Source organism: Hydrogenophaga sp. (genome assembly GCF_019264445.1).
Classification (GTDB): domain Bacteria; phylum Pseudomonadota; class Gammaproteobacteria; order Burkholderiales; family Burkholderiaceae_C; genus Hydrogenophaga.
In genome coordinates, this window is sequence record NZ_JAHVAB010000017.1 from 1 (window position 1) to 54,797 (window position 54,797).

Below are 54,797 nucleotides of genomic sequence, written 5' to 3' on the forward strand. Positions count from 1 at the left end.
GGCGGCTTTATTTGCGCCTGTGCCAAGCCGCAGCCCTATCGCCCAACTGGCCTCGCATGCTGCGCAACCTCGCCGTCAACGCAATCAGAGAGCCGGCACCACGACTGACCGCTGGCTGAAAACGAATATTTCAGGGCCGACGAAATACGCTCATGCTTCCCCTTTATGCATTTTTAACTTTCTTCGATTATGTTATCTCGTGTCTTCGGCCGGCATTCTTTTGTTGGTCAACTCGGAGAGCAGCTCGCGAGTACACGTTCGATAGGGGACGTGCGCACCGTCATGGCGTTGGGCATGCTCAATTGTTATCAAGTTGAAAACCAAGGTTCTTTTCGATGCCAAAGAGCAAAAGAATGCCTCCCCTCCCCCATGCTACAGAGCAGGCGATTGTTTTCGCGTTCGACGGAAACCCAAGTTCGCTCTCCGGGAAGTTGCGAGCGATATACGAAGCGTCAGCAGCATTAATGACTCGCTCGGAGCAGGAGCATCAAGCCGCGATTAAAAAGGCATGGGGGCGCGATGCTGCAGTGATGGAGAATCATTCGCTGGATCAGCGAGTTGGTCGGAGAAAGACGTTTAACAATGCCACAAAGGCAGGTGTGCTGTCGGAGTACGAGGCGACGCTAGTCTGCCTAGGAGAGATCACGGACGCCTTCAAAACCCTTAACGCACTAAAGCATTCCGTGTCGGACTTCACGAGCCTGGCGCACGAGTTGCATGGATTCTGGAGCGGCCGTAGCGCTGTGTCTGTGCAAGAGCTCGATAAACTGGTCCCGTTGTTTTTTTCGTTGCAGCTCCACTGCTGGCACCTGTACGCCTATCTGGAAAGACCGGGGCCCACCTTTCAGGCGAGGCAGGCACGCGCTCAAGCAGGAGGCTCGGCCAACAATGACGGAGAAGAAATCCTCAGGGAGCAGATGCTGGAATATCTGGTCAAGCTGCCATCGGATCAACAGTGGAAAAGCCTTGCCAAGTTTTTAAACGAGCATAGGACGCAGTTGGAGATCATCCTTGAAAGGTATCAAGTGTCACGGCCGATGACACCGAGTGGCCGCCCAGCCTCCGCCTGCATGGCTCTAAAGATTGACAACATCAACCGCAAGCTGGGCGAATGGGCCGAAGATAGTTCGGAATTTTTGAATGCGCTTCAACGGTTGATCCCCACATATCGCCGGCAGTGACTATCTCCTGTCGGCCTTCAGTAAGCCCAGCGAGGGGGAGTGAGGTGGATCTTCCGAGTCTTCCCTGTGTACTCACTCGAAATCCATGAGCGTTGCTCCATGTAGTACAGGGTAGCCTCCAGATATTCTTTCTTTCGGACCGGCGCAGGCCCCAGCCTCTCCACCATCCCCTGCGTGACGTTTCCGTTGGGCTGTGAGTGCAGCCACTGCATCAGAATGGCCGCATGATGCGCCAACAGAACTTCGGGCGGCGCGCGACCGAGTATGCGCTTGGTTTCGTGCAGGTACCACCAAACCACCGTAGCAGCCTGATACATGGTCCACCCGCTGATCACCAACTGGCCGGTTTGGACATATTCGAAAACACCAGCCATACGAAGGAGGTTTTCCACCGCTTTGGCTGCAAAACCAGCGATGTCGTGAAACTCCCCGCCTGGGGCCAGTCGAGCCTCGATGTCGCGATCAAAGTCACGCCAGCAGTTCATTGCCTCGGGGGCAAGTCTTACGATTTTTCTTTTGAACGTCGCCCCTTGCCCAAGCGCTATGCTGTACTCGATCATCAGGTCACGAAGACGGTGATGGAGGGCATGGCCAGCGGTCGAGAAACGCTCCAGTCCGTTGCCGATGAAGGAGTCACGGGAGCCCTGGAGGGATGGAGGCATGGAAAACAGCGTCCTCGGCAAAAAGCCAGACCCCAGAAGCTCTTCACCTTTTCGCTGCAGTATGCCTTTCAGTATCGGCGCTTGAACCGAGAGGCACAATGAGATGCGCTTGTCTCTCAGAACAATGGCCCCGGTCTTGCGGGTGTTAATCCGTATTGGATCTGCGTCCCAGTTCTTGCACCAATCGGCACTGCTGAAGGTCTTGAAGTTTCGGCTGCCTTCGTCTGATGCCGCGAAGAGCGAGTTGGCGTTGGCGAGTTGGAGGTCGACGATGCCTTGGTACGTGGCGACGTCCGTGAAAAACTGGTGATAGGGAAGGGGTGGCTCCGCTGCGATGCCGCTGTTTGTCAATGCTGCCGCGAGGCTTCCCATCTCAAAGTCCGTGAATGCCGGCCTCACGCTTCGAGTCACGGCACTCATACGGTCGCCGGTACGTGGCGAGACAAGAAAGAAGAGGCTGGCAGGCACCGCTGCCCCATAAGGTGTTTCAACGTCGATGAGGCCTTGCACTGCGGCAGCAGCAGCGCTGATGACAACAGGCGCTGCGAGTGCGGGAGACACCTGCGTATGTTGCGAGACCCGTTCTGTGAAATCGCGAAGCAAGGGTGGTAGCGATCCCACGGGATAGGGGGTGCTGGGTGAGAAATAGTCGTCGTTGATCATGCTGTTCTGCTCAGCGCTGCTTCTTGCCGCCTTGCGGGCCACGTACGGCATGTACGTCGTAGGTGGAAATTTCGTAGCGGCGGGCTGGCCCGGTTTTGTTCTTACTTGGCTTTTTGAGCTTGGTGCAACCGAAGGCATGCCGTCCTTTAGGCAGACGCAGTCGCATCGAATAGTCGACCTTGCTCAGGTAGTCGGCGTGATGTCCAAAGTAATAGCCGGCATCTGGGTCGGCGTAGTGCACCAGCTTCAGACCAACAGCCTCCCTCGTGGGTAAAGCATTGACATTGTGCGTGTGGCTTGTGTTGTTAAATATATTCTTGTCCCAGTCCTTTGCAATGTGAAACCCGACATTGATTCGATCCCAGTACTTGGCGCCATTCAACCCGATGAGCCAGTGAATGTGAAATCCTTTGATTGGGCCGAATTCTATTTTCCACACATAGAAAAACAGATCTTCCTTGAAGGTCTTCCGAAGGCGTTTCGTCATTAACTTTCGTGCATTTGCAATATAGTTGAAAGCTGCCAAAAACTCATCCTCGCTCATTTTCTCGACCGGCGTTAAAGGATCCTTCTTGCGTGGAGACCAATCAAGCCTCTTCAGCAAAACTTGCTTGTGCCGCTCTTGCGCCTGCTTCATGCATGCCATTGCCTGCTTGTAATTTCGAGTGCCATTGCGACGAAATGATTTGACTTTTTCATACATTCCATTGGAGAGCGCGGCTTGCCGCATCTGGATCGCCCAATCGCTGTACTCCTTAACGACGGCATCAATCTCTTGGCCACAGGCATGCCGCAAGTCATCTAGCGACACAGCTGGACTGAACTCCTCGGCTAGCCTTATTGCCTCTGTCATCATTGGCTGAAGTTCGTGATGTGGAAAACGGGCTTTCAACTCCGGAATATTCCCTAGGAAACGAAGTAGTGACTTGCCAAGGGGAGTGATTTGCAGCCGGGGTTTTCCATAGTGGCTACCCTTTTTGAAAGGAGGTTCGAATTTGTGATGGCACAAACCAAAAATCAGATGATGGACTTCTGTTAGTTCACGGATCGCATTGGATTCGTCCGTAAGGAATCCGATATGTGGAAAGTGTTCAGAGTAACTCGCAAAATAGGTGGGGTTGATTTGACTCGGGTTGTATTTCTGAGAGGGATGTTCAACATCCCTTGGGTGGTGATTCTTCATGGTAGAGGTTGATAAGTTAGATGTTTAATATAACAACCCAATTGATCGAGTAATTGTGTTTCTGGGATTGTTATTAAATTTTTGCTTTAATCGATAATGGTTTTGAGCTCTCCGGCTTGGTTTCATGCGGAAAATTTACGCCCCCTTGGCGAGCATTAGGGAATCTATGTAGGCCAAAACATCACCCAAGCGCCAGCCGACGGAATTAGTACCGATACGCAACGACTTGGGGAAGTTGGCGTCGAAATATTTTGAGCGCGGATCTTCTCTAAGATAGGAGGCTGACCGTGAAAATCCAACCAGTTCACATAGTCGGGGTCGTCGAATTATTTTGGACAATTCAACTGGATCAAGTTGAGGTCTAGAGATGTTTGGATTAGAAGTTTTCATAATTGACTCCGGATGCCTTAAGCGGCAGGGAATTCATTGTTCACCGTCCCAGTTCAAATTGCGATTGAGGCGCTTGCGGTATTCGACACCGCCCAAGCGCCCCCCTTGACCAGTTTTCGCGCTGACTTCAAGGGCAGAAATCTCTCTTCCCATGCCGATAGAGGGGCTGTGGGGCGAAAGTCGCGCAGACTCGGTTGACGGCGTTGTCGATGGTCACGAGCGCAGCGCTGTCGGCAGCCTCGTGAACTGTCTACAGGCTGACTTTGACGGCGCGCGGACGTTTGGTGAGCGGGTTGCGGCTTCCTGTTACCAGGCCGGCAACCACTACGGCATCAGGATGTCTGGTGGGTTGCTGAGCGGCGACGCCGAAGCTGGCAAGGATGGTGTGGCGGCTTGCCTACTACCTGTTGTCGATAGCAGCGGGACTTGCGATATTTGCGTCCCTCACCCATGAGATTGGCCTGCGATTTTGGTGTTCGCAGCTCATGTGTGACGAGGTTTAGATCAACTGCCTTGCCAAGCGCTGGAGAGGAGGGTGGACCTTGTCTAAGGCCGCTTCCGATGGATCTCGTGCGATCCATTTCCTGGAGGCGCGATGGTTTTGGTTGCGGCTTGGTGGTTCAAACCGGCATCACCGAGTTCGCAGCTCGTGCCCGCTACAGGCTTGACATATTGGACAGCCTCCAGGCTCCGAAAGCTTCTGCCGATAGGTTGCAGCGCTCCCAGCGCTGTCGGCAAGGCAAGATATCAATCGATGCCAGTTGGCTCTGCTTGGACGCAGTACTCAGCTCAGGGATGTTTGTCACTCTCCCCACGGCGTTGCCAAGCGCTTTGGCAATTGGTAGAGACATTGGTAGAAAGGAATAAAAAAGCGGCCCGGAGGCCGCGATTTTGCTTACTTTCTGGCGGAGAGGGCGGGATTCGAACCCGCGGTGGGGATTAGCCCACACACGCTTTCCAGGCGTGCGACTTAAACCGCTCATCCACCTCTCCGCGAAGCCTGCGATTGTAGCAGGGCAATCGGGTCAAGCTGCGGTGCTCCCATCGGAAGCTTTGCGCCACGCGTGCCGCTCCAGCACCTCGAGCGAGACGTACTGAAGCGTTGCTGCGTTTGTGCACTCCAGCACAACGGGAGGTGCCACGCCAGCGTCCAGCGCTTGCAGCCAGCGTTGAACGCAAAGGCACCAGCGATCGCCAGGTCGAAGTCCCGCAAAACGCCATTCCGGGCGGGGTGTGCTCAAGTCGTTTCCCTGCGAACGTGAAAACGCCAGAAACTCGCCGGTCACCCGCGCGCACACCACATGCGTGCCGTGATCGTCCGGCCCGGTCTCGCAACAGCCGTCGCGGTAAAAGCCCGTGAGTGGATCGTAGGAGCACGGCAGCAATTCGCCACCCAGAACATTGCGGGAGAGTGTCATTGGAAGACGCCGCCTGGATGACCGGCTCAGTTGGCCTTGCCGGTGCCAACCATCTTCATGGCGGAGGAGATCAGCGCGGATACCTCGGTCATGTTGCTGGGCACGATGAGTGTGGTGGTCGCATCGGAGGCCACTTTGCTGTATGCGTCCACAGCTTTCTCTGCCACTTTGAGCTGAACAGCCTCTTGACCGCCTGGTTGACGAATGGCTTCCGCGACTTTTCGGATGGCTTCTGCCGTCGCTTCGGCCACGGCAAGGATGGCAGAGGCCTCGCCCTGTGCGTTGTTGATCTCCGCCTGCTTCTCACCCTCGGAGCGTGCGATGAAGGCTTCTCGCTCGCCGGTGGCAATGTTGATCTGCTCCTGGCGGCGCCCTTCGGACGCTGCGATGAGGGCGCGTTTCTCGCGCTCGGCGGTGATCTGCGCCTGCATCGCCAGCAAGATTTCCTTGGGTGGCGTCAAGTCCTTGATTTCATAGCGCAGCACCTTCACGCCCCAGTTGAGTGCCGCCTCGTCGATGGCGTGGACCACTTGCGCGTTGATGATGTCGCGCTCCTCGAATGTCTTGTCGAGCTCCAGCTTGCCAATGACCGAGCGCAGCGAGGTTTGGGCGAGCTGTGTCACGGCGACGATGTAGTTGGAAGAACCGTAGCTGGCGCGCATCGGATCGGTGACCTGAAAGTACAGGATGCCGTCCACCTGCAGCTGGGTGTTGTCGCGCGTGATGCAGACCTGGCTGGGCACGTCCAATGGTATTTCCTTCAGGCTGTGCTTGTAGGCCACCTTGTCGATGAAGGGCACGAGGAAATTCAGGCCGGGCGCCAGCGAGACGTGGTACTTCCCCAGACGCTCGACCACCCAGGCGTTCTGCTGTGGCACCACCTTGATGGAGCGTGTGATGAAGATGATGGCAATGATGAACAGGAGGATGGCAATTTCCATGAGGTGATTTCTGGGAGGGGTTGCAGGAGGGGCGAGGGTAGCGCACGCAGCATCACATTTTGTCGACCAGCAGCCGGTTGCCCACCAGTTCGGCCACACGGTAGCTGCCCGGCGTGGGGGCATTGCCCGGTCGCTGGATGACGGTCCACTGCGCGCCGCGGTACTTCACGCTGGCGGTTCCGTCGGCTTGCCATTCGTCGATCTGCAGCACTTCGCCCACATCGAGGTTGACGCTGCGCAGCGAGCGCACCGAAGGGTCGCCCGCCGTGCGCTGCTTCAGGAAGTACCAGCCCACCACAGCGGCCGACCCCACCAGCGCCGCCACAATGAGCTGCACCGTGGTGCCGGCCCCAAGGTGTGCCGACAGCGCGGCAGCCGCCATGCCGATGGCCAGCATGAGCAGATAGAAAGTGCCCGTAAAGAGTTCGAGCGCGACGGCTGAACCTGCCAGCAGCCACCACAAAGTTGAATCGGACATGAGTGCTCCCTTCTCCAGAACCAAAGGGACCCGCGAGAGTCTCTCTGGGCCGGGCCGGTTGTAATGTCTGGCTTGCGCCACATTCTGCGACAAAAGGCCGAGCCGTTTCGCGGGCTGCCACACGATTTCCGTACACTTCGCGCCTGCTTGCCACCGTTGCGCCCTGAGCCCGCGGTGCCTTCCCCCCGTAGCCGCTGCCACACGGCTGGAGAACCACATGAAATTCCGTTTTCCCATCGTCATCATCGATGAGGACTTCCGCTCGGAGAACACCTCCGGTCTGGGTATTCGCGCGTTGGCGCAGGCCATCGAGGTCGAAGGCTTCGAAGTGGTGGGCGTCACCAGCTACGGCGACATGAGTCAGTTTGCGCAACAGCAAAGCCGTGCCAGCGCATTCATCCTGTCCATCGACGATGAAGAGTTCAGCCATGGCGATGGCATCGACCCAGTGGTGCTGAACCTGCGCAATTTCATTGACGAAGTGCGCCGCAAGAACTCGGACGTGCCGATCTACATCTACGGCGAAACCAAGACCAGCCGCCACCTGCCCAACGACATCCTGCGCGAGCTCCACGGGTTCATTCACATGTTTGAAGACACGCCGGAGTTTGTGGCGCGTCACATCATTCGCGAGGCCAAGAGCTATCTTGAGGGCATTCAGCCGCCGTTTTTCAAGGCGCTGCTGGACTACGCCGAAGATGGTTCGTACTCCTGGCACTGCCCCGGTCACTCGGGCGGTGTGGCGTTTCTCAAGAGCCCGGTGGGCCAGATGTTTCACCAGTTCTTCGGCGAGAACATGCTGCGTGCCGACGTGTGCAACGCGGTGGAAGAACTCGGTCAGCTGCTGGACCACAACGGTGCGATCGGCGCGAGCGAGCGCAATGCGGCGCGCATCTTCAATGCCGACCACTGCTTTTTCGTGACCAACGGCACGAGCACCAGCAACAAGATGGTGTGGCACCACACAGTGGCGCCGGGTGACGTGGTGGTGGTGGACCGCAACTGCCACAAGTCGATCCTGCACAGCATCATCATGACGGGCGCGATTCCCGTCTTCCTCAAGCCCACGCGCAACCACTACGGGATCATTGGCCCGATTCCGCAGAGCGAGTTCGAGATCGAGGCGATTCAGGCCAAGATCCGCGCCAACCCGTTGCTCGCAGGCGTGGATGCCGAGGCGGTCAAGCCGCGCGTTCTCACGCTCACGCAGTCCACGTACGACGGCGTGCTTTACAACACCGAGGCCATCAAACAGATGCTCGATGGCTATGTGGCCAACCTGCACTTTGATGAAGCGTGGCTGCCGCACGCAGCATTCCATCCGTTCTACGGCAACTTCCACGCCATGGGCAAGAAGCGCGCGCGGCCGATGGAGTCGGTGGTGTATGCCACGCAGTCCATCCACAAGCTGCTCGCCGGCATCAGCCAGGCCAGCCATGTGCTCGTGCAGGATTCGCAGAACGTCAAGCTCGATCGCCACCTCTTCAACGAGGCCTACCTGATGCACACCAGCACCAGCCCGCAGTACGCGATCATCGCGAGCTGCGATGTGGCGGCCGCGATGATGGAGCCACCGGGTGGCCGTGCGCTGGTGGAGGAGAGCATCTTCGAAGCGCTTGACTTCCGCCGCGCCATGCGCAAGGTGGATGCGGAGTTCGGCGAGGACGACTGGTGGTTCAAGGTCTGGGGGCCGGACGATCTGGCCGACGAGGGCATGGGTGAGACCGGCGACTGGGTGCTCAAGCAAAAGGACGTGTCGTTCAACGACAAGGACTGGCATGGCTTTGGCGACATGGCGCCAGGTTTCAACATGCTGGACCCGATCAAGGCGACCATCGTCACGCCGGGGTTGAACCTGGATGGCCGTTTCGAGGCGAGCGGCATTCCAGCCTCCATCGTCACCAAGTTCCTTGCAGAGCACGGCGTGGTGGTCGAGAAGACGGGCCTCTACAGCTTCTTCATCATGTTCACCATCGGCATCACGAAGGGCCGCTGGAACACGCTGCTGACAGCGCTGCAGCAGTTCAAGGACGACTACGCCAAGAACCAGCCCATGTGGCGCATCCTGCCGGAGTTCTGCCAGAAGCACCCTCGCTACGAACAGATGGGCCTGCGTGACCTGTGCCAGCACGTGCACGAGATGTACGCCCGCTACGACATCGCGCGCCTCACCACCGAGATGTACCTGAGCGACCTCACGCCCGCGATGAAGCCGTCAGACGCCTTTGCCCACATTGCGCAACGCACCACCGAGCGCGTGCCCATCGACGCGCTCGAAGGCCGGATCACCACGAGCCTGGTCACGCCATACCCGCCGGGCATTCCGCTGCTGATCCCGGGTGAGGTCTTCAACAAGAAGATCGTCGACTACCTGAAGTTCGCGCGGGAATTCAACCTGCAGTGCCCCGGTTTCGAGACGGATATCCACGGACTGGTCGAGGTGCTCGACGTGGATGGGCGCAAGAGCTACTTTGCCGATTGCGTGAAGGCCTGAGTCGGCGTCGCATCAGCCCGGTGCGTCGGGACGCACCCGCAAGAAGGTGGCAAAGCGGGGGACACCGCTGCCATTGACGCCGCGAAAGCGGTAGGTGACCCATTCACCCACCGCAGGAGGGTGTTCGCGTTGGGCATCGGTGAAGCCTGTGCCCAGCCGGAAGCGCACACCCTCACGGGTCTGCACCTGCAGTGCACCGAGACGGCCCTGGTGGCGGCCTTGACCCGGCATGTGCGCGATGACGAGCGCTTCGGCATCTTCATGGGTCTTGACCTTGAGCAGATCGTCGCTGCGCAGGCCCCGGTAGGGGGCATCGCCCCGGTGCAGCATCAGGCCTTCTCCGCCGTCCTTCACCATACGGTCCAGCCTGGCCATCAGAGCAGCGTGGCTGTGCACGCGCTCCTGTTTCACGGCCCGCACCCAGGGCTGATCGATCTGCGAGACGACGCCGTGGTACGCGGCGATGCGCTCTGTGAACGGACCGCGGTGCGCCGGCATGTCGAACACCATGAAGCGAATGCGCCGCCAGGCGGCTTCATCGGGAACCTGCTGGCGCACCGTGGAGAGTGCCTCCTCAAAGCGGCCGCGCCCCGCCCAGAGCTCGCCGTCCAGGGGAACGCCGGGCCATTGCGCCGTGAACCACGCGGGGGCCACGATCACCTCGCCTCCGCGTGTCAGCAGTCGCTGGCCATCCCAGTAAGCGCGCAGACCATCGTATTTTTCGCTGAGCCAGTAAGGCTCTAGCGCCATGCCGGGGCGGTACACCTCGGCCAGCATCAGTGCGGGCGCAGGGGCGGCACAGGCCTGTGCCGGCAAAAGGACCGACAGACCGCAAACCGCCAGGGTCTGCAAAAGCCGGCGCCGCTGCAGGCGCAAAGGGCGATTCATTGCTCGCGCCAAGGCCCGGACCCGTACACGCCTGGAGGGCTCAGAGCATGGCCTGGCTGTCGCGGCTCACGCCCGTGGTCTGGGCGTAGCCGCCGTCCACGTAGGTGATTTCTGCCGACACGCCCGAGGCCAGGTCGGACAGCAGGAACGCAGCCACGTTGCCGACTTCTTCGATGGTGATGTTGCGACGGATGGGGGCGGCGCTTGCCACGAGGTTGAGCAGCTTGCTGAAGTCCTTGATGCCGCTGGCGGCCAACGTCTTGATGGGGCCGGCGCTGATGCCGTTGACGCGCATGCCCTTGGGCCCCAGCGATTCGGCCAGATAGCGGACCGACGCCTCCAGGCTGGCCTTGGCCAGACCCATGGTGTTGTAGTTCGGTACAGCGCGGATGGCGCCCATGTAACTCAACGTCAGCAGCGACGCCTTGTCATTGAGGTAGGGCAGGGCCGCCTTGGCCATGCCGGGGAAGCTGTAGGCGCTGATGTCGTGCGCGATGCGGAAGGCTTCGCGCGAGAGACCTTCGAGGAAGTCGCCGGTGATTGCCTCGCGCGGTGCAAAGCCAATGCTGTGCACGAAGCCGTCGAACTTGGGCCAGGTCTGAGAAAGGTCGGCAAACAGCTTGTCGATCTGCGCATCGTCGGCCACGTCGCAATCGAAGATGAGTTTGGAATCAAAGTCGGCCGCGAACTCGGTGATGCGGTCTTTGAAGCGTTCGCCGACGTAGCTGAAAGCCAGCTCGGCGCCTTGTTGGTGGCAAGCCTTTGCGATGCCGTAGGCAATGGATCGGTTGGACAGCACGCCCGTGATCAGCAGTTTCTTGCCAGCGAGAAAACCCATGTTTCAGTCTCCAGTGAAAAATCCAGCAGAATTGTCGCATGCGTCCATCTGCCCCCCGCCCCCACAGCCGCCTGGTGACGCTGTGTGCGGCCGCGGTGCTCGGCGCGTTGAGCCCGGCCAGCTGGGCTGCCCACGGGTATGCGCTGTGGGGGCAACTGAAGTACCCGGACGGCTTCACCCACTTTGATTACGTCAACCCCACCGCGCCCAAAGGGGGGGAGATCCGGCTGGTGAGCAACCAGCGGATGTCCACGTTCGACAAGTACAACCCGTTCACGCTGCGAGGCAGTGCGCCTGCGTATCTTTCGAGCCTGATGTTCGATTCGTTGCTGGTGGGCTCGCTGGACGAGAACGGCGCCGGCTACGGGCTGCTCGCCGAGGATGCGGTGGCCGCCGCTGATGGTTTGTCGGTCACTTTCCGGCTGCGCGATACCGCGCGGTTTCACAACGGTGATCCTGTGCTCGCAGCTGATGTGAAGCACAGCTTCGACATCCTTCTGGGCCCGCACACCTCGCCGGCCTACAAGACCATCCTGCAGGACGTGGCCGGGCTGGACGTGCTGGGTGAGCGCACGGTGCGCTTTCGCTTCAAGAAGCCCAACCGGGAGTTGCCGCTCACGGTGGGCGCGCTGCCCATCTTCAGCCGCGCCTGGGGCAACCAGGTCGATCCCAAGACCGGTCAACGAAAAACCTTTGATCAGGTGGTGACGGACATCCCGATTGGCAGCGGTCCTTACAAGATCGGCCCTGTGCAGTTCGGTAAGGACATCACTTACGTGCGCGACCCCGCGTACTGGGCGCGGGACCTGCCAGTGCGCCGGGGCACGGCGAACTTTGATCGCATCACCGTCAAGATCTACAAGGACAACACCGCCAGGCTGGAAGCGCTCAAGGCGGGTGAGTTCGACCTCATGCGCTTCTTTTCGGCCGGCGACTGGGCGCGGCGCGTCAACGGCAAGCGCTTCACCACCGGTGAGCTGGTCAAGGGCGAGTTCACGCACCGCCAGCCCATGGGCTTCCAGAGCTACGTGCTCAACACGCGCCGCCCGCCACTGGACGACATCCGCGTGCGCGAGGCACTGGGCCTGGCCATGGACTACGAGTGGATGAACCGTCAGATGTTCTACAACGCGTACCAGCGTGTGCAGGGCCTGTTTGGCAACACCGATTGCGCACCGCAGGGCAGCCCGTCGCCGCAGGAACTGGCCTTGCTGGAGCCGTGGCGCAGCCGGTTGCCACCCGCCGTGTTCGGGCCTATGTACCAGCCGCCGCGCACCGACGGTGACAATTCCCTGCGCGGCAACCTCAAGCGAGCCCAGGCGCTGCTCAAGGACGCGGGCTGGACGGTGCAGGCGGGCCAGCTTCGCAACGCCGAGGGCAAGGTGTTGTCGCTTGAGTATCTGGACAGCGCGGAAACGGGCGCGCGGGTGGTCACACCGTGGATTCGAAACCTCGAAAAACTGGGCGTCCAGCTGCGCTTTCGGCCAGTGGACTTCGCGCTGTACCAGCAGCGCCTGCGCAGTTTTGATTTCGACATCATTTCCATCAATTTCCAGGGCAGCAACAACCCTGGCTCTGAATACGCCGACCTTTTTGGCAGCGAGGCGGCCAAGACACAGGATTCCGGCAACTACGCAGGTGTGTCGCACCCCGCGGTGGACGCGCTCATCGGCCAGATGACGGGAGCGGGCTCCCAGCCGGCGTTTCTGGCGGCGTGCCGTGCGCTGGACCGCGTGATCACACACAGCCACTACCTGATCCCCCAGTGGACCGCGACCACCCACCGCATGGCCTACAACGCCTGGCGGCTGGCCCGCCCCGCCACCATGCCGCCGTATGCGGCCGGTGAAACCTGGGCCATTGACACCTGGTGGGCCGCCCCGCCGCGGCAGGACTGAGCACCATGTGGGTCTATATCCTCAAACGCCTGTTGCTCATGGTGCCCACCCTGCTGGGCGTGCTGCTGCTCACGTTTGTGGTGGTGCAGTTCGTGCCTGGCGGCCCTGTCGATCAGTACCTGGCCGAGGCGCGCACAGGTGCAGGTGCCGGCGCTGAAGGCGGTTCGGTGTACCGGGGCGGGCAGGGTGTGGACCCCAAGCGCATTGAGCAGATCAAGGCGTTGTACGGCTTTGACAAGCCCGCGCATGAGCGCTTCTTTCAAATGCTCGGCCAGTTCGCGCGCTTCGATCTGGGCAACAGCTTTTTTCAGAACAAGCCTGTGAGCGAGCTCATCATGGAGAAGCTCCCGGTGTCCATCACATTGGGCCTATGGACTTTCCTCATCAGCTATGGCGTGGCTGTGCCCTTGGGTGTGGCGAAGGCGGTGCGCGCGGGGTCCCGGTTTGATTTCGTGACCACTTTGCTTGTGCTCATCGGGTACGCCATTCCGGGCTTCGTGCTCGGCGTGGCTTTGCTGGTGATCTTTGGTGGGCAGTTGCAGTGGTTTCCGCTGCGCGGACTGACGTCCTCCAACTGGGAAGAGCTCAGCTGGGGCGCGCGCATCGTGGACTACCTCTGGCACATCACGCTGCCCGTGACCGCCATGGTGCTGGGCAGTTTTGCGGTCACCGCCATGCTCACGAAGAATGCGTTTCTGGAGGAAATCCGAAAGCAGTACGTGATGACAGCGCGGGCCAAGGGCCTGGACGAGCGGCAGGTGCTGTGGAAGCACGTGTTTCGCAACGCCCTCATTCCGATCATCACGGGCTTCCCTTCCGCTTTCATCGGCGCGTTTTTCACGGGGGCGCTGCTGATCGAAACCCTGTTCTCGCTGGATGGCCTTGGCCTGTTGAGCTACGAGAGCGTGATTCGCCGCGACTATCCGGTGGTGATGGGCACGCTGTTTCTCTTCACGCTGATCGGCCTGGTGACCAAGCTGATCTCTGACCTGTGCTACGTATGGGTGGATCCCCGTGTCAAGTTCGACTGAAGCGGCCCAGCCTTCCCTCTCGCCTGGTGCGCGCGCGTGGCGGCGCTTCAAGCGCAATCGGCTGGGTTACTGGAGCCTGGTCGTCTTTTGCGTGTTGGTCGTGGGCAGCCTGCTGGCAGAAGTGCTGTCGAACGACCGGCCTCTGATCGTGCGCTTTGAGGGCCAAACGTACTTTCCGTTGGTCAAGGATTACCCGGAGACGGTGTTTGGTGGCGACTTCGAAACGCCCACCGATTACCTGGACCCCTTCATCCGCGACCAGATCACGCGAGGTGGCAACTGGGCGCTGTATGCGCCCAACCCGTACGGTTCGAAGACCATCAACTACTTCGCCAAGTACCCCAACCCCTCTGCACCCACCCGCGACAACTGGCTGGGCACCGACGACCGCGGGCGCGATCTGCTGGCCCAGTTGATCTATGGTTTTCGCGTCAGCGTGCTGTTCGCGCTCGCCCTCACATTGATCGGCGTGGTGCTGGGTGTCATCACCGGCGCCATTCAGGGATTCTTCGGTGGCAAGACCGACCTGGCTTTTCAGCGCTTCATTGAAATCTGGAGCTCGATGCCCGAGCTCTACCTGCTCATCATCTTCTCTGCCGTGTTCTCGCCGAGCATCAGCCTGCTGCTGATCCTGCTGAGCCTGTTCGGCTGGATGGGGCTGTCCGACTACGTGCGCGCCGAGTTCCTGCGCAACCGGCAGCTGGACTACGTGCGAGCGGCGCGGGCGTTGGGGCTGTCCAACTGGCAGATCATCTGGCGCCACGTGCTGCCCAACAGCTTGACGCCGGTGGTCACGTTCCTGCCGTTTCGCATGAGTGCGGCCATCCTGGCGCTGACCTCGCTCGACTTCCTCGGCCTGGGCGTGCCGCCCGGCACGCCCTCGCTGGGCGAGTTGCTCAGCCAGGGCAAAAACAGCATCGACGCCTGGTGGATATCCCTCTCCACCTTCGCCGTGCTGGTCACCACGCTGCTGCTGCTCACGTTCATGGGTGACGCGCTGCGCGACGCGCTGGACCCTCGAAAGATCGACACATGACGGCCGCTGCGTTGCTGGATGTCAAGGGGTTGCGCGTGGCCTTTGGTGGGCAAGAGGTGGTGCATGGCATCGACTTCTCGCTCAAGGCGGGCGAAAAGCTCGCGCTGGTGGGCGAGTCCGGTTCCGGCAAAACGGTGTCGGCGCTGTCGCTCCTGCGCCTGGTGCACAACGCCGAGGTGACGGGCACCGCCATGCTGCAGGGGCGCGACCTGCTGACCCTGACCGAACAACAGCTGCGCGGCGTGCGGGGCGACGATGTGGCGGTGGTGTTTCAGGAGCCCATGAGCGCCCTCAATCCCCTCTACACCATTGGCGACCAGATTCGCGAGGTGCTGCAGCTCAAGAAGGGACTGACGGCAAAGCAGGCGGTGTCTGCATCGCACGAGCTGCTGGCCTCCACCGGTATCGCCGAGCCCGCGCGCCGCGCCAACGCATTCCCGCACCAGTTGAGCGGCGGGCAGCGCCAGCGCGCCATGATCGCCATGGCGCTGGCCAGTGCGCCCAAGCTGCTGCTGGCCGACGAGCCCACCACCGCGCTGGATGTCAGCCTTCGCGCCCAGATCCTGGACCTGCTGGCCGATTTGCAGCGCCAGCACGGCATGGCGGTCTTGCTCATCACGCACGACCTCAATCTGGTGCGCCGCTTTGCCGATCGCGTGGCGGTGATGGAGCGGGGCCATCTGGTGGAGCAGGGCGCCGTGAGCGACGTGTTTGCATCGCCCGCCCACCGCTACACCCGCATGCTGCTGGACAGCAAGCCCGAGCGCGACCTGGCCGAGCCGGTGAGTCGACCCGATGCACAGCCGATTCTGTTGGCGCAGGGCGTGCGTGTGTCGTATCCGGTGGGATTGCCCGGGTTCAAGGGTTGGTTCAAGAAGGGCGAATTTGTGGCCGTGCATGGCGCAGACATGACGATTGCGCCGGGGCAGACGCTGGGTGTGATTGGAGAGTCGGGTTCGGGAAAGTCCACGCTCGCCCTTGCGGCGCTGGGGCTGTTGCCCTACCAGGGACGTCTGCAGGTGAGCGACACCGATTGGGTGCAAGCCCAAAAGACGGGGGCCGACCGTGCGTTGCGCCAGCGCATCCAGGTCGTTTTTCAGGACCCGTTTTCATCGTTGTCGCCGCGCCTCACCATCGAGCAGATCGTGGGCGAAGGGCTGCTGGTGCACCGCCCGGAGCTCTCTGCCGTGCAGCGGCGAGAACGGGTGGTGACCGCCCTGGCCGATGTGGGCCTGGTGGACGATCCCGCTCGCGGCAGCGACTGGTTGCAGCGCTACCCGCATGAATTCTCAGGCGGCCAGCGCCAGCGCCTGGCCATCGCCCGCGCGCTCATCGTCGAGCCGCAGTTGCTGGTGCTGGACGAACCCACCAGCGCGCTGGACGTCACTGTGCAAAAGCAGGTGCTGGGCCTGTTGCAGCGTTTGCAGCGCGAGCGTGGCCTGAGCTACCTGTTGATCACACACGATGTCGATGTCATCCACGCCATGGCACACGACGTGATCGTGATGAAAGACGGGGCTGTGGTGGAAAGCGGCCCGGTGCAACGCGTGCTGCAAAACCCCGGGCATCCCTACACACGCACCCTGGTGCGGGCGGCCGCCTGATTCTGCGCCGCGTTTGATCTGGATCACGGGTGGGCCGGGTTCCCCGGCCTATAACCCGAGCATTGGGGACATCAGTCCCGTCCAGCCATGCCACCGCCCATCGCCTCATCCCGAACGAATCCCGTCACGCTGACTTCGCCTTTTCGCTGGTTCGCGCTGGGCTGGGCGGATCTGCGGCGCAATCCGGTGCCAAGCCTGCTGCATGGGCTGTTGATCACCCTGTTTGGTGCGCTGCTCCTGTGGCTGGCGCGCGATCGCTTCTGGCTGCTGGCCGGGGCTTTCTCGGGATTTCTCATTGTTGCGCCCGTTCTGGCCACGGGTTTGTATGAGGTGAGCCGCGCGCTCGCCCAGGGGCAGCGGATCGGAATGGGTGCCGTGTGGCAGCTCTGGCGCACAGGAGATGGTCGGCTGGTGCGCTTTGGCCTGCTGCTGGCGTTGGCCGGAACCGGCTGGGTCCTGAACTCGGCTGCGTTGATCACCTGGGGGTCGCCCGTCCCCATCCAAAAGCCGCTGGATTTCCTTCGCTACGTGGTCCTGGTGCGCGAACTGGGCCTCTTTGAGGTCTGGCTGCTGCTGGGCGCGTTGCTGGCGGCCCCCGTTTATGCCTCTACCGTGGTGGCGCTGCCGTTGCTGGTGGACCGTCCTGTGCCTGTGGGCGTGGCGGTGCTGCGAAGCTGGCGCGCTGTGGCCAGCCACCCTGGGCCCGCCACGGTGTGGGCCGCGTTGATTGCGGTGGCGGTCGCAGTGGGCATGGCCACCGCGCTGCTGGGCCTGCTGGTGCTGATTCCGCTGTTGGGCCACGCGAGCTGGCATGCCTACCGGGACCTGTGTGCCGACGAAGGGCAGGACTGAGCCATGGAACCCACCGTTCTGGGCTTTACCGAAGGCCAGATTGCGCAATTCGGCCTGACTTTCGGGGTGGGGGCATTCATCCTCTACATGCTCTTCATCGTGTTCAACCTGGCGCGCGAATCCAAAGCCGGGAAATTTGGTACGTTCGTTTTATTTCTCGTGCTGTCCTTTGGCATGCTGGGTTTCCTGGCGAAGAACCTCATCCAATGGGTGCTTGGCATGTGAGGCCGGTTGCCAGAAGGTGAACGCAAGCGTTACAATGCTTGCTTCACGACCAAATGGGCGGGTAACTACCGGCCCATTTTTTTTGGCCGAACGCTTTTGACCCTGCGGGCAGTGCCCCGGGGCGGGAACCCTGGGCAGATCACACAACCAATGGCTTGGCAAGACACCGTAGAACAGACCGTCACCGGTTTCGGATTTGAATTGGTGGAGCTCGAACGCTCCGCGGGTGGTTTGCTGCGTGTCACGATCGATTGGCCCTGGCAGATCCCGCAAGCCGGTGAGCCGGTGCCTGCGGAGCGGTTCGTCACGGTCGAAGATTGCGAAAAGGTCACGCGCCAGCTGCAGTACCTGCTGGAGGTGGAGGGGCTGGAGTACCGGCGCCTGGAGGTCGGCTCGCCCGGTATCGACCGCCCGCTCAAGCGCGAGGTGGATTACGTGCGGTTTGAAGGTCATGTGGTGGACCTGACGCTCAAGGCGCCCATTGGTGCCACGGGGACCGACGTGGCGGCCAATCGCAAGAAATTTCGCGGCACGCTCGAGCGCGCCGCAGACGGTGTGCAGTGGCAAGTGGTCTGGAGCGATGCGCCCGAACCCAAGCCGGGTCAGCGCGTGAGCAAGAAGCGCGCGCCGGTGCCTCTGCAGGCCCTGGCTTTTTCGCTGGAAGACATCCAGCAGGCGCGGCTTGCGCCGATCGTGAATTTCAAGGGCCGTCAGGCCCCTGGCGCGGCCGCTGTGCCGGGCGATGAATGAGAAAAAACGTTGTGATTACGGACAAGCTATTCGGAAAGGTGGGCGAGTGAAATGAACCGCGAAATGTTGATGCTGATCGATGCGATCTCACGCGAGAAGAACGTCGAACGTGACGTGGTGCTTGGCGCCGTGGAACTCGCGCTGGCCTCGGCCACCAAGAAGCTCTACAAGGGCGATGTGGACATCCGCGTTGCGATGGACCCGGACACGGGCGCCTACGAGACCTTCCGCCGCTGGCTGGTGGTGCCCGATGAAGCCGGCCTGCAGAACCCCGACGCTGAAGAGCTGCTCAGCGATGCGCGCGACGAACTCGCCGACATCGAAGAAGGCGACTACATCGAGAAGCCGGTGGAAAGCGTGCCCATCGGTCGCATTGGCGCCATGGCCGCCAAGCAGGTGATCCTCCAGAAGATCCGTGATGCCGAGCGCGAAATGCTGCTGAACGACTTCATGTCGCGTGGCGACAAGATCTTCGTCGGCACGGTCAAGCGCATGGACAAGGGCGACCTGATCGTGGAGAGCGGCCGGGTGGAAGGCCGTCTCAAGCGTGGCGAGATGATCCCGAAGGAAAACTTCCGCACCGGCGACCGCGTGCGCGCCATGATCATGGAAGTGGATCTGACGCTGCGCGGCGCACCCATCCTGTTGTCGCGCTCGGCCCCGTCTTTCATGATCGAGCTGTTCCGCCAGGAAGTGCCCGAAATCGAGCAGGGTCTGCTGGAGATCAAGACCTGCGCCCGCGACCCGGGCTCACGCGCCAAGATCGCCGTGCACAGCTTTGACAAGCGCATCGATCCCATCGGTACCTGTGTGGGCGTGCGTGGTTCGCGCGTCAATGGCGTGACCAACGAGCTGGCGGGCGAGCGCGTGGACATCGTGCTCTGGTCGGAAGACCCGGCCCAGTTCGTGATTGGTGCGCTGGCCCCGGCCAACGTCGTGTCGATCGTGGTGGACGAAGAGCGCCACGCCATGGACGTGGTGGTGGACGAGGAAAACCTGGCGATTGCCATTGGCCGTGGCGGCCAGAACGTGCGCCTGGCTTCCGAGCTGACCGGCTGGCGCATCAACATCATGACGGCCGATGAGTCGGCCCAGAAGCAGGCTGAAGAAGCCGACGGCATTCGCAAGGTGTTCATGGCCAAGCTGGACGTGGACCAGGAAATCGCCGACATCCTCATCGAGGAAGGCTTCACCAGCCTTGAAGAAGTGGCCTATGTGCCGATCCAGGAAATGCTGGAGATCGAATCGTTTGACGAAGACACCGTCAACGAACTGCGCACCCGCGCCAAGGACGCTCTGCTCACGATGGAGATCGCGCGGGAAGAGAGCGTTGAAGAAGTGTCGCAAGACCTGCGCGACCTCGAAGGCGTGACGCCCGAGCTGATCGCCAAGCTGGCAGATGCCGGCGTCCACACCCGCGACGAGCTGGCCGATCTGGCCACCGACGAGCTCACCGACATCACCGCACAGACGCCTGAAGAGGCCACGGCGCTGATCATGCTGGCACGCGCTCACTGGTTCACCGGTGACGAAGCGCAATCCACGACCTGACCAGCGGAGGCCCCAGCGGAGAAAAGAACCCATGACCAGTACCACCGTCGCCGAATTCGCGGCCGAGCTGAACAAGCCCACTTCCGTCCTGCTGGAGCAACTCGCTGCGGCGGGCGTGCCCAAAACCACCGGGACCGATGCGCTCACGGAGTCCGACAAGCAGTCCCTGTTGGGCCACCTCAAGGCCAGCCACGGCACGGCCGGTGGCGAGCGCAAGAAGATCACCCTCGTCAAGAAATCGACCTCAGAGATCAAGCAGGCCGATGCCACCGGTCGTGCTCGCACGATTCAGGTGGAAGTGCGCAAGAAGCGCACCTTCATCAAGCGCGACGATGAGGTCGCGGTGCCGGAAGCGGCGGCAGAAGCGCCGCCTGCGGCGCCCGTGATCGACACCGAAGAGCTGGCCCGCCGTGAAGAGGACGCGCGCCGCCAGGCCGAGTTGCTGCGCCGCCAGGAAGAAGAGCTGACCCAGAAGCGCCTGGCCCGCGAGGCCGAAGAGGCACGTCTGGCAAAGGCCGAACAAGAGCGCGCTGCCGCCGCCGAGGCGGCTGAAAACGCGGCGCGTGCTGCAGCGGAAGCGGCAGCCCCCGTGTCGGTCGAAGACGCTGCTGCAGCCAGGGCGGCCAAGGACGCAGAGGCCAAAACCGCTTCGCTGGAGCGTGAGTCGGCGGCCCGCGTGATCGCGGACAAGAACGCCGAAGCGAAAAAAGCCGAAGAACTGCGTGCACAGGATCTTCTGGAGCGTCGCCGCAAGGCGGAAGCCGAAGCCGCGAACATCCGCGCGATGATGTCGGCGCCGGCCAAGACCCTGGTGGCCAAGAAGCCCGAGCCAGCGCCCGCGGCCGACCCGAAGGCCGGCATCAAAGGCACCCTGCACAAGCCTGCCGGCACGCCCGCCAAGGCGCCAGGCGCGCCGGGTGCGGCCACGCCTGCTGGCGGTGCCGCGGGCAAGAAGGAAGTCAAATCCGAAAACCTGTCGTCCACCTGGAAGGACGATGCGGCAAAGAAGAAAGAAATCAAGACGCGCGGCGATACGAGCGCCGGGCGATCCAACTGGCGCGGTGGCCCGCGTGGGCGTCGCAACGACCGCGATTCGCGCGATGGCGGCCAGAGCAGTTTCGTGGCGCCGACCGAGTTCAAGGCGATTGAAGTGCATGTGCCGGAAACCATCACGGTGGCCGAGCTGGCGCACAAGATGAGCCTGAAGTCCTCGGAGGTCATCAAGCAGTTGATGAAGCTGGGCCAGATGGTCACCATCAACCAGCCTCTGGACCAGGACACCGCCATGATCGTGGTGGAGGAGCTGGGCCACAAGGCGGTGGTGGCCGCGCTGGACGATCCGGAAGCCTTCACCGACGAGGAAGCGGCGCAGCACGAGGTCGAATCGTTGCCGCGTGCGCCGGTCGTCACCGTCATGGGCCACGTGGACCACGGCAAGACCTCGCTGCTGGACTACATCCGCCGCGCCAAGGTGGCCGCAGGCGAGGCGGGCGGCATCACGCAGCACATCGGCGCTTACCACGTCGAGACCGAGCGCGGGATGATCTCCTTCCTCGACACCCCTGGTCACGAGGCGTTCACCGCCATGCGTGCGCGTGGTGCCCAGGCCACCGACATCGTGATCCTGGTGTGCGCCGCGGACGACGGCGTGATGCCCCAGACCAAGGAAGCCATCAAGCACGCGAAAGCGGCGGGCGTTCCCATCGTGGTGGCCCTCACCAAGGTCGACAAGCCCGGCATCAATCTGGAGCGCGTGCGCTCGGAGCTGGTGGCCGAAGAGGTCGTGCCTGAAGAGTTCGGTGGCGACACCCCGTTTGTGGGTGTGTCGGCCAAGACGGGGCAGGGCGTGGACGCGCTGCTTGAGCAGGTGCTGCTGCAGGCCGAAGTGCTGGAGCTCAAGGCGCCTGTGGATGCGATGGCCAAGGGCCTGGTGATCGAGGCGCGCCTGGACAAGGGCCGCGGTGCCGTGGCCACGGTGCTGGTTCAGAGCGGCACGCTCAAGACCGGCGACGTGATTCTGGTGGGTCAAACCTCGGGTCGCGTGCGCGCCATGCTCGATGAGAACGGCAAGCCGATCAAGGCGGCCGGCCCTTCGATCCCGGTGGAAATCCAGGGTCTGGCCGAAGTGCCTCAGGCCGGCGACGACTTCATGGTCATGACCGATGAGCGCCGTGCGCGCGAAATCGCCACCTACCGTGCAGGCAAGTTCCGCAACACCAAGCTGGCCAAGCAGCAGGCCGCCAAGCTGGAGAACATGTTCTCCGACATGACGGCGGGTGAGGTCAAGCTGCTGCCGATCATCGTCAAGGCCGATGTGCAGGGCTCCCAGGAAGCGCTGGCGGCGTCGCTGCTCAAGCTCTCGACCGAAGAGGTCAAGGTGCAGCTGGTGTTTGCCGGCGTGGGCGGCATCAGCGAGTCGGACGTCAACCTGGCCATTGCCTCCAAGGCCGTGGTCATCGGTTTCAACGTGCGGGCCGATGTGGGCGCGCGCAAGCTGGCCGAAGGCAACGACGTCGACCTGCGCTACTACAACATCATCTACGACGCCGTGGATGAGTTGAAGGCAGCCATGTCGGGCATGCTGGCGCCCGAGAAGCGCGAAGAGGTCATTGGCTCGGCCGAGATCCGCACAGTGTTCGTGGCGACCAAGATCGGCACCATCGCCGGCTGTATGGTCACCTCCGGCATGGTCACGCGCAACGCGCACTTCCGCCTGTTGCGCGACAACGTGGTGGTCTATACCGGCGAGATCGACACGCTCAAGCGCCTCAAGGACGACGTGCGCGAAGTCAAGGAAGGCTTCGAGTGCGGTATCAAGCTGAAGAACTACAACGACATCAAAGAAGGCGACCAGCTCGAATTCTTCGAAGTCAAGGAAGTGGCTCGTACGCTGTAAACCATGCCTCGCAAAGCGTCATCCACCCCCAACCGCGGTTTCCGTGTGGCCGACCAGATCCAGCGCGATCTGGCCGAGCTCATTGCGCGCGAGCTCAAGGATCCGCGGGTGGGCATGGTGACCATCAACGCCGTGGAAGTCACGCCCGACTACGCCCACGCCAAGGTGTTCTTCAGCCTGCTCACGGGCAATGCGGACGAAACCCTGCAAGGGCTCAACGCGGCTGCGGGCTTCCTGCGCAATGGCCTGTTCAAGCGGCTGCACATTCACACCGTGCCCACGCTGCATTTCGTGTTCGACCGCACCACCGAGCGCGCCGCCGACATGAACGCCTTGATTTCCAAGGCAGTCTCGTCTCGTTCAAAGGAAGAATGAGCATGCACGCGCCACGCACGAGGGTGCAGCGGCGCCCCGTGCATGGGGTGTTGTTGCTGGACAAACCGCTGGGCCTCTCCAGCAATCAGGCTTTGCAGAAGGCCAAGTGGTTGCTGCGCGCGGAAAAAGCGGGCCATACAGGCACGCTCGATCCGCTGGCCAGCGGCGTGCTGCCACTGTGCTTTGGCGCCGCCACCAAGTTCAGCCAGATCCACCTGGATGCCGACAAGACCTACGAGACCACGGTGCGCCTGGGCGTCAAGACCCGCACGGCGGATGCCGAAGGCGATGTCATCGAGACCCGCCCGGTGACCTGCACCGTGGGTCAGGTGGTCGAGGTGCTGGACCGTTTCATGGGGCCGATCCAGCAGGTGCCGCCGATGCACAGCGCGCTCAAGAAGGACGGCAAGGCGCTCTACGAATACGCCCGCGAAGGCGAGACGGTCGAGCGCGAGGCCCGCCACGTCGTCATTCACGACCTCGAACTGCTGGACATGCAGTTGCAGGGCGATGCGCCCCATTTGAGCCTGCTCGTGCGCTGCAGCAAAGGCACCTACATCCGCACGCTGGGCGAAGACATCGGCGAGGCCCTGGGCTGCGGCGGCCACCTCACCATGCTGCGGCGTGTGGCCACGGGGCCTTTTGATGTGTCGCAGTGCCTGGCCCTGGATGCACTTGAAGCCATGAGCGAAGAAGAGCGCCTGGCGCGCCTCTTGCCTGTGGAAACGCTTTTGCAAGGTCACGACCCGGTCATGCTCGACGCCGAGCATGCGGGGCGGTTTCTCAGTGGCTTGCGCCGCCGGGGCGAATGGGCCGACAGCGCGCGTGTGGCCGTGTTCGGCCCGGCGCCGGGCGGACATCCACCGGCCACATCCTTACCTTCACCGGTCTTGCTGGGCAGTGCCCACACCACGGCCGGTGAACTGATCCCGGGGCGACTGCTGAGCCCCTCCGAAATACAGCAAATCCTGGAAACCTCACCGGAACTCTCATCATGAGCAAACAAATCCGCAACATCGCCATCATCGCCCACGTTGACCATGGCAAAACCACCATGGTGGACCAGCTGCTGCGCCAGTCGGGCACCTTTGCCGAACACGAAAAAGTGGTCGACACCGTGATGGACAACAACGCGATCGAGCGCGAGCGCGGTATCACCATCCTGGCGAAAAACTGCGCGGTGAGCTGGGAAGGCACGCACATCAACATCGTCGACACCCCCGGCCACGCGGACTTCGGCGGAGAGGTCGAGCGTGCGTTGTCGATGGTGGACGGCGTGGTGCTGCTGATCGATGCCCAGGAAGGCCCGATGCCGCAGACGCGCTTCGTGACCAAGAAGGCGCTGGCCCTGGGCCTGAAGCCCATCGTCGTGGTCAACAAGGTGGACAAGCCGGGTGCCAACCCCGACAAGGTCATCAACGCTGCCTTTGACCTCTTCGACAAGCTGGGCGCGAACGACGAACAGCTGGACTTCCCCGTGGTGTATGCCTCCGGCATCAACGGCTGGACCTCGTTGGTGGAAGGTGCACCTGGCGAGCAGTGGGGCCCCGACATGTCGGCCCTGTTCAACACCGTGCTCAAGCACGTGCCCGCCCAAACCGGCGACGCCACCGCACCGCTGCAGCTGCAGATCTCCGCGCTGGACTTCTCCACCTTCGTGGGCCGCATTGGTGTCGGTCGTATCAGCGCCGGTGTGGTGAAGCCCGGCATGGACGTGGCCGTGATGGAAGGGCCTGATGGCAAGACCATCAAGGGCCGTGTCAACCAGGTGCTGACCTTCCAGGGCCTGGACCGCGTGCAGGTGACCGAAGCCGGCCCGGGCGACATCGTGCTGATCAACGGCATTGCCGACATCGGCATTGGCGTGACGATCACCGACCCCTTGAACCCGGCGCCTTTGCCGATGCTCAAGATCGACGAGCCGACGCTGACCATGAACTTCTGCGTCAACACCAGCCCGCTGGCCGGACGCGAAGGCAAGTACGTGACCAGCCGCCAGGTCTGGGACCGTCTGCAGAAGGAGCTGCAGAGCAACGTGGCGCTGCGCGTCAAGGAAACCTCTGAAGACGGCATTTTCGAAGTGATGGGCCGTGGTGAACTGCACCTGACCATCCTGCTGGAAAACATGCGCCGCGAGGGCTACGAGCTGGCCGTGTCCAAGCCCCGCGTGGTGTTCCGCGACATCGACGGCGTGCGCCACGAGCCTATCGAAATGGTGACCGCGGACATCGAAGAACAGCACCAGGGCGGCGTGATGCAGGCGCTGGGTGAGCGCAAGGGCGAACTGGTCAACATGGAACCCGATGGCCGTGGCCGTGTCCGTCTGGAGTACCGCATTCCCGCGCGCGGCCTGATCGGCTTCACCAACGAATTCCTGAACCTGACGCGTGGCTCGGGCCTGATCGCCAACATTTTTGACGGCTACGAGCCGCACAAGGGCGACATCGCCAGCCGCAAGAACGGCGTGCTGATCTCCATGGACGACGGTGAAATTTTCACCTACGCCCTGGGCAAGCTCGACGACCGCGGCCGCATGTTCGTGAAGGCGGGCGACCCCGTGTACGAAGGCATGATCGTGGGCATCCACAACCGCGACAACGACCTGGTGGTGAACGCCACGCGCACCAAGCAGCTGACGAACTTCCGCGTGAGCGGCAAGGAAGACGCCATCAAGATCACGCCACCGATCGAGTGCACGCTGGAATACGGCGTGGAGTTCATCGAAGACGACGAGCTGGTGGAAATCACGCCCAAGAGCATCCGCCTGCGCAAGCGCCACCTCAAGGAACACGACCGCAAGCGCGCCAGCCGCGAAGGCTGACCCGTCGCCTTGCAGGCCGCCGTCTTCCGGGACGCGGCCTTTTTTCTGCCCTATTCATGCCCTTTCGCGCCCTCAGCCGACTGACGCACACGCAGGCGGTCCTCGTCATGATCGCGGTGACCCTCATGTGGTCGATCGCCGGCGTGGTGTCTCGCCAGCTCGAGTCGGCAGCGCGGTTCGAGGTCACCTTCTGGCGCAGCGCATTCACCGCGCTTTCGCTGCTGGTCATCCTTCCCTGGTGGCGTGCGGCCGACCGGGCGGCGGGGCAGATCGCTGACGATCCTGCGCAGAGCTTTGTCGAGCGCCACTGGGGTGTGCTGGTGCGCTCCAAGGCGTTTTGGGTTTCCGGCGTGTGCTGGAGCGTGATGTTCACCGCCTTCATGCTGGCGCTCACGTTCACCACGGTGGCCAACGTGCTGGTGATCATGTCGGTCGGCCCGCTGTTCACGGCGCTGGTGGCGCGTGTGGCCATCGGCCAGCGGCTGGCCTTGCGCACCTGGGCTGCGATCGTGGCGGCCGGTGTGGGCATCGTCTACATGTACGGCAGCCAGTTCCTCCAGGCCTTCAGCGATCCGGCCACGCAGGCCAGCGGGCTCGTGGTGGGCTCGCTGGCCGCGCTGTGCGTGCCGGTCGCGGGCGCCATCAACTGGACCGTGGTGCAACGCAGCCAGACCCATGGCGAGAAGATCGATCTCGTGCCATCGGTGCTGTTGGGCGGTGTCTTGTCGTCGCTGGCGACCTTGCCTCTTGCGCTGCCGTTCCTGGCCACGGGCACCGACGTGGCCTGGCTGGCCATGCTGGGTCTAGTGCAGCTGGCCATTCCCTGTGCGTTGGCCGTGGTGTGCGCGCGATCGCTCAAAGCGCCCGAGGTGTCGTTGCTGGCCTTGCTTGAGGTGATCTTCGGCATCCTGCTGGCCTGGCTCGGCGCAGGTGAAGCGCCAGGCACCGAGGTACTGACGGGGGGCACGCTGGTCATCGGCGCCCTCGTGCTGAATGAATTGCTGGGCTGGCGTTCGCGAGCAGGCACACCGCGTATCCAGACCGTGGACAAACAGCCACAATGACCCACTGAAACGGAAGATCGAAGATGACCACCACCGCACTCGAAAGCCATGTAGTTGTTGAAGTCCGAGGGCGCGTGGGCTGCCTCACGTTGAACCGGCCCAGGGCGCTCAACGCGCTGTCGCTGGACATGGTCCGCGTGATCACTCAGGCGCTGAAGGAGTGGAAGGATGACGCTGCCGTGCTGGCGGTCGTGGTGCGCGGCGTCAGCAAGGACGGTCCTTTCGGTGCGTTTTGCGCCGGCGGAGACATTCGCTTTTTTCATCAAGCGGCCCTCGCGGGTGACGACGCGCTCGAGGCGTTTTTTACAGAAGAGTACGCGCTCAACCACCTCGTCCACACCTACCCCAAGCCCTACATCGCCCTCATGGATGGCATCGTCATGGGCGGAGGCATGGGCATCAGCCAGGGGGCCAGCCTGCGCATCGTGACCGAGCGCAGCAAGCTCGCCATGCCGGAGACCAACATCGGCCTCTTTCCGGACGTGGGTGGCGGCTATTTCCTGAGCCGCTGTGCAGGGCGCCTTGGGGAGTTCCTTGCCCTGACCGGGCATGTGCTCACGGGTCGAGAGGCCATCACGGCAGGCCTTGCGGATGGCTTCATCGACTCGGGGCGCCTGCCCGGACTCTGGGCTTCGCTGGAGAAGACACCGTTCGAGAACGGTGACTCGGTGGAGCGCTGGTGCGCCAGCCACCTCAACAAGACGCCCGCGCCCGCGCCATGGCCGGTCAAGGAAGTCGATCGCGTGTTCGGGTTGCCCGACATGCAGCAGATCATGGCGGCGCTTGACGCGACCGACAGCGACTGGGCGCGCCACACCGCGGCCGCGCTGCGCCAACGCTCACCGCTCATGCTCCATGTGGTGCTTGAACAGATTCGCCGTGCGCGCGGCATGGGCCTGGCCGACGATCTGCGCATGGAGCGCGACATGGTGCACCGTTGCTTCCATCTGCGCCCGGCAGCGGCCAGCGAAACGGTGGAAGGCATACGTGCACTCGCGATTGACAAGGACCATGCACCGAAGTGGCATCCCGCTCTGATCGAAGAGGTCTCGCCTGCGCAGGTTGCGGCCTTTTTTGAAAGCCCGTGGGGTTCTGACGCACATCCGCTGCGCGAGCTGGGCTGAGTCGGCCTCCGTCAGAGTTGGTGGTACACCGCGTCTGCCAGTGCCATCAGTGCCTCACGTGTCAGCGGACCGCTCAACGCATAGCCGAAGCCATCGGCAACCCAATAGAACCCAGGTACCGGTCCGTCCTGGGTGAACCGAAATGCCGTTTCACGCGTGGCGTTCTTGAGGTCGGGCAAAGCCGGATCAAGTGCCCCCAGGTAGAGCGTCACGCGCACGCCCTGGGTGTTCTGGAACATGAATTGCGCACGTGCACCGGCATCCCCGGGCAGCAGGCGCCCCCCCACCAGCGAGTACCCCTGGGCCTGCAGTTCAGGCACCTTCAAGGTCTTGCCGATGCGGCGCGAAAGCCATTGAACCAGGTGCGCCTGCTCGGCGGCGCTCACCTCGACCGGGTGCCGAGTCTCCGGCGAGTAGACCGCATGGGCCACCGCGGCATCGCGCGCGAACGTGGGCAGTGCGGCCAGGGTGTTGCTGTGCAGGCCAGAGGCAGGAGGCCAGTGACCCCGTCCGAGCCAGCCCGCGCTGAAAGCCAGCACCACGCTCGCCGCGAGGCCCCCCCAGCGCTGCCAGCCTACGATGCGCTGGTGTGAGCCGTTCATGCGATGTGCGGCCTCGTGCAAGGCGGCCGGCAAAGGTGCATCGAGCAGTTCCCGGTGCAGGCCTTGCAGGGCACCGCGTTGGGTTTGCCAGTTGGCGAGCCGCTCGCGTGCAGCTTCGTCGTGCTGCAGCCGTTCTTGCAGTGCGGCGCGCTCGGCACCGTGCACCTGGCCATCGATCAGGGCGTTGATCTCAGCGTCGGTCAAAGGTGGGTGAGAGGAAAACTTGTCCATGGCGTGGGGTGGCGCTATTTCAGCCGCTTCAGGTGCGGGGCAATCGGCGAGCCAGGGCGCTGCTCCTTCTGGTCGACGGCGGGGGCATTCATCAGCGCCTGCAGGCGGGTGCGGGCGCGAGACAGGCGCGACATCACGGTGCCAATGGGTGTGCTGGTGATGCGCGCGACCTGCTCGTAGCTCATGTCTTCCAGGCTCACGAGGAGCAGTACGGCGCGCTGCTCGTCGGGCAGTTGCAGCAGGCACCGCTGCAGATCCAGCGCGAGGTCTTGCGCAGTGCCGGGCGCGACCAGTTCGGCTTGTGCGTCGTCCAGGTCCACCCGCGTCAGTGTGGCCGAGCGCCGCAAGCTTTGCCGCACACCGCTGGTGTGCAGGTTGTGCATCAGTGTGAACAGCCATGCCCTCAAGTCTGAACCCACGGCCCAGAGCCGCCATTTGCTGCAGGCGCGCTCCAGCGTGTCTTGCACCAGGTCATCTGCCGCCCATCCGTCACCCGTGAGTGCACGTGCGTAGCGGCGCAAACCGGGGATGTGGGCGATGAGATCGGGCGGGCTCATGGCATGGCGCGTGCGGCCGTTCGAGAGGCGTCAGGGTTTGGCAACGTGCCAGACGTTGTTGAAGCCGTCGCCGGTTTTGTCTCCGGGCTTGGCGTCTTTCGCCCAGTGGTACAGCGGCTTGCCCTTGAAGGCCCATTGTTTCTGGCCATCGTCGCGGGTAATGACGGTGTATTCGCCCATCGTGGCGTCGCTGGCGCTGGCCATGAGGGGTGGCCAATTGGTGGCGCATGGGCCGTTGCACATGGACTTGCCGCTGCCCGCGACGTCGCGGTCAAAGGTGTACAGCGTCATCTGCGCGGGGCCGACCAGCACCCCATCGGCCGTGCGGGCCGGTGCAGGTGCGTGCATCGAGGCGCAGCCGCCGAGCAGCGCGGCGACCAGCGTGAGGGACATCAGGGATTTCATGGCGCGTTCTCCGTTGGGTTGAGCAGAAGAAGGTCTCTGCATGGGAACGAACGCCAGCCGGGTGGGTTTTATTCCGGCGTGTTGAAAAAAATCAGCGGCTGCGCGATTTCATCGCCCGCTCGACCTCGCGCTTGCCTTCGCGGTCCTTGATGGTGTCGCGCTTGTCGTGCTCGGCCTTGCCCTTACCCAACGCAATCTCGCACTTCACCTTGCCGGTTTTCCAGTGCAGGTTCAGCGGAATCAACGCGTAGCCTTTTTGCTCGACCTTGCCGACGAGGCGGCGGATCTGCTCCTTGTGCAGCAGCAGCTTCTTGGTGCGCACGGCGTCCGGGCTGACATGCGATGAGGCCGTGTGCAGCGGGTTGATCTGGCAACCGATCAGGAACATCTCGCCTTCGCGGATCACCACGTAGCCGTCGGTGAGCTGCACTTTGCCTTCCCGCAGTGCCTTGACCTCCCAGCCCTCGAGCACCAGACCGGCCTCGAAGCGTTCCTCGATGGCGTAGTTGAAGAGTGCCTTGCGGTTCTCGGCGATGCGACTGTCTACGCCTTTGGTGGGAGCGTCTTTGCTGTTTTTGGTGGACATGAAGGGGGAAGTTGTGGCCGTTTCAGGCCAATACAATGAGCCCGATTGTATGAAAACGATTCACAAGTCCGTTCTGCTCTGGCACAGCGCGCAGGAAATGTTTGCGCTGGTCACCGACATCGAGCACTACCCACAGTTTCTGCCCTGGTGCGAACAGGGCGAGGTGCTGGAGAAGACCGACGATGGCATGGTCGCGCGCGTGGGCATGGCCATCAGCGGTTTGCGCCAGAGCTTCACCACCCGCAATACCCACGAGATCGATCGCAAGGTGCAGATGGAACTGGTGGATGGGCCGTTCTCAAAACTCGACGGCGTCTGGGCTTTCACGCCGCTCGGCGATGGCAGCCAGCGTGCCTGCAAGGTGGAGTTCGAGCTGAGCTATGGCTTCTCCAGCTCGGCGCTCGCGGCACTGGTGGGTCCGGTGTTTGACAAGATCGCGGGCAGCCTGGTGGACGCTTTTGTGAAGCGGGCCGATCAGGTCTACGGCACCGACTGACGGCAACGATGCACATCACCTTGATGTATGCCGTGGCGCCTCGCACGGTGGAAGAAGCGGTGGTTGAGCTTCCCGAGGGCGCCACGCTGGGCCAGGCACTGGACCGCGCTGGCTGGTTGCAGCGTTTCCCCGAGATTGACAGCGCAGCGCTTGCGCTGGGTGTCTGGGGTCACAAGGCCGAGAGGAGCCGCGTGCTTCGCGAGGGTGACCGGGTCGAGGTGCTGCGCGCGTTGCGGGTTGACCCCAAGGTGGCCCGCCGTGAGCGCTTTGTGGGGCAGGGCGCTCGCTCCACCGGGCTGTTTGCGCGGCGGCGCCCGGGGTCGAAGGCGGGTTACTGAGCTGCCGACTTGGGCATCGGTCCGCAATCGCTGCGGATGATGTCGTCCATGCGCCGGGCTTCGGTGGCGCGCATCTTGTCGTCCATGATCTCGCGCTCGCCCTTGGCGTTGGTGGTGGCCAGCCGCACGCCCGAATCCATGGTGGCCTTGGCCTGTTTGGCGCGGGCACAGCTGTCGGTGCGGGCCTTGGCAACGCGTTGTTCCTCGGCCTTCTTGCGCGCCTCTTCAGCCTGTTCGGCCTGCTTCTTTTTGGCTTCGAGCTCTTTGTCGGCGGTGGGCAGCGACGGTGCGGGCGCAGCAGGGGCTGGTGCTGCAGCGGCGCCAGGCGCGGCCGGCTCGGCCGTGGCTGCCGCAGGTGCTGCGGCTGCGGCAGGCGCTGGCTGGGGGCGGCTGCCGCCAGGGCGCTTCACGATGTCCTTTTCAGCCACCCCCGCGGGCGGTGCCGTGTCGCTGAACACCGTCTGCTTGCCTTCTTTCCAGGCCCATTGCGCCGACGCTGCGGTGCAGGCAACGAGCAGAAATCCGGTGGCCAATGCGGTGCGCCAGAACGGTAGAAGCGGTCGGTTTTGAAGCATTTGGCGAGTGTAGCGGCGGGTCTGCGGGCGCACGGGGGCATCTGCAGGTACAACCGCCACAAGCCGTCGCAGTGGTCGTTTTTTGCGCCTGAGCGGTAGGCGGCATGGGCCGGTGTGTGCGGGTTTGCCCCAAGGTCGGCCGGCTACAATCGACGCTTTTGGAGCTTTACCCATGCGCCTCCTCGGCAAAGCGCTCACCTTCGACGACGTGTTGCTGGTGCCAGCGTACTCCCAGGTCCTCCCCAAGGACACCTCGCTTGCCACCCAGTTCTCCCGCAACATCCAGCTGAACCTGCCCCTGGTTTCGGCCGCCATGGACACCGTGACCGAGGCCCGTCTGGCGATTGCCATCGCCCAGGAAGGCGGCATAGGCATCATCCACAAGAACCTCACCGCGCAAGAGCAGGCCGCGCATGTGGCCAAGGTCAAGCGCTACGAGTCGGGCGTGCTGCGCGACCCGGTGGTGATTTCTCCGCAGACCACCATTCGCCAGGTCATGAAGCTCTCTGACGAGCTGGGCGTCTCGGGTTTCCCGGTGGTGGACGGCGGCAAGGTGGTGGGCATCGTCACCGGGCGCGACCTGCGCTTTGAGACCCGTTACGAACTTCCCGTAAGCGAGATCATGACGCCGCGCGAGCGCCTGGTCACGGTGCCCGACGGCACCACGCCCGCCGAGGCCAAGACGCTGCTCAACAAGCACAAGCTGGAGCGCCTGCTGCTGGTCAACGACGCCTTCGAGCTCAAGGGCCTGATCACCGTCAAGGACATCACCAAGCAGCTCAACTTTCCGAACGCCGCGCGCGACGCCGCTGGCCGCCTGCGCGTGGGTGCGGCGGTGGGTGTGGGCGAAGGCACTGAAGAGCGCGTGGAAGCGCTGGTCAAGGCGGGCGTCGATGCCATCGTGGTGGACACGGCGCACGGCCACAGCAAGGGCGTGCTCGACCGCGTGCGCTGGGTCAAGCAGAACTACCCGCAGATCGACGTGATCGGCGGCAACATCGCCACCGGCAGCGCCGCGCTGGCGCTGGTGGACGCCGGTGCGGACGCGGTCAAGGTCGGCATCGGCCCGGGCTCCATCTGCACCACGCGCATCGTGGCCGGTGTGGGCGTGCCGCAGATCATGGCGATCGACAGCGTGGCCACGGCCTTGAAGGGCACGGGCGTGCCCATGATTGCCGACGGCGGCATCCGCTACAGCGGCGACATTGCCAAGGCGATTGCGGCGGGAGCCAACACGGTGATGATGGGTGGCATGTTCGCCGGCACCGAAGAAGCGCCGGGCGAGATCGTGCTGTACCAGGGCCGCAGCTACAAGAGCTACCGCGGCATGGGCTCGATTGGCGCCATGCAGCAAGGCAGCGCCGACCGTTACTTCCAGGAAAGCAGCACCGGCAATCCGAACGCCGACAAGCTCGTGCCCGAAGGCATTGAAGGCCGTGTGCCCTACAAGGGTTCGGTGGTGTCGATCATCTTCCAGATGGCCGGCGGCCTGCGTGCGGCCATGGGCTACTGCGGCTGCCCCGGCATCGAGCACATGCGCGAAAACGCCGAGTTCGTGGAGATCACGGCCGCCGGCATTCGCGAGAGCCATGTGCACGACGTGCAGATCACCAAGGAAGCGCCGAACTACCGCGCCGACTGATCGCCGCTCACGCCCCGAAAAAAACGCCCCTCCCGAGGGGCGTTTTTCATGGTCAGAGCATCAGGCTCACATGGGCCGACACCACGCGCCAGCCCTCGGGCATGCGCATCCAGGTCTGGCTCTGGCGGCCAATGCGTTCGCTGCCTTCGCGGCGGAACTCGATGTTGGCCACCGCCATGTCGCGGCCGAAGGTGGTGACCTGCCGCGCCGTGACGGTGCGCATGAGGTTCGCGGCCGGGCGGCCCTGGCGGAAGGCCTGGATGGCGTCAAAGCCGTAGAGGTTTTCGCCAGCGCCGTAGCGCAGCGTCAACGGTGACCGCCAGAACAGTTCGTCGAGCACGGCCACGTCGTTGGTGACCAGTGCCTGTTCGTAGGCGTCAAACACGGCGTTGACTTCGGCGAGCACGTCGGGGAGGTTGATATCGGTGGGAGAAGACATGGCGGTTTTGAAGGGGGGAGTCACTTGCCGCCCCAATGGACGAAGCGGCGTTCTGCGATCAAAAAGATCAGGTTCATGGCGTAGCCCAGGGCGCCGGCGGCAAAGATGGCTGCGTACATCTCGGGCATGTCGAACACCATCTGGGCGTTCATCACACGCTGCCCCAGCCCATCGGTGGAGCCGATGAACATTTCGGCCACGATGACGATCACCAGCGCGAGCGACACCCCCGAGCGCATGCCGACGAAGACCTGCGGCATGGATTCCAGCAGGGTGACGTCGGTCAGCACGCGCCAGCGCGGGGCGCGCATCACGCGGGCGGCGAGCTGGCGCTGCTTGCGCGCACCCATCACGCCATAGGCCACATTGAACAGGATCACGAGCGCGGCGCCAAACGCCGCCACGGCGATCTTGGTCTGTTCGCCAGCACCGAAGATCACCAGGAACAACGGGAACATGGCCGAAGCGGGCGTGGAGCGGAAGAAGTCGATGGCGAATTCGATGGATTCGTACAGGCGCTGCGAGGCGCCCAGCACGATGCCCAGCGGCACCGCCACCACCAGCGCAATGGCAAACGAGCTGAGCGTGCGCACGATGGTCTTGCCGAAGTCGGCACCCAGCGTGCCCTGCGTCATGCCATTCCAGAACGCACCGGCGGCCTCCGCGGGCGAGGGCAGCAGCACAGGGTCAACCGCGCCGGCCGCGTGGATGAGCGCCCAGCCGGCGATGAGAATGAACACGCCCAGCAGCGGGCGCAGGCGGTAGAGCCAGGCAGGGAGTTTCATGCGCGCACCTCACGCTGGAAGATTTCGAGGGCCCGGGTCTTGGTCTGCACAAAGGCGGGGGTGACGGTGGTGTCGGCGCTGCGCGGGCGCGGCGCGTCAAACACCAGCCGCTCGGCCACGCGCGTGGGGCGTTTGGTGAGCAGCAGCACTTCGTCGGCCAGCAGCACGGCTTCGTCCAGATCGTGTGAGACCAGCAGCGTGGTCACCGAGCGTTCCTTGAGCACCTTCTGCAGCGTGCCGCGCAGGAACATGACCATCTCGTAGTCCAGCGCCGAGAAGGGCTCGTCCAGAAACAGCACCTCGGGTTCGACCACCAGCGCCCGCATGATGGAGACCAGCTGCTGCTGGCCGCCCGACATCTGGTACGGGTAGCGGTTGAGGTCGAACGAGACGTCAAAGCTTTCCACCACTTGGTCGAGCAGGGCCTGCCGTTCGGTTTTGGTGAGGTCGAGAAACTGCAGCGGGTAGCGGATGTTGTCGATGGCGCGCATCCAGGGAAACACGGCCTCGCGGTAGTTCTGGAACACGTAGCCGATGCGCGTGTCCTGCGCCTCTTTGCCCTCGAACAGGATCTGTCCGTTGTCGTACGGCAGGATGCCCGAGATCATGTTGATCAGCGTGCTCTTGCCGCAGCCGTTGGGGCCAAACACCGAGGTGATCTTGCCCTTGGGAATGTCCAGGTCGAACTGGTCGTAGACCGTCACGCCGTCGAAGCGCTTGGTGAGGCCGCGCACGGTGATGTGCGTGCCGACCGGGTACCAGCGGTGCGAGGTGTCGTTGTGCGCCCCGGCCATGGGGGTGGCCGGAGGTGGGGGGAAGGCATCGTTCGAGGGCATGACTCGCATGGGGTGGGGTGTCCGCTTCAGATGATCAGAAGGCCTTGAGCAGCGCCTTGGCGTCGACCTTGTCCTTGATCACGCCGAACTCGACGCCGAGGTCCAGAAACTTCTGGAAGTCGGCCACGTCGGCGGGCGATAGGTCGGCGGCCATGACGATGCGTGGCAGCGGCACGGTAGCGGCCAGCTCGGGTGGCACCTTCATGCCGGCGATCAGGTAGCCGCGCGTGCTGCTGTCGCTCTGCGCTTCCTTCACGCCGCGCGCCCAGGCGTCGGCAAAGCGCTTGGCCACATCGGGCCGCTCGCTCACGAACTTGTCGGCCAGTACGGCACCGGCGGCAAAGGCGCTGGCGTTTTTGTTGCCCAGCAGGTGGGTGGCGATCACGCCCGTTTCCACCCGCTTGCCCACCTTCTGGGCGACCATGATCGTGGCAGCCGGCTCCAGCGTGTAGCCGCCGTCGAAGGTGCCGGCCTGCAGCACGCTGGCGTGCATGTTGATGGGCTGCTCCTGGATGGTGAAGTCGGTGCCTTCGACCAGCCCCAGCTTCTTGAGCACGGCGCGCGCCGCGCCGATGTTGGCCGGGCCGGGCGCGGAAAACAGCTTGATGCCGCCCTTGAAGTCCTTGAGCGACTTGGCCGGGTGACTGGCCTTGACGACGAACTGCTCGATCACGTGGGCGCTGTTCTGGCCGTTGAGCGAGAGGTACTTGAGCGTCTTGGCGCGGCGCGATTCCATGTTGGCGCCTTCGAGCGTCACCAGGTTGGCGGCGCCGTCGATGTTGCCGGCGACGATGGCCTGCACCGTGAGTGGGTGGCTGGTCATGGGCACTTCTTCCACTTCAAGCCCGGCTGCCTTGAAGAACCCGCGGTTCTGCGCGATGTAGAACGGCAGCGCCGCGCTGGAGGGGAACACGCCCACGCGCACGCGGTCGGCGGCCTGGGCGTGCGGGAGCAGCGCGGTGCACAGGGTCAGGGTGGCCAGGGCTTTGGCGGCGAGGGAAAGGAAGTCAGCGCGTTGCATGGCGGGTTTCTCCGTGAAGTGACAAAAGGGTCTGCCGTGGGTAGAGCGGCGGTTGAAAGAACGAATGGCCAGCGCGGTAGACGCGGTCCTCGGACATGTCGGGAGGCGCCCCGGTTTCGGCCGCCCCCTCGAAGGTGAGTTCGAGCTGCACGCCGCTGGGGTCGTAGGCGAACAGCTGCCACAGCGTGGTGCCGGGCACCAGAAACTCGCGCCACGCCAGGCCCGCCGCCGCAAACCGCGCGCGGTAGGCGTGGTAGCCCACGCAGGCGAGCGAGAGGTGGTCGATGGCGGCGCTGCCGCTGGGCACGTGGTCCAACCCGGCCAGCGCGGGGCCACCGGCATACACGTGCACGATGGCCTGGCCCCCCGGCTGCGGGCAGGCCAGCCAGGCGCCGGGGTAGCCGAAGTCGGGCCGGGCCACCTCGCGCAGCCCGATCACGCCACACCAGAAAGCGCGCGTGAGGTCGAGGTCGCTGGTCTTGATGGCCAGGTGGAACAGGCCCAGCGTGAAGGCACCGTCGCCGGGGATGTGTGGAGCGTGGGGGCTCATGTCTTCTCGCCGAGTGCAACGTCGCGGAAGAGGCGCGTGAGGTCGTCGATGAACGGGTCCTCGGTTTTCCAGCGCGCGCCGGCCACCGGGTCAGCGCCTTGCAGCATGGTGTCGGTGGCGCGCACCGAGAGTTCCATGGCGAAGCGGATGCGTTCGCGGCGGGCCAGGTCGATCGCGTCCAGCCAGTCGCGCACCCCGTGCTGGCCGGCGCGCACCGCGGCTTCGATGAGCAGCGCGGCACAGCTCGCGTCTTCCATGGCTTGCGTGGCACCCTGGCCCAGCGTGGGCGCCATGCCGTGGGCGCTGTCGCCCAGGTAGAGCACCTGCCGCACGGGTTCGACAAAGCGCACGTCGGACTCCTGCATGCGCGCCCAGTGCGCGTGCTCGGCCTGTTCGCACATGGCGTCGACCAGCCAGCGCACCGCAGGCGAGGCCTCGCGGCCTTCGGGCAGGAAGGCGCGGCGCATGCCTTCGGGCGTTTTCCAGTCGTCCGGTATCGCCGCACCGGCTTCAATGGGGTAGGTGCCGGCGATGTAGATGTGGTCGGGCGGCACGCGAAACGCGAGCAGGCGGTGGTGGCGGTTGAACCACTGCTCGTAGTCGTCCACCAGGCCTTGGCTGCGGTCCTGCACCAGCACCCGCAAGATGGCCACGCCCACGTGCCGCGTCTCGGGCAGGCCGGAGAACGCGGCGCGGGTGGCCGAGTAGCGGCCGTCGGTGCCGATCAGCAGGTCGATGCCCTCGATGGCGTGGGCTTGGCCGTTTTCCGTCCAGGCCACGCGGGTGCGGTGGGGGTCCGCCGGGTCGGCGCCGATGGACGTGACCTCGCAGCCGTACCGGATGGCCGGGCCCGCGCCGCTGCGCAGGATGCGGTAGAGCTCGGACCATCGGATCCGGATGCCCGCGTTGTCGGCCACACGCGCCAGCGGCAGGTCAAAGAGCACGGTGCCATCGGCGAGCGAGGTGCGCCACTGCGTCCATGGCAGGCTCTGGCGGATGACGTCGTCGGCCAGCGCCGGGTCGCAGGCGCGCAGGGCCTTGATGGCGTTGGGGCCGACGTTCAGGCCAGTGCCGGCTTCGCTGTGGTCGTCGGGCGCCACGCGCTCCAGGCACGTGACCGCCACGCCGGGCAGCGCCGCCAGGCGCCGGGCGAGGATGGCACCGGCCACGCCGGCGCCGACGATGACGACTTTTCTCAGGGTGGACATGGTCGGGGTTTTCTCCAGATAAGCAGGATCAGGGCCACAGCGGCCATTCGGTGGTGGAGCCGCCGGCCTGCTCCCACTGCAGGCCCAGGGCGAGCAGCAGCGCATCGCCACCGGCCGGCGCCACCAGTTGCACGCCCACCGGCAGGTGCCCGGCGCGCCCGGCGGGCAGGGCCAGCGCCGGCAGGCCGGTGGCGTTGACGAAGGCGGTGAAGACGGCGTGGCCGCGCCCGTCCACCGGCTGGGCGTCGATCACGGGCGGGTGGCTCTCGTTGGCGGGCCAGGGCAGGGCGGCCGAGCAGGGGGTGAGCACGAGGTCGTGCGCGCTGAAGACCTTTGCCAGCGCCCGTGCGAGGCGGCGCACCACGGCCTGCGCTTCAAACAGATCGGTGGCGCGCCATGCCTGGCCGCTGGCCCACAGGGCGGCCAGCGCGGGCGAGAGTTCGTTGCCCGCGCGCGGCGCGTCGCGCAGCACGTGGGCCAGGCCCGTGGTGCTGATGACGGGCCAGGCCTGCTGGTTGAAGGCCTGGACGTCGGTCGGCGCGTCGGTCACGTCCACCGTGTGGCCGAGTGCGCGCAGCTGTTGCGCGGCGGCGTCGCAGCGCGCCAGCACATTCGCGTCCACCGGCGAGCCGGCGATGTGGCGCCAGTACGCAATGCGCCGGGGCCGTGGCGCTTCCTCGGCTGCGCGCCACGCGCCGGGCGCGGTGCCGCCGATCACGGCCATGGCCAGCGGCAGGTCGCGTGCATGGCGCACCATGGGGCCAATGACTTCCATGCCGGGCAGCACCTCGGGCAGGCCGTGCTCGCGGGGCACCACGTTCCAGCCGGGCTTGAAGCCGTACAGCCCGGTGTGCCCCGCCGGGCGGCGGATCGAGCCGCCACCGTCGGTGCCCAGCGCCAGCACGCCCACGCCCGCCGCCAGCGCGGCCACGGCGCCACCGCTGGAGCCGCCGGGCGTGAGTGCCGGGTCCCAGGGGTTGCGGGTGACGCCGGTGAGCGGGCTGTCGGTGTAGCCCTGCAGGGTGAATTCGGGCACCGCCGTCTTGCCCAGGAACACGGCGCCCGCCGCGCGCAGCCGCGCCACGGGCGATTCGTCCACGGCGGGCCGGTGGTCTTGCCAGAGCCGGCTGCCCCAGCGGCAGGGCAGGCCGGCCAGCGGAATGTTGTCTTTCACGGTGACGGGCACGCCGTCCAGCGCGGAGAGCGGCTGGCCCTGGCGCAAGCGTTCGGTGCTGGCGCTGGCCGCGTGGCGCGCGCCCTCGGCATCGACCCACGCCATGGCGTTGATGGCTGGCTGCACCATGTTGAGGCGCTCCAGGTGGGCGTCGAGCACGGCCAGTGGTGTGAGTGCACCAGCGCGGTACGCCGCGCCCAGGTCGCAGGCGTCGAGTTGCCACAACGGTGCGCGGGTGTCGGTGCTCATGCCACCTCCGCGATCACGGCCACCAGACCGCCGCCATCCGGCCCCTGGTGCTCGGCACCGCCCGACACAAAAATGCGGCCATCGCCCAGCACGCCCGACACCATTCCGCCCACGGCCGCTCGGATGTGGCGCTGGGCGTTGATGTCGGTGTCGTCCAGCATGGTGACGCGTGAACCGCGCACCTCGCCCCGGCGGTCGGGCTCGCACTTCACCAGCGCGGCGGCCACGCGGTGGCGATCGGCTTCACCCAGCTGGGGCTCGGCGCGCAGGCCCAGCCGCGCGAGCACGCGCGTGACGGCCGGCAAGTCCAGCGCGTCGGCCATGGGCTCGCAGGCCATGCGCAGTGGGCCGCGCCAGTGCGCGCTGTGGCCCAGCAGCACGATTTCATTGGCCTGCACCTCCACCCCAGTGGACACGCCGGCGCGTGCGCACCAGAGGTCCAGGCGCGCGAGCAGCCCGGCTTCCAGCGCCGGGTCATCGGCCATTTCGCCCAATGCCAGCGCCACGCCAAACGCACCGGCCGCGCGCGACAGGGCCATGGAGCGGTTCGGGTCGGCGCTGGCCACTGGCTGCCCGGCGGCCTGAGCGGCGGCTGCGCGCGCCGCGGTCACGCAAGGGCCTTTGACCTGCACGAAGCACACATCGGCCGGGTCGTCGATGCCCGCGTCCGCCATGGCGCTGCGCACGGCGTCGGCCACGGCGCGCACCTGCGCCCAGCGGCCGATGTCGGCCGCCGGCGTCGGCGGGCTGAAGGCGCGGCCGATGGCCAGGGCCGGGCCGGCAGGCGGATTTGCGCTGGCCGCGCTGCGCACGAACACGCTGTAGTGCGGCGAGAGCACGCCCTCGGTGCCGCCCGAGAGCACGCAGGGCAGTTCGCGCTGCAGCTCGGCCGGGTCGCGGCCCAGGCGCGCGCCGAGCAGGTGCATGAGGCTCTGGGTGAAGTAGCCGCGGGTGAAGTCGTTCACGCCGCCGTTGCCCTCGGTCTTGCCGATCACGGCCACCACCTCGTCGGCCCGCACGCGCCCGGCATCGAGCAAGGCGGCCAGGGCCGACAGGTCGCCGGGGTGGGCCATCGGCAGGCGGAAGACCTGGAGCTGGCGAAGGGGTGTCGAGCGGTGCATGCAGCGCAGTATCTGGAACACCAGTGCTGCGCGGAAGCTCAATGTTTCGCTCAGGGTGAGCGAGAAATGTGTGCAGTAGGGCCGCAGCCCGCCGCCGCCAACGGCCTCAGGGCGTGATTTCGGCCAGGCGGCCCACCAGCAATTCCACAAACGACAGCGTGGCGCTGGGCAGGCGGCGGCCTTCGCGCACCGCCAGCACCAGTTCGCTGCGGCCGAGCGCGGCGTCCACCAGCGGGATCGACACCAGCTCGCCGCGGCGCTTTTCCTGCAGCGTGCCGATCTCGAACTGGAAACTGATCGCCCCCGTCTGCCGCGTGAATTCCTTGAGCAGCTGCACGGTGCTGGCTTCGATCATGGGGCGCATGGCGATGCGCGAACGCGCCATCACCGCGTCGAGCAGGCGGCGGCTGCCAAACGAATGGTCGCCCAGGGCCACGGCGTACGGCTGGCATTCGGCCAGGCGCAGGCTGGTGCGCCCGGCGAGCGGGTGGTCGGGGCGCACCATCGCGCACAGCGGCTGGTGCAGCCGGCTGATGACCTGCAGGTCGTCGCTGGGGGCGGGGTCGTGCACCAGCACCAGCTCCACGTCGTCCTGGCCGAGCAGATGCACCAGCTGGTGCGTCACACCGGAGACCACCTGAAACTGCACGCCCGGGTGCTGCGCCTGGTATTGCGCCACGGCGCTGGGGATCAGGTCCGTGGCCACCGATTCAGCGCAGCCCAGGCGCACGGTGCCGCGCACCAGGCCGCGCAGCTGCTCGATCTGAGACTGCGCGGAGCGCAGGTCGGAGAGCGAGCGGCGCACCGTGTGCACCAGCACCTCGCCCGCCGCCGTCAGGCGCACGCCGCGTGGCAGCCGCTCAAACAGAGGCGTGCCGGCCTGTTCTTCGAGCTCCAGGATCATGCGGTTGAGTGCGGTGGACGCCACATGCAGCTTTTCCGCCGCCTTGCGGATGGAGCCGGCGCGGGCCACGGCGTCGAGGTAAATGTAGGCGCGGGGTGGGTGGAGCATGGTGGGCTGGGGTGGCGGGTGTTACAAAATCTGGACCCAAAGTATTGGGACCCAAAATGGCGGAATCTGGCACAATCCCCGGTTTTCCGGCGCCACCCATTGTCCATGCTGTCCGTCCCCATCCACCAGGCCAAAGGCCAGCTGTCCGAGCTGATTCGCGCGGCCGAGCAGGGCGAGCAGGTCGTGCTCACGCGGCACGGCAAGCCGGTGGTGCGGCTGGTGGCCGAAGTGGCCGACGTGGACCAGGCCGAACGCGAGCGCGTGGCCGCCCAGGCACTCACCGAGCTGCGCGCGTTTCGCGCCGCCTGGTCGGCCGAGGAGCCGCGATGAGGCCCTGGGTGATCGACGCTTCGGTGGCGCTGGCCTGGCTGATCCCTGAGCAGCAGAGCGAGCGCACCGACCACCACTACAGCCAGGCGCGCAGCCGCGCAGGCCTCTACCACGCGCCCAGCCTGTGGCACTGGCAACTGGGCGAAGCCCTGCTGCTGGCCTGCCGCAGCGGCCGCCTGCCGCGCGCCCACTACGAGCGCGGCCTCGAGCTCGTGGCCCAGGCGCAGGTCGATATCGACCCACCGCTCAGCCTGCACCGGCGCAGCCAGGTGCTGCGGCTGGCCGAGTCGCACCGCATCAGTTGTTTCGACGCCGCTTACCTCGAGCTCGTCGTGCGCTTCAACGGCACGCTGGTCTCGCGCCAGGCCGACCTGCTGCAGGCCGCCAAAGCCTGCGGCATTGCCACCGACACCTTTTGAAAACCCCGGAAACCACCATGCAGCACCAGAAGATCCTCATCCTCGATTTCGGCTCCCAGGTCACCCAGCTCATTGCACGCCGTGTGCGCGAAGCCCACGTGTACTGCGAAGTGCACCCCTGCGACGTGAGCAGCGACTGGGTGCGCGAGTTCGCTGCCGACGGCCAGCTCAAGGGCGTGATTCTTTCGGGCAGCCATGCCAGCGTGTACGAGGTGGACGACAAGGCCCCCGACGCGGTGTACGAGCTGGGCATCCCGGTGCTGGGCATTTGCTATGGCATGCAGACCATGGCGCAGCAGCTGGGTGGCAAGGTGGAAGCGGGCAAGACACGGGAATTCGGCTACGCCGAGGTGCGCGCCCGCGGCCACACCGCGCTGCTCAAGGACATCGCCGACTTCACCACGCCCGAAGGCCACGGCATGCTCAAGGTCTGGATGAGCCATGGCGACAAGGTGACCGAGCTGCCGCCCGGCTTCAAGCTCATGGCCAGCACCGAGAGCTGCCCCATCGCCGGCATGGCCGACGAAGCGCGCCATTTCTACGCCGTGCAGTTCCACCCCGAAGTCACGCACACCGTGCAGGGCCGGGCGCTGCTCGAGCGCTTCGTGCTGGAGATCTGCGGTACCCGCGCCGACTGGGTCATGCGCGACCACATCGAGGAAGCGGTGCAAAAGATCCGCGAGCAGGTGGGCGACGAAGAAGTGATCCTGGGCCTGTCGGGCGGTGTGGATTCGTCCGTGGCGGCCGCGCTGATTCACCGCGCCATTGGCGACCAGCTCACCTGCGTGTTCGTCGACCACGGGCTGCTGCGCCTGAACGAGGGCGACATGGTCATGGACATGTTCGTTGGCAAGCTGCACGCCAAGGTGATCCGCGTGGACGCGGCCGACCAGTTCCTGGGGCACCTCGCCGGTGTGAGCGAGCCGGAGGCCAAACGCAAGATCATCGGGCGCGAATTCGTCGAGGTTTTCAAGGCCGAAGCCGCCAAACTCATTTCAAGTGGTGCTTCAACAAAAGGCGCCAAGTGGTTGGCACAAGGCACTATTTACCCGGATGTGATCGAGTCCGGCGGCGCCAAGAGCAAGAAGGCCGTGACGATCAAGAGCCACCACAACGTGGGCGGCCTGCCCGAGCAGCTCGGCCTGAAATTGCTGGAGCCGCTGCGCGATCTGTTCAAGGACGAGGTGCGTGAGCTCGGCGTGGCGCTCGGCCTGCCGCACGACATGGTCTACCGCCACCCGTTCCCCGGCCCCGGCCTGGGCGTGCGCATTCTGGGCGAAGTGAAGAAGGAATACGCCGACCTGTTGCGCCGCGCCGACGCGATCTTCATCGAGGAGCTGCGCAACTTCCGCGACGAAGCCACCGGCAAGACCTGGTACGACCTGACCAGCCAGGCCTTCACCGTGTTCCTGCCGGTCAAGAGCGTGGGCGTGATGGGCGACGGCCGCACCTACGACTACGTGGTCGCCCTGCGTGCCGTGCAGACCAGCGACTTCATGACCGCCGACTGGGCCGAGCTGCCGTACGCGCTGCTCAAGAAAGTGTCGGGCCGCATCATCAACGAGGTGCGCGGCATCAACCGCGTGACCTACGACGTGAGCTCCAAGCCGCCGGCGACGATCGAGTGGGAATGACCCAAGATCGGTTGGCACCGTTCAAAGACGGTCGGCAAACCGACGGTTTCCCTGGGTGACGGAACTCCCTGCCTTCAGCCTGGGACGGCTGACGGGCAGCAGGGCAGTGGTGCTTGTGGATGCTTCCAGCGCAGCCAGCTCCCAGCGGCTTTGAAGGCCCACGAGATGGCATTGGTGGGTGAATGCCCGCGGCGCGGCGCGGGGCATTCATTGCGGCGCAGGCGACCCGCTTACTTCTTCATTTCGTCCTTTTTCATTTCGTCCTTCTTCATCATGGCGTCGCCCTTGGCCATGGAGTCCTTCTTCATCATGCCGTCCTTTTTCATCATGTCGTCTTTCTTCATGGCGTCTTTGGACATCGAGTCTTTGGCCATGCCGTCTTTCTTCATTTCGTCGGCAGCGTGAGCGGCTGCGACCGAGCCCAGAGCGATGAAGGTGGCCAGCAGGGTGGTAGAGAGCTTGTTCATTTCGGTTCCTTGATGAGAGTCGTCTTTGAATAAATGGCGCGGTTCGAAATGAATCCGGCCTCACGTTCCAGAAGCGCTGAGAGCCTGATGGCCACTCAACTGCCGCCGAACCAGTTGTAGCCCTGGTCTTCCCAATAGCCGCCAGGGTTGGTGTTGGTGACGAAGATCGCCTTGATGTGTTTCGGGTTCTTGTAGCCCAGCTTGGTGGGCATGCGCAGCTTCATGGGGAAGCCGTATTTCGGTGGCAGAGGCTGGCCGTCGTAGGTCAACGTGAGCAGCGTCTGCGGGTGCAGCGCGGTCGGCATGTCGATGCTGGTGTAGTAGTCGTCCGAGCACTTGAAGCCGATGTAGCGGGCGCTGGTATCGGCACCCACGCGCTTGAGGAAGTCGGAGAAGCGCACGCCGCCCCACTTGCCAATGGCGCTCCAGCCTTCCACGCAGATGTGGCGCGTGACCTGGTCCTGCTGTTCCATGGCGCGCAGTTCGGGCAGGGTCCATTGGCGCTTGTCGGCCACCATGCCCGTCACCTCCAGCCGGTAGCTGCCTTCGTCGACCTCGCGCACTTCACTCTCGCCGTAGAAGGCGTTGAAGGGGAAGGGCCGCGTGATCATCGATTCCGGGTAGGTGGGTGCCAGTTGCGTGGGGTCGAAGATGAAGCCTTGCACCTTGTCGTTGAAACGCGAAATGGCGTTGAGCGCGGTTTCGACGTCTTCGTTGCTGCTGATGCTGCAACCCGTGAGCAAGGAGAGGCCGCCCATGGTCAGCGAACGCGTGAGAAAGGCGCGCCTGGCTGGCTGCTCGATCTTGCGGCCGATCAGGCGGCGGGCTTCGGCCAGCGCCGCTTCGGCGTCCACGTTGTGCAAGGGAGGGCGTTGGAAAATTTTCATGGCTTCAACCCGGCCTTTCCGCTCAACATGGTGAGCAGCGTTCGTGGCACCAGGGCGACCATCACCAGGTGCACCGCCACAAAGGCCACCACAGCGGCCATCGCGACGAAATGGATGCGGCGTGCGAATTCGTAGCCGCCCAGCAACTCGCGCAACACCGGGAACTGCACCGACTTCCAGAGCACCAGGCCAGAGAGCACCAGCAACACGATGTCCAGCATCACGAACAGGTAGGCCAGGCGCTGAACGTTGTTGTAGTGGCGTGGGTCGGCGTGCGAGAGCTTGCCGCGCAGCGCGGCCATCGCGTCGTGCCAGATACCCGACGGCGACAGCGGGAAAAACTTGTGAAAAAGGCGACCGCTGGCGATGTTGAGCGTCAGGTAGAGCAAGCCGTTGGCCACCAGCAGCCACATGGCCGCAAAGTGCCACTGGATAGCGCCACCCAACCACCCACCGAGGGTGATGCCGTTCGGGATGTCAAACGCAAAGAAGGGTGCCGCGTTGTAGATGCGCCAGCCACTGGTCACGAGCATCAACACCGCCAGGGCGTTGATCCAGTGCGTGACGCGCATCCAAGCCGGATGGATCGGCTGGCGTCCCCGTGGCTTGTGCGCCGGGGTGGAAGCGGTGATGGACGGGTTTTGCATGGGGCGGATTGTTGAGCGCACGCCCTCCCGGAATCCTCACCAAATGTTCAATTAATCGTGACAACTCCGGCGGGCATATGGCGACACAATCCTCCGACCTATGGAAACCTCCAAACGCGTGCTGATCGTCGAAGACGATGCCCACATTGCAGAGCTGCTGCGCATGCATCTGCATGACGAGGGCTATGCGGTCACGCACGCCGCTGATGGCGACACCGGCGCGCGCGAGCTCGAGCGGGGCAGTTGGGATGCCCTGATTCTCGACCTGATGTTGCCCGGCATCGACGGACTGGAGATCTGCCGCCGCGCCCGTGCCATGACGCGCTACACGCCGATCATCATCACCAGCGCGCGCTCCAGCGAGGTGCACCGCATTCTGGGGCTGGAGCTCGGTGCCGACGATTACCTGGCCAAACCTTTCTCGGTGCTTGAACTGGTGGCGCGTGTGCGTGCGTTGCTGCGGCGCACCGAGGCGATGGCGCGAAACGCCCGCATGGAGTCGGGCCGACTCGAACTGGGCAGCCTGGCCATCGATCCGGTGGCGAGGGAGGTGGAGCTGGATGGAAAACAGGTCGAGCTGACGCCGCGCGAATTTGACCTGCTGTACTTCTTTGCGCGCCACCCCGGTCGCGTGTTTTCCCGGCTCGATCTGCTCAATCAGGTCTGGGGTTACCAGCACGACGGCTACGAGCACACCGTCAACACCCACATCAACCGCCTGCGCACGAAACTCGAAACCGATCCCGCGGCGCCGCGCCGCATCCTGACCGTGTGGGGTCGCGGCTACAAGCTGGCCGGCGCGGGCACCGAGGAGGCGAGCCCATGAAATGGCCCTGGCGCTGGACCCTCGCGCGTCGGCTGTCCGTCGTGTTCGTGGCGCTGCTGCTGGCTTGCAGTGGCGTGACGATCTGGCTGCAGATGGCCGCCAGCGGGCGCTACGAGCAAGAAGTGACGCAACGCTTGTCCCTGGGCCTGGCCGCGCACATTGCCGGCAACGCCGAGCTGATGCACAGCGGCGGCTTGAACGACGCGGCGGTCAAGTCGTTGTTCGATCAACTGATGGCGGTGAACCCGAGCGTCGAGGTCTATCTGCTGAAACCGGACGGGCTCATTGCCGCGCAAGCCGCGCCGCCGGGTCACCTCAAGCGCGACCGTGTCGACCTCACCCCCGTGCGCCGCTTGCTGGCTGGCGGCCCGCTGCCCATCCTGGGCGACGACCCGCGCGGTGATGGCGAGCGCAAGGTGTTCAGCGCCGCACCCATGAAGGTGAACGGCCGCGATGCAGGCTACGTTTACGTGGTGCTGTCGGGCGAGGCACGCGAGGCACTGGTGGCCAACGTCACCGCCAGCAACGTGATGAGCACCTTGCTGTGGTCCATGGGCCTGGTGGTCTTGCTCGGGGCGCTGGCGGGCATCGCGGCCTTTCGCCTCATCACGCGACCGCTGCGCGAGCTGACCAGCACGGTGCAGCAGTTCGAGCGCGACGGTGTGTCGTCGCTGCAGCAAGCCACCCCCGCACTCGATCGGCTGGCCAGCACCGAGAGTGGTGAGATCGGCTTGCTGGCACAGGCCTTCCACCAGATGAACCAGCGCATTTCGGAGCAATGGCGCGAGCTGACGGCACAAGACCAGCAGCGCCGCGAACTCTTCGCCAACATCTCTCACGACCTGCGCACGCCGCTCACCTCGCTGCACGGCTACCTTGAAACGCTGCTGATGAAGTCAGACACGTTGTCGACCCTCGATCGCCACCGCTACCTGGAGATCGCGCTGGGCCAGAGCCGCAAGGTGGGCCGACTGGCGCAAGAGCTCTTCGAGCTGGCACGGCTGGAATACGGCGTGGTCAAGCCCGACAAGGAACGCTTCGCCCTGGCCGATCTGGTGCAGGACGTTTTTCAGAAGTTCGAGCTCGCGGCCGAAGCTCGCCGTCAGCGCCTGGTGCCCAACATTGCGCCTGGCTTGCCAGTGGTCAACGCCGACCTGGGCATGATCGAACGCGTGTTGACCAACCTGCTCGACAACGCGATCCGCCATACGCCGGAAGGGGGCGAAGTGGTGGTGCGCCTGGTGCCCGACGGCGCGGGCGTGCGGGTGGAGGTGAGCGACACCGGGCCCGGCATCCCCCGCGAGTTGCAGCCGGTCATCTTCAAGCGACCGGCCTTCGCGTCCAGCGGCGAGCGCGGTGGCGGACTGGGCTTGATGATCGTGCGGCGCATCTTGCAACTGCACGGCAGCGACATCCGCCTGGTCAGCGGTTCAGGCCGTGGTGCCGTGTTCTCGTTCGAGTTGGAATAGTCACCCCGCGAAGAGCCGCGCACTCGCCACGTGAACGCGCCCAGCGAAGCCCCGGCCGCTGAGGCAGCAAACCGTAGAACAATGGCGCCATGCGCGCACCCTCCATTTTTCAGCAGCAAATCGATCGCCACCTGGGCGTGCTCCGCTCGCTGCTGATCTATCGCGCCATTCCCTGGCGGGCCGCGCAGCTGCACCGCTTCTACCGCCGCTTCGTGCCTGCGGACGGGCTGGCATTTGACGTGGGCGCGCACGCGGGCAACCGCGTGGCCGCGTTCCGGCAACTGGGCGCGAGGGTGGTGGCGCTGGAGCCGCAGCCCGATTTTCTGCGCCTGCTGCAGCGCCGCTTTGGCCGCGATGCGGGGGTGACGCTGCTGCCGCAGGCGCTGGGGCGCGCGCCCGGGCAGGCCCGGCTGATGGCCAGCCCGCGCACGCCCACCGTGGCCACGCTGTCCACCGACTTCGTGCAGCGCGCCGGTGCGGCCCCGTCGTTTCAGGGCGTGCGCTGGGAGCCTGGGCCGGTGGTGGAGGTGACCACGCTGGACGCGCTGATGGCCCGGCATGGCGTGCCCGATTTCGTGAAGATCGATGTGGAAGGCTTCGAGCTGGAAGTGCTCATGGGCCTGAGCCAGCCGGTGCCTGCGCTGTCGTTCGAATTTGTGCCGGCGGTGCGCGACGTGGCCATGGGCTGCATCGACCGCCTGGAGGCGCTGGCGGGCGCCGGGCGCTACCGCTACGCGGTGTCGCTGGGCGAGCGCCAACGCTTGCAGCAGCCCGAAGGCGAGGGTGCAGCGGCCCTGCGCGAATGGCTGCAGGCCATGCCGCCCGATGCGCCTTCGGGCGATGTGCACGCCTGGCTGGTGGGCTGAAGCGGCTCGCTGAACCGGGTTCGTTCAGGAGCCGGGGTGGGGCACCGCCACCGGGGCGCCCACGTGGTCGATGCCCTGCATCTCGTGCACGCCCGGTGCGTTGAACGCGGCGAGCAGCACGCGCGTGAGCTCATGCATCGGGCCCAGTGCGTGGGTGCTCGGCGTGAGGCCGGGCGCAAAGCCGCTGCCCAGCAAGCGCTGCAGCAGCGCGGGGTCGTCGGCGACCACATGCACCGGCACTTCCCATGAAGCGCCCGGGCCGCTCACCAGGGCGGGCGGCTGGTGGTCGCCCACGATCACCATCACCAGTGGCCGCGGGGCGCGCTGGCGCAGGTAGTCGGCCAGCCAGGCGTGCTGGTAGCGAAGGCTTTGCAGGTAGGGGGCCATGAGCTGCTGCGCGGCGTTGGGCGCGGCCAGGGCTTGCGCGGCCTGCTCGGGCGTGTAGGTCTGGGGGCCGGTGTGGCGAGACGCGCCTTCCACAAACGGCGCCAGCGGGTGAAAAGGCGCGTGGGTGCTCGTGGTGGGGAAGACCACAAAACGCGGCGCGCGCGTGAACGGCCCGCTGCCCACGTCGAGCTCCTGGGTGTGCAGCAGCGCCATGGCGGCCTGGTCGGGGATGCGCCAGTAGCCGAAGTCCGGGCCCTGGTAGCCCATGCCGGCGTCGTCGGCCAGGCGGTCAAAGCCATAAAATGCGCCTTCGGGCCAGGGGCGTTTGATGCCGGGCATCCAGCCCACGGTGCGGTAGCCGTGCCGCGCGAAATGGCGCACCAGCGTGGGCCGCTCGCTCGCCAGCAGCAGGTCGTGGTCGGCCGGGTCGCGGGTGTCCACGCCGGCCAGCAGCCCGGCGTGCGACAGCCACGAGGCGCCGCCAAACGTGGGGGCCGTGACGCGCGCGCTCACCACAGACCGCCCGCCCGTGTCGATCGCCGCCTGCAGGGCCGCGCGCGCATCGGCCAGGGCGGCGGCTTGTTCAGGCTGGTCAAAGCTGCCCGCGCCGTACGACTCGGCGAACACCAGCAGCACGTCCGCCGGCCCGCGCGCGCTCACAAGGCCGGAGAGGTCACCGTCAAACGCCGGCCCGGCGTCAAGCACCGAAGCGCCAGCCGCCGGCCACCACACCCGCGCCAGCAGCTGGCCTTGGTGCGCCAGCGTGGGCGTGATCGGCAGCGAGAAAAACCAGCGGGTGTCGCGCTGCCCGGGTTCGTAGGCCACAAAGCTCAACGAGAGCGCCGCCACCAGCGCGGCCAGCCAGGGCCAGGGCCGGGGGCGCGGCTGCGCCACGCACTGCGCCAGCACCTGGATGGCGTGGCGCACCACGATCAGGATGGCCAGGGCGGCAAGCGCCACGCCGAGCGCGATGCCCAGCACCTGCCAAGCCGACAACGCCTGCGTGGCCAGCTGCACCAGCTCCAGCGCGTGGCGCCCGTCCCAGTACACGTTGACCGGGCGCCCGAGCACGGCCGGCGCCGTGACGTTGGCATAGCGCACGACCACCAGCGCCACAAAACCCAGCGCCCACACGGTGGCGGCGCCACCCGTGAGCCGCCCGCGCCAGGCCACCCAGCCCATCAATGCGACGACACCCAGGCACAGCTCGAACGACAGGCGCGGCATGGCGTGCACGCCAAAGCCGGGCCAGCGGTTTTCAAACGTCCACAGCGCATTGAGCAGCGCAAAGGCCAGACCGAAGCGCAGCAGCCACACGGCGGCCTGGGCTGCCGGCGGACTGGGCGTTTTGTGCGTGGAAGAAAGGGAATTCAAGCGAGCCGATCCAGCAGGGTTCGGCTCACTGGCGCACCGCTTCGAACTCGATGATCAGCGGCACCTCGTCGCCCACCCAACCATTGGCCACCGCGTAGTTCATGCCGTAGGCGCTGCGCTTGAAGCTGCCGCGCGCGGACACGCCCATCACATACGGCTTGCGCAGCGGGCCGCCCAGGGGCGACTCCGCGCTCTTGTTCCAGGTGGCCTGCAGCGTGAGCGGCTGCGACTTGCCCAGCAGCTCCAGCTGCCCGGTGATCTCGAACTGGCGGTCGCTGGTGCGCTTGGCGCTGCTGGCGGTGAACACCATGCGCGGAAACTGGCTGCTGTTGAGGAAGTCCGGGCCTTTGAGGTGGTCGTCGCGCTTGCGCTGGTTGCTGAAGACGCTGTTGGTCTCCACCTCGATGCGCACGTTGCTGAGCGTGGCGGTGGCTTCGTCAAAGCTGTAGCTGCCGCGCACCGAGCGGAACAGACCGAGCACCTTGGCGTAACCAATGTGGTCCACCAGAAAGGCCACCGTGGTGTGGTCGGGATCGAGCTCGTACTTGGCAGCCTGCGCCTGGGCGGCGCCGGGCAGAAGGAGGTGGGCGCAAAGCGCCAGTGGGGCAAGGAAGGCGGTGCGCATGGTTCAGGTCTCCGGTTGAAGGTGGCGCTGTTGCGCCAGGGTTCGCACGTCGATGGCGAACGACAGGGTGAGCAAGGCCAGGCTGAGCGCGGCCAGCGCGCTGGCCAGCGCGGCGGGCACGATGGGACCCAGGCAGACGATGAGGGTGGTGATCTGCACCACGCACACGGTCTGGCGGCGCTTGCTCGGGGGCAGAGCGCCCGACAGCCAAGGCCACACAGCGGCCGCGGCCACAAAGGCATAGCGCATCAGCCCGCTGGCCAGCACCCAGGGCCCGGCCTGGCCGGCCTGCACCACCAGGGCGCAAAGCAACAGGGTGAAGAAGGCGTCGGTTTCCATGTCGAAGCGCGCGCCGAAAGCGCTGGCCAGGCCGCTGCGGCGCGCCAGCGCACCGTCCGCCGCGTCGAGCACGGCCGTGACGGTCGCCACGATCACCAGCCACCACGCCACGCCGGGCATGGCCGTGAGGGGCGCTTGCGGTAGGGCTTCGCCCACCAGCGCGGCCAGCAGGGCCGCAGAGCCCAGGCGCAGCAGCGTGATGCGGTTGGCCGGGCCGAAGCGCGCGTGCGGGTGGGCGCCCAGCCCGCGCCACACCAGCCACCCACCTACGCCAAACAGCAGCGCTGCCTTGATGGCGTAGCCCGATCCCAAGGGAATGGCCGTGCCCAACGCAATGGCCATTGTCAGCACCAGCACCCCGGCCACCGACAGGTCGCGCGCGGCGTCGCGCCGCAGCCGGGCGGCGGGCGGGAGCAGGGCGATGGCGAGGGCAGGGCGTTGTCCTGGGGTCTGCATGGTGGGCCGCTGAAGCAGGGTGATTGGCGCGGTGTCGAGGCCAGGGCGCCGGTTCTCGGCGATCATGGCACGGTCCGCCGTTGTGATCCGCCAGGCGCCCATTCGTTCTCGGTTTCGTTCCCACATTCGTTCATGCCCCTGAATTCCGCCCCGTTTTTTCCTGTGGAGGCCCAGGCTTGCTGGGTGGTTTCTCCCGGTGTGGCCGAGCTCCGCACCGAGACCTTGCCCCCCTTGCCCGAAGGTGCGGTGCGCGTGCGCACCCTGCACACCGCCGTGAGCCGGGGCACCGAAGGCCTGGTGTTTCGGGGCGAGGTGCCTGCCAGCGAGTCGCAGCGCATGCGCGCGCCCTTCCAGGCGGGCGACTTCCCCGGCCCGGTGAAGTACGGCTATGTGAACGTGGGCGTGGTGCAGGCCGGCCCGCCCGAGCTGTTGGGGCGCACGGTGTTTTGCCTGCACCCGCACCAGACCGTGTTTCAGGTGCCGGCCTCGGCCGTGGTGCCGGTGCCCGAAGAAGTGCCCGCCGCGCGAGCCGTGCTGGCGGCCAACCTGGAGACCGCCATCAATGCCATGTGGGACGCGCGCCCCAGCCCCGGCAACCGCTTTGCGGTGGTCGGTGGCGGCACGCTGGGCCTGCTGGTGGCGTGGCTCGCCGCGCGGCTGCCCGATGGCCAGGTCGAAGTGGTGGACACCAACCCGGCCCGGGCCCGCGTGGCCGCTGCCCTGGGGGCCGGTTTTGCGCTGCCCGATGCGGCGCGGGCGGGTGCTGATCTCGTTGTGCACACCAGCGCCCAGGCGGCGGGTCTGGCCACGGCCTTGCGCCTGGCCGCCTTTGAAGCCACGGTGCTGGAGCTCAGCTGGTACGGCAGCCGCCCGGTGAGCGTGCCGCTGGGCGAAGCCTTTCATTCCCAACGCCTCACGCTCAAGAGCTCGCAGGTGGGCCATGTGGCCGCGCCGCAGCGCGGGCGCTGGAGCCACCGCCAGCGGCTGGAGCTCGCGCTCTCCATGCTCAGCCACCCCGTGCTCGACCAGCTGATCACCCACACCGCGCCCTTTGCCGACCTGCCGCAGGTTCTGGCGCAACTCGCCGGCCCGCACGCCCCCGACGTGCTGTGCCAGCGCATCGACTACCCCGCCTGATCTTTTCAACGCCTCAAGGAAACCGACCCGATGTACGCCGTCAACGTTCGAGACCATTTCATGATCGCCCACAGCTTCCAGGGAGCGGTGTTCGGCCCTGCGCAGCGCATGCACGGCGCCACCTACGTGGTGGACCTCGAATTGCGCCGCCAGGCGCTGGACGCCGACGGCATCGTGGTAGACATCGGCCTGGCCACGCAGGTGCTGCGCGAAGAGCTGGCCGCGCTGAACTTCCAGAACCTCGATGACATGCCCGAGTTCAAGGGCCGCAACACCACCACCGAATTTCTCTCGCGCGTGATCTTCGACCGCATCGCGGCGCGCATCGCCGCGGGCGCGCTCGGCGTGCAGGCGCTGCCTACAGTTGGCTCGCCCGGTCTGCAGCACATGCGCGTGACGCTGCACGAATCGCATGTGGCCTGGGCTTCCTACGAAGGCGCCTTGCCCGCCACCGCCTGAACCATGCCGGCCGCCCGCGACTGCCACTTCCTGCTGCCGGGCGACTGGCACACCCCCACGGGTGGCTACACCTACGACCGTCGGCTGGCCCTGGCGCTGCGCGAGGCTGGCTGGGCGGTCACCCCGCGGGTGCTCGAAGGCGCCTGGCCGTGGCCCGACGAGGTGGACCTGGCCTCCGCCGCGCGCCACATCGCCGCCTTGCCCGACGGCGCGCGGGTGGTCGCCGATGGCCTGGCGTTCGGCACGCTGGCCGCTGTGGTGAAGCCGCACGCGCGCCGCTTGCGC

At 65.0% G+C, this 54,797-nt stretch carries 56 protein-coding genes and 1 tRNA gene (1 of these 57 running past the window's edge); 28 read left to right on the plus strand and 29 right to left on the minus strand.

The genetic code is table 11. The features are described from left to right. Positions 1-353: 353 nt before the first annotated feature. Positions 354-1,181, plus strand: coding sequence for a hypothetical protein (locus tag KXJ60_RS01915; RefSeq protein ID WP_291123717.1), 828 nt, complete (start codon positions 354-356; stop codon positions 1,179-1,181). Between the two features lie 17 nt (positions 1,182-1,198). Here KXJ60_RS01915 and KXJ60_RS01920 read toward each other — a convergent pair whose 3' ends face one another. The 7 genes from KXJ60_RS01920 to KXJ60_RS01945 all read right to left on the minus strand — a co-directional run bounded on the left by KXJ60_RS01920 (position 1,199) and on the right by KXJ60_RS01945 (position 6,916). Continuing rightward, positions 1,199-2,506 carry a DUF3987 domain-containing protein gene (locus KXJ60_RS01920; protein ID WP_291123718.1) on the minus strand — a complete coding sequence of 436 codons (1,308 nt, stop codon included), beginning with the start codon at positions 2,504-2,506 and terminating at the stop codon, positions 1,199-1,201. Positions 2,507-2,516: 10 nt separating this feature from the next. Further along, complete coding sequence (locus KXJ60_RS01925; protein WP_291123719.1) at positions 2,517-3,689, minus strand: inovirus-type Gp2 protein; 1,173 nt, start codon at positions 3,687-3,689, stop codon at positions 2,517-2,519. Between the two features lie 135 nt (positions 3,690-3,824). Further along, the gene (locus KXJ60_RS21650; protein WP_363318071.1) at positions 3,825-4,079 is read right to left on the minus strand and encodes an AlpA family phage regulatory protein; all 255 of its coding nucleotides are present in this window, start codon (positions 4,077-4,079) and stop codon (positions 3,825-3,827) included. Positions 4,080-4,982: 903 nt separating this feature from the next. Then, positions 4,983-5,072: transfer RNA gene (locus tag KXJ60_RS01930), tRNA-Ser, on the minus strand. A gap of 32 nt (positions 5,073-5,104) precedes the next feature. Further along, positions 5,105-5,497, minus strand: a complete 393-nt coding sequence (locus KXJ60_RS01935) for a DUF2237 domain-containing protein (protein WP_291123720.1) — start codon at positions 5,495-5,497, stop codon at positions 5,105-5,107. A 26-nt stretch (positions 5,498-5,523) separates the two neighbouring features. Further along, positions 5,524-6,438 carry a stomatin-like protein gene (locus KXJ60_RS01940; protein ID WP_291123721.1) on the minus strand — a complete coding sequence of 305 codons (915 nt, stop codon included), beginning with the start codon at positions 6,436-6,438 and terminating at the stop codon, positions 5,524-5,526. A 52-nt stretch (positions 6,439-6,490) separates the two neighbouring features. After that, positions 6,491-6,916, minus strand: a complete 426-nt coding sequence (locus tag KXJ60_RS01945; protein WP_291123722.1) for an NfeD family protein — start codon at positions 6,914-6,916, stop codon at positions 6,491-6,493. Positions 6,917-7,133: 217 nt separating this feature from the next. Here KXJ60_RS01945 and KXJ60_RS01950 point away from each other — a divergent pair, with 217 nt between their 5' ends. Beyond that, on the plus strand, positions 7,134-9,410 hold the full coding sequence (locus KXJ60_RS01950) for an arginine/lysine/ornithine decarboxylase (RefSeq protein ID WP_291123723.1): 2,277 nt from the start codon (positions 7,134-7,136) through the stop codon (positions 9,408-9,410). Between the two features lie 12 nt (positions 9,411-9,422). Here KXJ60_RS01950 and KXJ60_RS01955 read toward each other — a convergent pair whose 3' ends face one another. Both KXJ60_RS01955 and fabI read right to left on the minus strand, forming a co-directional pair. Beyond that, positions 9,423-10,298 (minus strand): DNA ligase, encoded by an 876-nt coding sequence (locus KXJ60_RS01955; protein ID WP_291123724.1) that lies wholly within the window; start codon positions 10,296-10,298, stop codon positions 9,423-9,425. A gap of 40 nt (positions 10,299-10,338) precedes the next feature. Continuing rightward, positions 10,339-11,136, minus strand: a complete 798-nt coding sequence (gene fabI, locus KXJ60_RS01960; RefSeq protein ID WP_291123725.1) for an enoyl-ACP reductase FabI — start codon at positions 11,134-11,136, stop codon at positions 10,339-10,341. 38 nt (positions 11,137-11,174) lie between these two features. On the opposite strand from fabI, the gene KXJ60_RS01965 reads away from it, so the two are divergent. The 14 genes from KXJ60_RS01965 to KXJ60_RS02030 all read left to right on the plus strand — a co-directional run bounded on the left by KXJ60_RS01965 (position 11,175) and on the right by KXJ60_RS02030 (position 28,363). Further along, positions 11,175-13,034: an extracellular solute-binding protein gene (locus KXJ60_RS01965; protein ID WP_291123726.1), complete on the plus strand. Its 1,860-nt coding sequence runs from the start codon at positions 11,175-11,177 to the stop codon at positions 13,032-13,034. Positions 13,035-13,039: 5 nt separating this feature from the next. Next, positions 13,040-14,065: an ABC transporter permease subunit gene (locus tag KXJ60_RS01970; protein ID WP_291123727.1), complete on the plus strand. Its 1,026-nt coding sequence runs from the start codon at positions 13,040-13,042 to the stop codon at positions 14,063-14,065. Next, positions 14,049-15,101, plus strand: a complete 1,053-nt coding sequence (locus KXJ60_RS01975; protein ID WP_291123728.1) for an ABC transporter permease — start codon at positions 14,049-14,051, stop codon at positions 15,099-15,101. The genes KXJ60_RS01970 and KXJ60_RS01975 overlap by 17 nt, the downstream gene beginning before the upstream one ends. After that, positions 15,098-16,705, plus strand: coding sequence for a dipeptide ABC transporter ATP-binding protein (locus tag KXJ60_RS01980; RefSeq protein WP_291123729.1), 1,608 nt, complete (start codon positions 15,098-15,100; stop codon positions 16,703-16,705). Before KXJ60_RS01975 ends, KXJ60_RS01980 begins: the two co-directional genes overlap by 4 nt. 87 nt (positions 16,706-16,792) lie before the next feature. Beyond that, positions 16,793-17,557 (plus strand): DUF2189 domain-containing protein, encoded by a 765-nt coding sequence (locus tag KXJ60_RS01985; RefSeq protein WP_291123730.1) that lies wholly within the window; start codon positions 16,793-16,795, stop codon positions 17,555-17,557. A 3-nt stretch (positions 17,558-17,560) separates the two neighbouring features. Next, on the plus strand, positions 17,561-17,782 hold the full coding sequence (locus KXJ60_RS01990) for a DUF2788 domain-containing protein (RefSeq protein WP_291123731.1): 222 nt from the start codon (positions 17,561-17,563) through the stop codon (positions 17,780-17,782). Positions 17,783-17,932: 150 nt separating this feature from the next. Beyond that, positions 17,933-18,532, plus strand: a complete 600-nt coding sequence (rimP, locus tag KXJ60_RS01995) for a ribosome maturation factor RimP (protein WP_291123732.1) — start codon at positions 17,933-17,935, stop codon at positions 18,530-18,532. A 51-nt stretch (positions 18,533-18,583) separates the two neighbouring features. Further along, positions 18,584-20,083, plus strand: coding sequence for a transcription termination factor NusA (nusA, locus tag KXJ60_RS02000; protein WP_291123733.1), 1,500 nt, complete (start codon positions 18,584-18,586; stop codon positions 20,081-20,083). Between the two features lie 31 nt (positions 20,084-20,114). Further along, the gene (gene infB / locus KXJ60_RS02005) at positions 20,115-22,979 is read left to right on the plus strand and encodes a translation initiation factor IF-2 (RefSeq protein ID WP_291123734.1); all 2,865 of its coding nucleotides are present in this window, start codon (positions 20,115-20,117) and stop codon (positions 22,977-22,979) included. 3 nt (positions 22,980-22,982) lie between these two features. Continuing rightward, positions 22,983-23,354: a 30S ribosome-binding factor RbfA gene (rbfA, locus tag KXJ60_RS02010; protein ID WP_291123735.1), complete on the plus strand. Its 372-nt coding sequence runs from the start codon at positions 22,983-22,985 to the stop codon at positions 23,352-23,354. A 2-nt stretch (positions 23,355-23,356) separates the two neighbouring features. Continuing rightward, the gene (gene truB / locus KXJ60_RS02015) at positions 23,357-24,352 is read left to right on the plus strand and encodes a tRNA pseudouridine(55) synthase TruB (RefSeq protein ID WP_291123736.1); all 996 of its coding nucleotides are present in this window, start codon (positions 23,357-23,359) and stop codon (positions 24,350-24,352) included. Next, positions 24,349-26,175 carry a translational GTPase TypA gene (gene typA / locus KXJ60_RS02020; protein ID WP_291123737.1) on the plus strand — a complete coding sequence of 609 codons (1,827 nt, stop codon included), beginning with the start codon at positions 24,349-24,351 and terminating at the stop codon, positions 26,173-26,175. The genes truB and typA overlap by 4 nt, the downstream gene beginning before the upstream one ends. Before the next feature lie 56 nt (positions 26,176-26,231). Beyond that, positions 26,232-27,239, plus strand: coding sequence for a DMT family transporter (locus KXJ60_RS02025; RefSeq protein ID WP_291123738.1), 1,008 nt, complete (start codon positions 26,232-26,234; stop codon positions 27,237-27,239). A 23-nt stretch (positions 27,240-27,262) separates the two neighbouring features. Continuing rightward, positions 27,263-28,363 (plus strand): enoyl-CoA hydratase/isomerase family protein, encoded by a 1,101-nt coding sequence (locus KXJ60_RS02030; protein WP_291123739.1) that lies wholly within the window; start codon positions 27,263-27,265, stop codon positions 28,361-28,363. A gap of 11 nt (positions 28,364-28,374) precedes the next feature. Here KXJ60_RS02030 and KXJ60_RS02035 read toward each other — a convergent pair whose 3' ends face one another. The 4 genes from KXJ60_RS02035 to smpB form a co-directional block, all read right to left on the minus strand. Continuing rightward, entirely contained in the window at positions 28,375-29,196 is an 822-nt protein-coding gene (locus KXJ60_RS02035; protein ID WP_291123740.1) for an anti-sigma factor, read from the minus strand. Between the two features lie 14 nt (positions 29,197-29,210). Then, the gene (locus KXJ60_RS02040) at positions 29,211-29,753 is read right to left on the minus strand and encodes an RNA polymerase sigma factor (RefSeq protein ID WP_291123741.1); all 543 of its coding nucleotides are present in this window, start codon (positions 29,751-29,753) and stop codon (positions 29,211-29,213) included. 30 nt (positions 29,754-29,783) lie between these two features. Beyond that, positions 29,784-30,158: a hypothetical protein gene (locus KXJ60_RS02045; RefSeq protein WP_291123742.1), complete on the minus strand. Its 375-nt coding sequence runs from the start codon at positions 30,156-30,158 to the stop codon at positions 29,784-29,786. Positions 30,159-30,249: 91 nt separating this feature from the next. Continuing rightward, complete coding sequence (gene smpB / locus KXJ60_RS02050; protein WP_291123743.1) at positions 30,250-30,744, minus strand: SsrA-binding protein SmpB; 495 nt, start codon at positions 30,742-30,744, stop codon at positions 30,250-30,252. A 49-nt stretch (positions 30,745-30,793) separates the two neighbouring features. Here smpB and KXJ60_RS02055 point away from each other — a divergent pair, with 49 nt between their 5' ends. After that, positions 30,794-31,240 carry a type II toxin-antitoxin system RatA family toxin gene (locus tag KXJ60_RS02055; protein WP_291123744.1) on the plus strand — a complete coding sequence of 149 codons (447 nt, stop codon included), beginning with the start codon at positions 30,794-30,796 and terminating at the stop codon, positions 31,238-31,240. Between the two features lie 8 nt (positions 31,241-31,248). Further along, complete coding sequence (locus KXJ60_RS02060; RefSeq protein ID WP_291123745.1) at positions 31,249-31,578, plus strand: RnfH family protein; 330 nt, start codon at positions 31,249-31,251, stop codon at positions 31,576-31,578. Here the strand turns inward: KXJ60_RS02060 and KXJ60_RS02065 are convergent. Continuing rightward, positions 31,572-32,153 carry a DUF4124 domain-containing protein gene (locus KXJ60_RS02065; RefSeq protein WP_291123746.1) on the minus strand — a complete coding sequence of 194 codons (582 nt, stop codon included), beginning with the start codon at positions 32,151-32,153 and terminating at the stop codon, positions 31,572-31,574. The two genes, KXJ60_RS02060 and KXJ60_RS02065, sit on opposite strands and share 7 nt — an antisense overlap. Before the next feature lie 172 nt (positions 32,154-32,325). On the opposite strand from KXJ60_RS02065, the gene guaB reads away from it, so the two are divergent. After that, positions 32,326-33,795, plus strand: a complete 1,470-nt coding sequence (gene guaB / locus KXJ60_RS02070; protein ID WP_291123747.1) for an IMP dehydrogenase — start codon at positions 32,326-32,328, stop codon at positions 33,793-33,795. Between the two features lie 52 nt (positions 33,796-33,847). Here guaB and hpxZ read toward each other — a convergent pair whose 3' ends face one another. From hpxZ to KXJ60_RS02115, 9 genes are all read right to left on the minus strand, one after another. Then, on the minus strand, positions 33,848-34,234 hold the full coding sequence (gene hpxZ, locus KXJ60_RS02075) for an oxalurate catabolism protein HpxZ (protein WP_291123748.1): 387 nt from the start codon (positions 34,232-34,234) through the stop codon (positions 33,848-33,850). A 20-nt stretch (positions 34,235-34,254) separates the two neighbouring features. Continuing rightward, a complete protein-coding gene (locus tag KXJ60_RS02080) occupies positions 34,255-35,019 on the minus strand; it encodes an ABC transporter permease (protein ID WP_291123749.1) in 765 nt (254 codons plus the stop codon). Beyond that, on the minus strand, positions 35,016-35,813 hold the full coding sequence (locus KXJ60_RS02085) for an ABC transporter ATP-binding protein (protein WP_291123777.1): 798 nt from the start codon (positions 35,811-35,813) through the stop codon (positions 35,016-35,018). The genes KXJ60_RS02080 and KXJ60_RS02085 overlap by 4 nt, the downstream gene beginning before the upstream one ends. Positions 35,814-35,889: 76 nt before the next feature. Beyond that, positions 35,890-36,876: an ABC transporter substrate-binding protein gene (locus KXJ60_RS02090; RefSeq protein WP_291123750.1), complete on the minus strand. Its 987-nt coding sequence runs from the start codon at positions 36,874-36,876 to the stop codon at positions 35,890-35,892. Then, positions 36,863-37,426, minus strand: a complete 564-nt coding sequence (locus tag KXJ60_RS02095; RefSeq protein WP_291123751.1) for a VOC family protein — start codon at positions 37,424-37,426, stop codon at positions 36,863-36,865. The genes KXJ60_RS02090 and KXJ60_RS02095 overlap by 14 nt, the downstream gene beginning before the upstream one ends. Continuing rightward, positions 37,423-38,634, minus strand: a complete 1,212-nt coding sequence (locus KXJ60_RS02100; protein WP_291123752.1) for an FAD-dependent monooxygenase — start codon at positions 38,632-38,634, stop codon at positions 37,423-37,425. Before KXJ60_RS02100 ends, KXJ60_RS02095 begins: the two co-directional genes overlap by 4 nt. Before the next feature lie 28 nt (positions 38,635-38,662). Then, entirely contained in the window at positions 38,663-40,057 is a 1,395-nt protein-coding gene (locus tag KXJ60_RS02105; protein ID WP_291123753.1) for an amidase, read from the minus strand. Further along, positions 40,054-41,178: a ring-opening amidohydrolase gene (locus tag KXJ60_RS02110; RefSeq protein ID WP_291123754.1), complete on the minus strand. Its 1,125-nt coding sequence runs from the start codon at positions 41,176-41,178 to the stop codon at positions 40,054-40,056. Before KXJ60_RS02110 ends, KXJ60_RS02105 begins: the two co-directional genes overlap by 4 nt. 106 nt (positions 41,179-41,284) lie before the next feature. Further along, positions 41,285-42,190, minus strand: coding sequence for a LysR substrate-binding domain-containing protein (locus KXJ60_RS02115; RefSeq protein ID WP_291123755.1), 906 nt, complete (start codon positions 42,188-42,190; stop codon positions 41,285-41,287). Between the two features lie 105 nt (positions 42,191-42,295). Here KXJ60_RS02115 and KXJ60_RS02120 point away from each other — a divergent pair, with 105 nt between their 5' ends. Genes KXJ60_RS02120 through guaA form a run of 3 tightly spaced genes read left to right on the plus strand, consistent with a single transcriptional unit; the run spans position 42,296 to position 44,573 of the window. Further along, the gene (locus tag KXJ60_RS02120) at positions 42,296-42,520 is read left to right on the plus strand and encodes a type II toxin-antitoxin system prevent-host-death family antitoxin (protein ID WP_291123756.1); all 225 of its coding nucleotides are present in this window, start codon (positions 42,296-42,298) and stop codon (positions 42,518-42,520) included. Next, on the plus strand, positions 42,517-42,939 hold the full coding sequence (locus tag KXJ60_RS02125) for a type II toxin-antitoxin system VapC family toxin (protein ID WP_291123757.1): 423 nt from the start codon (positions 42,517-42,519) through the stop codon (positions 42,937-42,939). Before KXJ60_RS02120 ends, KXJ60_RS02125 begins: the two co-directional genes overlap by 4 nt. A gap of 17 nt (positions 42,940-42,956) precedes the next feature. After that, positions 42,957-44,573, plus strand: coding sequence for a glutamine-hydrolyzing GMP synthase (gene guaA / locus KXJ60_RS02130; protein ID WP_291123758.1), 1,617 nt, complete (start codon positions 42,957-42,959; stop codon positions 44,571-44,573). 230 nt (positions 44,574-44,803) lie between these two features. On the opposite strand, the gene KXJ60_RS02135 is transcribed toward guaA, so the two are convergent. The 3 genes from KXJ60_RS02135 to KXJ60_RS02145 all read right to left on the minus strand — a co-directional run bounded on the left by KXJ60_RS02135 (position 44,804) and on the right by KXJ60_RS02145 (position 46,574). Further along, positions 44,804-45,040, minus strand: coding sequence for a pentapeptide MXKDX repeat protein (locus tag KXJ60_RS02135; RefSeq protein ID WP_291123759.1), 237 nt, complete (start codon positions 45,038-45,040; stop codon positions 44,804-44,806). 95 nt (positions 45,041-45,135) lie between these two features. Continuing rightward, positions 45,136-45,927, minus strand: a complete 792-nt coding sequence (locus tag KXJ60_RS02140; protein ID WP_291123760.1) for a molybdopterin-dependent oxidoreductase — start codon at positions 45,925-45,927, stop codon at positions 45,136-45,138. Continuing rightward, positions 45,924-46,574, minus strand: coding sequence for a cytochrome b/b6 domain-containing protein (locus KXJ60_RS02145; RefSeq protein ID WP_291123761.1), 651 nt, complete (start codon positions 46,572-46,574; stop codon positions 45,924-45,926). Before KXJ60_RS02145 ends, KXJ60_RS02140 begins: the two co-directional genes overlap by 4 nt. Before the next feature lie 100 nt (positions 46,575-46,674). On the opposite strand from KXJ60_RS02145, the gene KXJ60_RS02150 reads away from it, so the two are divergent. From KXJ60_RS02150 to KXJ60_RS02160, 3 genes are all read left to right on the plus strand, one after another. Next, complete coding sequence (locus tag KXJ60_RS02150; protein ID WP_291123762.1) at positions 46,675-47,400, plus strand: response regulator transcription factor; 726 nt, start codon at positions 46,675-46,677, stop codon at positions 47,398-47,400. Beyond that, on the plus strand, positions 47,397-48,869 hold the full coding sequence (locus KXJ60_RS02155) for a HAMP domain-containing sensor histidine kinase (RefSeq protein WP_291123763.1): 1,473 nt from the start codon (positions 47,397-47,399) through the stop codon (positions 48,867-48,869). Before KXJ60_RS02150 ends, KXJ60_RS02155 begins: the two co-directional genes overlap by 4 nt. 89 nt (positions 48,870-48,958) lie before the next feature. Continuing rightward, positions 48,959-49,735 carry an FkbM family methyltransferase gene (locus tag KXJ60_RS02160; RefSeq protein WP_291123764.1) on the plus strand — a complete coding sequence of 259 codons (777 nt, stop codon included), beginning with the start codon at positions 48,959-48,961 and terminating at the stop codon, positions 49,733-49,735. A gap of 24 nt (positions 49,736-49,759) precedes the next feature. On the opposite strand, the gene KXJ60_RS02165 is transcribed toward KXJ60_RS02160, so the two are convergent. Genes KXJ60_RS02165 through KXJ60_RS02175 form a run of 3 tightly spaced genes read right to left on the minus strand, consistent with a single transcriptional unit; the run spans position 49,760 to position 52,982 of the window. Further along, on the minus strand, positions 49,760-51,496 hold the full coding sequence (locus KXJ60_RS02165) for a sulfatase-like hydrolase/transferase (RefSeq protein WP_291123765.1): 1,737 nt from the start codon (positions 51,494-51,496) through the stop codon (positions 49,760-49,762). Between the two features lie 25 nt (positions 51,497-51,521). Then, entirely contained in the window at positions 51,522-52,121 is a 600-nt protein-coding gene (locus tag KXJ60_RS02170; RefSeq protein ID WP_291123766.1) for a YceI family protein, read from the minus strand. 3 nt (positions 52,122-52,124) lie between these two features. Then, positions 52,125-52,982, minus strand: coding sequence for a CDP-alcohol phosphatidyltransferase family protein (locus tag KXJ60_RS02175; protein WP_291123767.1), 858 nt, complete (start codon positions 52,980-52,982; stop codon positions 52,125-52,127). A 66-nt stretch (positions 52,983-53,048) separates the two neighbouring features. Here KXJ60_RS02175 and KXJ60_RS02180 point away from each other — a divergent pair, with 66 nt between their 5' ends. The 3 genes in view from KXJ60_RS02180 to KXJ60_RS02190 are tightly spaced (at most 30 nt apart) and all read left to right on the plus strand, a layout consistent with a single transcriptional unit that may run on beyond the window. Next, a complete protein-coding gene (locus tag KXJ60_RS02180) occupies positions 53,049-54,053 on the plus strand; it encodes a zinc-binding alcohol dehydrogenase (protein ID WP_291123768.1) in 1,005 nt (334 codons plus the stop codon). 30 nt (positions 54,054-54,083) lie between these two features. Further along, positions 54,084-54,512, plus strand: coding sequence for a 6-carboxytetrahydropterin synthase (locus KXJ60_RS02185; protein ID WP_291123769.1), 429 nt, complete (start codon positions 54,084-54,086; stop codon positions 54,510-54,512). A 3-nt stretch (positions 54,513-54,515) separates the two neighbouring features. Next, positions 54,516-54,797: the 5' portion of a glycosyltransferase family 4 protein gene (locus KXJ60_RS02190; protein ID WP_291123770.1), read on the plus strand. The gene runs 774 nt beyond the window's last position; the window shows 282 of its 1,056 coding nt (coding positions 1-282); the start codon lies at positions 54,516-54,518; the stop codon falls past the right edge of the window.

Coding starts and splice junctions, on each gene's coding strand:
- KXJ60_RS01915 (WP_291123717.1), top strand. CDS start 354: ATGCCTCCCCTCCCCCATGCTACAGAGCAGGCGATTGTTTTCGCGTTC.
- KXJ60_RS01920 (WP_291123718.1), bottom strand. CDS start 2,506: ATGATCAACGACGACTATTTCTCACCCAGCACCCCCTATCCCGTGGGA.
- KXJ60_RS01925 (WP_291123719.1), bottom strand. CDS start 3,689: ATGAAGAATCACCACCCAAGGGATGTTGAACATCCCTCTCAGAAATAC.
- KXJ60_RS21650 (WP_363318071.1), bottom strand. CDS start 4,079: ATGAAAACTTCTAATCCAAACATCTCTAGACCTCAACTTGATCCAGTT.
- KXJ60_RS01935 (WP_291123720.1), bottom strand. CDS start 5,497: ATGACACTCTCCCGCAATGTTCTGGGTGGCGAATTGCTGCCGTGCTCC.
- KXJ60_RS01940 (WP_291123721.1), bottom strand. CDS start 6,438: ATGGAAATTGCCATCCTCCTGTTCATCATTGCCATCATCTTCATCACA.
- KXJ60_RS01945 (WP_291123722.1), bottom strand. CDS start 6,916: ATGTCCGATTCAACTTTGTGGTGGCTGCTGGCAGGTTCAGCCGTCGCG.
- KXJ60_RS01950 (WP_291123723.1), top strand. CDS start 7,134: ATGAAATTCCGTTTTCCCATCGTCATCATCGATGAGGACTTCCGCTCG.
- KXJ60_RS01955 (WP_291123724.1), bottom strand. CDS start 10,298: ATGAATCGCCCTTTGCGCCTGCAGCGGCGCCGGCTTTTGCAGACCCTG.
- fabI (WP_291123725.1), bottom strand. CDS start 11,136: ATGGGTTTTCTCGCTGGCAAGAAACTGCTGATCACGGGCGTGCTGTCC.
- KXJ60_RS01965 (WP_291123726.1), top strand. CDS start 11,175: ATGCGTCCATCTGCCCCCCGCCCCCACAGCCGCCTGGTGACGCTGTGT.
- KXJ60_RS01970 (WP_291123727.1), top strand. CDS start 13,040: ATGTGGGTCTATATCCTCAAACGCCTGTTGCTCATGGTGCCCACCCTG.
- KXJ60_RS01980 (WP_291123729.1), top strand. CDS start 15,098: ATGACGGCCGCTGCGTTGCTGGATGTCAAGGGGTTGCGCGTGGCCTTT.
- KXJ60_RS01985 (WP_291123730.1), top strand. CDS start 16,793: ATGCCACCGCCCATCGCCTCATCCCGAACGAATCCCGTCACGCTGACT.
- KXJ60_RS01990 (WP_291123731.1), top strand. CDS start 17,561: ATGGAACCCACCGTTCTGGGCTTTACCGAAGGCCAGATTGCGCAATTC.
- rimP (WP_291123732.1), top strand. CDS start 17,933: ATGGCTTGGCAAGACACCGTAGAACAGACCGTCACCGGTTTCGGATTT.
- nusA (WP_291123733.1), top strand. CDS start 18,584: ATGAACCGCGAAATGTTGATGCTGATCGATGCGATCTCACGCGAGAAG.
- infB (WP_291123734.1), top strand. CDS start 20,115: ATGACCAGTACCACCGTCGCCGAATTCGCGGCCGAGCTGAACAAGCCC.
- rbfA (WP_291123735.1), top strand. CDS start 22,983: ATGCCTCGCAAAGCGTCATCCACCCCCAACCGCGGTTTCCGTGTGGCC.
- truB (WP_291123736.1), top strand. CDS start 23,357: ATGCACGCGCCACGCACGAGGGTGCAGCGGCGCCCCGTGCATGGGGTG.
- typA (WP_291123737.1), top strand. CDS start 24,349: ATGAGCAAACAAATCCGCAACATCGCCATCATCGCCCACGTTGACCAT.
- KXJ60_RS02025 (WP_291123738.1), top strand. CDS start 26,232: ATGCCCTTTCGCGCCCTCAGCCGACTGACGCACACGCAGGCGGTCCTC.
- KXJ60_RS02030 (WP_291123739.1), top strand. CDS start 27,263: ATGACCACCACCGCACTCGAAAGCCATGTAGTTGTTGAAGTCCGAGGG.
- KXJ60_RS02035 (WP_291123740.1), bottom strand. CDS start 29,196: ATGGACAAGTTTTCCTCTCACCCACCTTTGACCGACGCTGAGATCAAC.
- KXJ60_RS02040 (WP_291123741.1), bottom strand. CDS start 29,753: ATGAGCCCGCCCGATCTCATCGCCCACATCCCCGGTTTGCGCCGCTAC.
- KXJ60_RS02045 (WP_291123742.1), bottom strand. CDS start 30,158: ATGAAATCCCTGATGTCCCTCACGCTGGTCGCCGCGCTGCTCGGCGGC.
- smpB (WP_291123743.1), bottom strand. CDS start 30,744: ATGTCCACCAAAAACAGCAAAGACGCTCCCACCAAAGGCGTAGACAGT.
- KXJ60_RS02055 (WP_291123744.1), top strand. CDS start 30,794: ATGAAAACGATTCACAAGTCCGTTCTGCTCTGGCACAGCGCGCAGGAA.
- KXJ60_RS02060 (WP_291123745.1), top strand. CDS start 31,249: ATGCACATCACCTTGATGTATGCCGTGGCGCCTCGCACGGTGGAAGAA.
- KXJ60_RS02065 (WP_291123746.1), bottom strand. CDS start 32,153: ATGCTTCAAAACCGACCGCTTCTACCGTTCTGGCGCACCGCATTGGCC.
- guaB (WP_291123747.1), top strand. CDS start 32,326: ATGCGCCTCCTCGGCAAAGCGCTCACCTTCGACGACGTGTTGCTGGTG.
- hpxZ (WP_291123748.1), bottom strand. CDS start 34,234: ATGTCTTCTCCCACCGATATCAACCTCCCCGACGTGCTCGCCGAAGTC.
- KXJ60_RS02080 (WP_291123749.1), bottom strand. CDS start 35,019: ATGAAACTCCCTGCCTGGCTCTACCGCCTGCGCCCGCTGCTGGGCGTG.
- KXJ60_RS02085 (WP_291123777.1), bottom strand. CDS start 35,813: ATGGCCGGGGCGCACAACGACACCTCGCACCGCTGGTACCCGGTCGGC.
- KXJ60_RS02090 (WP_291123750.1), bottom strand. CDS start 36,876: ATGCAACGCGCTGACTTCCTTTCCCTCGCCGCCAAAGCCCTGGCCACC.
- KXJ60_RS02095 (WP_291123751.1), bottom strand. CDS start 37,426: ATGAGCCCCCACGCTCCACACATCCCCGGCGACGGTGCCTTCACGCTG.
- KXJ60_RS02100 (WP_291123752.1), bottom strand. CDS start 38,634: ATGTCCACCCTGAGAAAAGTCGTCATCGTCGGCGCCGGCGTGGCCGGT.
- KXJ60_RS02105 (WP_291123753.1), bottom strand. CDS start 40,057: ATGAGCACCGACACCCGCGCACCGTTGTGGCAACTCGACGCCTGCGAC.
- KXJ60_RS02110 (WP_291123754.1), bottom strand. CDS start 41,178: ATGCACCGCTCGACACCCCTTCGCCAGCTCCAGGTCTTCCGCCTGCCG.
- KXJ60_RS02115 (WP_291123755.1), bottom strand. CDS start 42,190: ATGCTCCACCCACCCCGCGCCTACATTTACCTCGACGCCGTGGCCCGC.
- KXJ60_RS02120 (WP_291123756.1), top strand. CDS start 42,296: ATGCTGTCCGTCCCCATCCACCAGGCCAAAGGCCAGCTGTCCGAGCTG.
- KXJ60_RS02125 (WP_291123757.1), top strand. CDS start 42,517: ATGAGGCCCTGGGTGATCGACGCTTCGGTGGCGCTGGCCTGGCTGATC.
- guaA (WP_291123758.1), top strand. CDS start 42,957: ATGCAGCACCAGAAGATCCTCATCCTCGATTTCGGCTCCCAGGTCACC.
- KXJ60_RS02135 (WP_291123759.1), bottom strand. CDS start 45,040: ATGAACAAGCTCTCTACCACCCTGCTGGCCACCTTCATCGCTCTGGGC.
- KXJ60_RS02140 (WP_291123760.1), bottom strand. CDS start 45,927: ATGAAAATTTTCCAACGCCCTCCCTTGCACAACGTGGACGCCGAAGCG.
- KXJ60_RS02145 (WP_291123761.1), bottom strand. CDS start 46,574: ATGCAAAACCCGTCCATCACCGCTTCCACCCCGGCGCACAAGCCACGG.
- KXJ60_RS02150 (WP_291123762.1), top strand. CDS start 46,675: ATGGAAACCTCCAAACGCGTGCTGATCGTCGAAGACGATGCCCACATT.
- KXJ60_RS02155 (WP_291123763.1), top strand. CDS start 47,397: ATGAAATGGCCCTGGCGCTGGACCCTCGCGCGTCGGCTGTCCGTCGTG.
- KXJ60_RS02160 (WP_291123764.1), top strand. CDS start 48,959: ATGCGCGCACCCTCCATTTTTCAGCAGCAAATCGATCGCCACCTGGGC.
- KXJ60_RS02170 (WP_291123766.1), bottom strand. CDS start 52,121: ATGCGCACCGCCTTCCTTGCCCCACTGGCGCTTTGCGCCCACCTCCTT.
- KXJ60_RS02175 (WP_291123767.1), bottom strand. CDS start 52,982: ATGATCGCCGAGAACCGGCGCCCTGGCCTCGACACCGCGCCAATCACC.
- KXJ60_RS02180 (WP_291123768.1), top strand. CDS start 53,049: ATGCCCCTGAATTCCGCCCCGTTTTTTCCTGTGGAGGCCCAGGCTTGC.
- KXJ60_RS02185 (WP_291123769.1), top strand. CDS start 54,084: ATGTACGCCGTCAACGTTCGAGACCATTTCATGATCGCCCACAGCTTC.